Source organism: Streptomyces sp. NPDC049687 (assembly GCF_044465285.1).
Classification (GTDB): Bacteria; Actinomycetota; Actinomycetes; order Streptomycetales; family Streptomycetaceae; genus Streptomyces.
The window spans coordinates 1-56597 of the sequence record NZ_JBITLN010000020.1 but is presented as its reverse complement, the minus strand read 5'-3'; the positions used below and the strand labels follow the sequence as shown (position 1 = coordinate 56597).

Here is a 56597-nt window from a genome sequence, read left to right as displayed (position 1 = left end):
ACCACCCTGGTGCTCTCCAACCGTGCCGGTGGCCAGGTCGTCGGCGCCCTGCGCAACCTGACGGAGACGCTGGAGGAGCGCAAGGAGACACGGCGGGAGGTGCGCACGCAGCTGTCCCAGGTCAACATGACCTCGTACGCCGTCCCGGTCCTCGGCATCGGTGCCCTGTTCCTGATGGACAGCGTCAGCGACGGCACGCTGGACCGGATGACGGGGTCGGCGATCGGCCAGGCCTGCGTGATCATCGCGTTCGGCCTCTACGCCGTCGGGTTCCTCCTCATCCGCCGTATGTCCCGCATCGACGTCTGAGGGGACGCAGAGCATGGAACTCCTTCTCGCCCTCGCCATGGGCCTGAGCGTCTGGGGCATCTTCGCCGGGATCCGCATGTACCGGGCCGAGGTGAAACTCCCCAGCGACCTGGTGCTGGCCCTGGAGGTCGGCGCCACCCGCACCGGCGCCGTCGGCTCGCTCGTCGACCGCATGGGCATGCGCTACGCCCCCGCCGTCCTCCGTCTGATGGGCCCCAAGCAGGTCGCCCGCTACCGCCGCAGGATCGACCTCGCGGGCAACCCGGGCGGCCTGACCATCGACCGCTACGCCGCCCGCCGCGCGGTCTACGGCGCGATCGGCGGCCTCGGCGCGCTGGCCGCCCTCCTCCAGGGCAGTTTCTTCATCGCGCTGCTCATGCTGGCCTTCGCCGCCTTCTGGTCCGAGGTGGGCATCTGGTCCGCGATCCGGGTCCGCAAGGACGCCATCGAACGCACCCTGCCGGACTTCCTCGACGTCCTCGCCGTCGTCGTCAGCGCCGGCCTCGGCTTCCGCCAGGCCCTCGACCGGGTGGCGTCCAAGTACGAGGGCCCCTGGGCGGACGAGATCCGCATCACCCTCCGCCAGATGGACCTCGGCGTGAGCCGCCGCGAGGCCTTCGAGGAACTGCGCCGCCGCAACGACTCCGAACAGGTCGCCATGTTCGTCACCGCGCTCCAGCAGGGCGAGGAACTCGGCGCGCCGATCGTCGACACGCTCGTCGCGATCGCCAAGGACATGCGCCGTACGGACGCCCAGAACGCCCGCCGCAAGGCGGCCCGCGCGGTCCCCAAGGCCACGCTGATGATCACGACGTTCATGGTCCCGGCGACCATGCTCCTGCTCGGCGCGGGAATGCTGCTCGGCTCCGGGACGGACTTCAGCTCGATCACGGGGGAGTAGGCGGGCCCGATGAGGTTCATGAAGAGCAAGGGCGAGGCGCCGCTCCCGCTCCAGGTCAACGCCCTGCAGGCGATGTGCCGGCAGGTCTTCGGCTTCCGCCTCGCCATGATCGCCGTGGCCGCCCCCGCCGCCCTCCTCAACGCCTCCCCGGGCCTGGGCGTCCGCCTGGTCGGCGCGGCCGTCGTCGTCACCTTCATGGGCTCCTACGTCCTCTTCCGCGACTGGGAACGCTTCGGCCCCCTCCTCCTGCGCCACCCCACCCTCCTGGCCGTGGACACCGTCTTCGGCACCCTCCTGCTGATCTCCGCCGGCCCGGACACCACCCTCGCCTACGTCAGCGTCTGCACCCCCCTGCTGGCCGGCATCGTCTACGGCTGGCGCGGCGCAGCCTGCTTCGCCTCGCTCCAGTCGCTGATCCTGCTGCTGGTGCACGCGACCGTCGGCCAGGGCTCGCAGTCCGGTCTCGCCGAGCGGCTGCTCCTGCCGGGCTTCTGCGTGATCACCGGCGCGGTCGGTTCGTCCATGCGTGGCCTGATGCTCCGCTTCGGCGCGGCCACCCAGGCCCTCACCGCCGTCAAGGCCCGGCTCGCGGTCGCCGAGGCGGTGGCCGCCGAACGCGCCCGCCTCGCCCGCGAGATGCACGACTCGGTGGCCAAGACCCTGCACGGCGTCGCGCTGACGGCGGACGCCCTGGCCGGCTCCGCCGACCTCGACCCGGCCCGGGTCCGCCAACACGCCGAACTGGTCGCCCGCTCGGCCCGCCGCGCCGCCGCGGAGTCCCGTGAACTCCTCACCGACCTGCGCCGCGAGGCGGACCAGGGCGTCGACGTCTTCCCCGAACTCGCCGCCCGCACCAGCGACTTCGCCCACCGCACCGGGCTGCCGGTCACCTACCGCCCCACCGGCGACCGTACGACCCTCCCCGTCCCGCCCGCCGTGGCCCGCCAGCTCCTCACGATCACCGCGGAAGCCATGGAGAACGCCCACCGCCACGCCGCCCCCACCGCCGTGGAGGTGCGCGCGGGCGTCCAGGGCGAGCACCTCACCCTCAGCATCCAGGACGACGGCCGCGGCCTCCCGCCCGGCACCACCCTCGAACACCTCCGTCGCACCGGCCACTTCGGCCTGGTCGGCATGGCCGAGCGGGCCGCCTGCGTGGGCGCCCGCCTCCGCATCGACAGCGGCGACCACGCCCGGGGCACGGAGGTACGCCTGGAACTCCCGCTGGCGGCGCTCACCCCCGAGAGGAGGCCCCATGCCGCACCGACCCCCTGACGACGCCGTACGTGTCGTGGTGGCCGACGACAACCCGGTGGTCCGCGCGGGCCTGACCGCGCTCCTCTCGGGCCGCGAGGACATCACCGTCGTGGCGGAGGCGGCGGACGGCCGCGAGGCCTACGAGGCGGCCGCGCGCCACCGCCCCGACGTCGTCCTCCTCGACGTCCGCATGCCCGGCGTCGACGGCCTCTCCGCCCTCCCGCACCTGGCCCGCATCACCGCGGTCCTGATGCTGACGTACAGCCACGAGTCCACGGTGGTCCGGGAGGCGCTGCGCCTCGGAGCGGGCGGTTACCTGGTCCACGGCGAGTTCACGGTGGAGGAGCTGACGGCGGCGGTGCGGGAGGTGACGCGAGGCAGTGCGAATGCACATGCCGATCTCGCCTCAAGCCCCTTGTTTTCCACCACTTCTGCCGAAGTGCTTTCGCAGGTGCAATCAACTGTGGGACAGTCGTCGGTGTCGTCGAGACACAGGGCGGGGTTCCGGCTGAGCGCGAGGGAGGCGGAGATCATGGACCTCATCGCCTCGGGCCTGAACAACCAGCAGATCGCCGGCGCGTGCTTCATCAGCGAGAAGACGGTCAAGAACCACGTCAACCGCATCTTCGCCAAGCTGCACAGCAGCAGCCGCGCCGAGGCGGCGGCCAAGTGGCTGGGAAATTGGGCCCTGGGACCCTCGTCCGGATCAGGCGTTCCGTCGTACGTTCCTCACGCCAGTGCCTCAAACCGAGAGGAACGCCATGAGCGACCTGCTGCTGAGGACCGCCATCGCGGCCAAGCTCCGGGTGACGGAGGCGGTACGGCGCCGCGCCGCCGACGACAAGGGGCAGACCGCGGTGGAGTATCTGGGGATCATCGCGGTGGTGGTGGCGATCGTGGTGTTGATCGCGAATACGAATCTGGGCGCGACCATCGTCAACAAACTGACGGCTCAGATCGCCAAGGTGGCTCCCTGACACGACGTCGGGCACGCGGCGACGGGGGGCAGGCTTTCCCCATCTACATCACGGTGGTGGCGGGCCTGCTCTTTCTCGCGTTCGCGTACTTCGCGGTCGGCCAGGCCGCGGTGAACCGCAACGGCGCCCAGACCGCGGCCGATGCGGCGGCGCTGGCGGCGGCTCAGGAGACCAGGGACCAGCTGGCCGGCCAGTGGGAGCTGGACGTCCGCGACCCGACCAAGTGGCAGGACATCTTCGACGGTGTCGGGGCCACCGATTCGTGCTGGCGGGCCACGGAACTTGCGTCGATGAACGACGCGGGCACCGTCCAATGCATCCCTGACGGTCATCTGAGCTACAGCGTCACCGTACAGACGAACAAGGCAATGGGAGACTCTGTGGTGCCCATCACGAGCACCAAGCGATCGCATGCCTCCGCCACCGCAGTGATCGAGCCGCTGTGCTCGTTCGAGTTACCGGGTGACGACGCCGAGGACGACGCACTGCCGACGCTCACGTGCGACGACGTGGACTGGGAGCTGGACCCGGAGGACCTGACCGATCTGCCCGGGCCCGAGGACCTCTTCGACGTCCACCTGACCACTGGCTGAAGAAGGAAGCAGAGTGATGAACATGCGATGCACGGCGAAAGCCCGCAGGGGGATGGCCGCGCTGGCGGTCGTGGCCGGTCTGGCCCTCGGGGCTGCCGCATGCGGCGGTGGTGGTGACGGGGACGACAAGAAGCCCCAGAGCTCGTCCTCAGCCTCCCAGGCCAGTGGATCGCAGCCGGAAGCACAGGAGGGCCAGTCCGAGGAGCCGTTGGCCGAGCTGAAGGGTCCCAGCGGGCTTCTTCTCCAGATCACCTCCGCCGTACGGGACTCGGGCGGGTTCGTGACGATCAACGGCCAGTTGAAGAACGACGGGTCGGAAGTAGCCGTGATTCCCGTGGAGTTGAGCGGCAACGAAACCGAGATCATGAACAACGGCAGGTCCCTCGGCGGAGCCACCCTCGTCGACTCCAAGAGCAAGAAGCGCTACTACGTCCTCCGCGACACAGACGGACGCCCCCTCACCACCACGGGCTTCTCCACCCTCAAGGCCGGGGAAGCCATCGACGTCTTCCTCCAGTTCCCCGCCCCGCCCCCCGGCTCCACGGACGTCACCTTCCAGCTCCCGCTGTTCCCCAGCGCGGTCATCAAGATCTCCGGGTGAGGCCGGTCATGACCCCACGTCTCACTCTCGCGGTGGCAGCGGCCGCCCTCCTGATCGTCGGTGTGGCGCCCACGGCCCAGGCCGACGACACCGCCCCCAGCGTCCCCCCGGGCACCGAACCCACCGCCTCCGCGCCGGTGGAGGTGGACCCCAACGACCCGGACCTGAAGCTGCCCGCGGGCGGCACCCTGGCCGAGCCCAAGGTGCTGGACATCAAGCAGGTCGTGGAGGACCAGTCCGGGGACGAACGCCGTGAGGACACCAACGCGGACGTGACGTTCGCCCTCCAGGCGGAGGTCCTCTTCGGCAAGGACAGCGCGACGCTCGGCGCGGACGCGAAGGCCCGTATCGCGGTGATCGCCGACGAGATCAAGAAGCAGAACACCAAGCTGGTCCGGGTCTTCGGCTTCACCGACAACCTCGGCTCCTCCGCCCACGGCGACGTCCTGTCGAAGCAGCGCGCCGACGCCGTCCAGGCCGAACTCGCGGGCGACCTGAACAACCCCGCCATCACCTTCGAGGTACGCGGCTACGGCGAGCAGTACCCCATCGCCGACAACTCCACGGAGGAGGGCCGCAAGAAGAACCGCCGCGTGGAGGTCACCTTCCCCCGTACGGCGAACTGACCGTCACCTCCACCCGCACCCCCACCCGAAGCCCCCACTCCTCCATCGCCCCGGCCGCCGCCTCCAGCACATGCCGGGACCGGAGCCGGGGCAGGCCCAGCCGTCCGGGTGGCATGGTGCGTACGGCGACGACGGTGAGCCGCCGGTCGAGATAGGCGACGTCGATCGGCATCCGCATACCGAAGGTGTGCACGCTCCCGGCCGGTGACAGCAGCATCGCCCCCTCCACGGAGTCGCGCCCGAGCAGCCCCTTGGTGCGCGCCCGGTAGGAGGCGGCGATCTCCAGCGGCACCCGGACCCCGCCCTCCCCGCCCCCCACCACGAGCTCGCCCCACCCGTCCCGCCAGCGCGCCATACCCCGTCTCCCCTCAGCCGCGTCGCCACCCTCGGCACGGTACCGAGCCGGGCCACGGCGAGGTGACCGCCGTCTGCGTAATCCGGCCCCTCCGGCAACGGCGTGGCGCTTCTGCGGTATGACGTATCGCATGACTGACAGGACGTTCGAAGACCTCCTGGCCGAAGGCGCCGCCGTCCCGACCGAGGGATGGGACTTCTCGTGGTTCGAGGGGCGGGCCACCGAGGCGCGGCCGTCGTGGAGGTACGCGGAGTCGCTGGCCGGGCGGCTGGCCGGGGCGACGGCCGCGCTCGACATCCAGACCGGGGGAGGGGAGGTGCTGGACTTCGCCCTCGGGAGGGCCGCCGCCGCACCTGTCCTCACCGTCGCGACCGAGGGCTGGCCGGCGAACGTCGCCAAGGCCACCGCCCTGCTGCGACCGCGCGGCATCGCCGTCGTCGCGTCCGCGGAGGACTCCCCGTTGCCCTTCGCGGACGCCACCTTCGACCTGGTCGTCAGCAGGCACCCGGTTCGGCCCCTGTGGGGCGAGATCGCGCGGGTGCTGCGCCCCGGCGGAACCTACTTCGCCCAGCATGTCGGCCCCCGCAGCGTCTTCGAGCTGGTCGAGTACTTCCTCGGGCCGCAGCCCCAGGAGGTCAGCAGCGGGCGTCACCCGGATCACGAGCGGGCCGAGGCCGAGGCGGCGGGCCTGGAGATCGTCGACCTGCGCGCCGAACGCCTCCGGATCGAGTTCTGCGACATCGCCGCCGTCGTCCACTTCCTGCGCAAGGTGGTGTGGATGGTGCCGGGCTTCACCGTCGCGGCGTACGAGCGCGAACTCCGCGCCCTGCACGAGCGGATGAGAGCGGAGGGCCCCTTCGTGGCCCACAGCACCCGCCATCTCTTCGAGGCCCGGCGTCCCTAGCCCCTTCAGGGGAAGGTTGGCCAAGAACCACCGTCCAGGGGGCCGTGCCGAAGCTCCGCGCCTCCTGACGTCGGGAAGTCGTCCGTGCCCCTTCCCCTGGGGGTTCATGTCGGCTTCGTCACGAAAGCGAAAAGGGCATTACGGTCCACTCCGCCGCATAACGCCCCTCAATCTCCATGAGGTTTCCACATCGTTATCGCAAGCGGTTCGCATCTGCCGTCGACCTCGCGTAAGTTCAAGCGCGGGTAATTCGCGTGAGCAAAGCTGCGCGGGCGGCACCGCGCAGCGGAGGGGGCTGTGCGGTGTTGTCCGCGTCAAGCGGGCGTTCACGGCCGGTGTACTCCGTCGGAGGGACACCCGGGCAACTGCCCGACTCCCGCCCAGCACCGGCCAAAACCTCAGCTTCTCTCGGCAAACGCCGTCATTCCCCTGGGAATCCGCCGCGTTCCGGCCATGAACCACCCAGAAATCATGCCCGGAACGGTCATCTCGGCGTCGCCGGGCAACTCCGGAGAGTAATTATCTCGCGTCGATGCACACAGCATCACTTACGAAGGGTTATGGTGGAGACCCCCCCTCGGGCCGGTCCGTCTCCCCCCCACGGACCGGCCCGTTTTTTTCACCCCCGGCGACGCCCCGCAACGCGGCCCGGAATCACGGCTCAACGCCTCGCAGGGGTAGGCTTCGGCCCGCGGGGACCGCCATACGGAGGGGCTGACAATCACGTGAACCTGCGCGACAAGCTGCGCGGCCTTCTGGTCAGGCTGTACGCACGCCGGGTGGAAGGCCACCTGGACCACGCTCAGGTGCCCAAGCACATCGGCGTCATCATGGACGGCAACCGACGCTGGGCGAAGGCCGCCGGTTCCACCACCGAGCACGGCCACCGCGCCGGTGCCGAGAAGATCGAGGAGTTCCTCGGCTGGTGCACCGAGACCGACGTCGAGGTCGTCACCCTCTGGCTGCTGTCGACGGACAACCTCGACCGCCCCCAGGAGGAACTCGTCCCCCTCCTCGGCATCATCGAGGACGTCGTGCGCACCCTCGCCGCCGACGGCCGCTGGCGCGTCCACCACGTCGGCACCCCCGACATCCTCCCCTCCCATGTGCAGACCGCCCTGAAGGAGGCCGAGGAGACAACCGCCCACGTCGACGGGATACTGGTCAACGTCGCCATCGGCTACGGCGGCCGCCAGGAGATCGCCGACGCCGTGCGCTCGATGATCACCGACGCCGCCGACAAGGGCACCTCCATGGAGGACCTGGCGGACTCCGTCAGCGTGGACCTAATCGGCCGCCACCTCTACACCGGCGACCAGCCCGACCCCGACCTCGTCATCCGCACCAGCGGCGAACAGCGGCTGTCCGGATTCATGCTGTGGCAGACGGCCCACTCGGAGTACTACTTCTGCGAGGTCTTCTGGCCGGCCTTCCGCAAGGTCGACTTCCTGCGCGCCCTGCGCGACTACGCGGCCCGTCACCGCCGTTACGGCGGCTGACGTACGCACGCCCCTGAAGGGGCAGGTGGGTACCCCTTTTGGGGCGGAAGTAACAAGGAGTTCACCGGCGCGCCGTCATATGCCCTGGCATGGTGGCGCATCTTCGAGGGCATAAGCCAAGCAGGTCGACGCCCGAACCACGGGTGTCGGATCCTCAGCGGACGGCACGGGGCCGTCCGCCCGGGAGGCCCTTTGCACCAGCTCGACCGTGCGGTCACGGCACGGAAGAAGCAGTGGAGGGCCGGTCCCCGGCCCGCGCATCGGGGCCGTCGACCGGTCCAGCTCCACTCCGTCGCTCCCCGACCTCATCCGAGGGGGTACGTCCTTCCGTGGTGACCAGCACAAAGCGTCGTATGCCAGACCGACGCACCTATGTTCTCGACACCAGCGTCCTGCTGGCCGACCCGAACGCCATGGCCCGCTTCGAGGAGCACGAGGTCGTGCTCCCCATCGTCGTGGTCACGGAACTGGAGGCCAAGCGGCACCATCCCGAACTCGGCTACTTCGCCCGGCAGGCCCTGCGCCTGCTCGACGACTACCGGGTGAGGTACGGACGCCTCGACGCCCCCATCCCGATCGGGGATCTGGGCGGGACCATCCGTGTCGAGCTCAACCACTCGGACCCCAGCGTGCTGCCCACCGGCTACCGCCTGGGGGACAACGACTCACGCATCCTCGCGGTCGCCCGCAATCTGCAGGCCGAGGGGTTCGACGTCACCGTCGTGTCGAAGGACCTGCCGCTCAGGATCAAGGCCTCGTCGGTCGGCCTCCTGGCGGAGGAGTACCGCGCCGAGCTCGCCATCACGGACTCCTCCGGCTGGACCGGAATGTCCGAACTGACCCTGCCGGGTGAACAGGTGGACATCCTCTTCGAGGAAGGACACCTCTACGTCCCCGAGGCCGCCGAGCTGCCCGTGCACACCGGTCTGACCATCCAGTCGGAGCGCGGCAAGGCGCTCGGCCGGGTCACCCCGGAGGGCAACATCCGGCTGGTGCGGGGCGACCGGGAGGCGTTCGGCATCAAGGGCCGCAGCGCCGAGCAGCGCATCGCCCTCGATCTGCTGCTCGACCCGGACGTCGGGATCGTGTCGATGGGCGGCCGGGCCGGCACCGGAAAGTCGGCGCTGGCGCTGTGCGCGGGCCTGGAGGCGGTACTGGAGCGCCGCCAGCACCAGAAGGTGATGGTCTTCCGTCCGCTGTACGCGGTGGGCGGGCAGGAGCTCGGCTATCTGCCGGGTTCCGAGGCCGAGAAGATGAGCCCCTGGGCACAGGCGGTCTTCGACACCCTGTCGGCCGTCACCTCCCGCGAGGTCATCGAGGAGGTCACCGCCCGAGGGATGCTCGAAGTCCTCCCGCTCACCCACATCCGCGGGCGCTCCCTCCATGACGCCTTCGTGATCGTCGACGAGGCCCAGTCCCTGGAGCGGAATGTCCTGCTGACCGTTCTGTCCCGAATCGGCGCCAACTCGCGGGTGGTTCTCACCCATGACGTGGCGCAGAGGGACAATCTGCGTGTCGGTCGCTACGACGGTGTCGTCGCCGTCGTCGAAAAGCTGAAGGGCCACCCGCTCTTCGCGCATGTCACGCTGAACCGGTCCGAGAGGTCCCAGATCGCGGCACTTGTGACCGAAATGCTGGAGGACGGTCAGATCTGAACCGAAGCGCACACGTTCGTCAACTGTGCGCGGGAGTCGGCGCCGTCCGGAAAAGCTCGAGAGCTTAGCCGGGCGGCGTCGGCATGTGTGTGGGTTTCGCGAAATCCCCAGGGTTCCCAGGAGTGTGAGCTTTCACACGCAACTCGGAATTGCCTTGCGGCGTCGGGTTACGGCAGAGTCTCGTTCCTGTCAGGCCCCGCGTACGGCACACCTGTACCCCCAGCGGTACGGAAACGCATCAGCACCACCTTCAACTCCATAGCGTCGCCGTATGCCGCCCGAGCACCACGCGGCGCTCCCCCTCGCGGGAGTTGCCCACCGGGCCCGTGTCTCCCGTGACCCACAATGGGGAGGCCAGCGTCAGGGGCACGATTGCGTCCGCCAGGGTCACCGAAGCGGGCGATGCTGGAAGGAAAACCGTGTGAGCCGGATCTCGGTCCGGGGATTCGCAGTGGCCTCGGCCACGGCGGTCACCGCTGTCGGAAGCGTCGTCGGCGTTGCTTCGGGCAGTGTCGCGCAGCCCAACGACGCAGAGTCGACGGCGAGCGACGCGACGCTCCTCGCTGACATACCTGCCGGCCAGCAGGCCCAGGTGCAGACCGCGTCCCTGGCGCAGCAGGCCAACTTCCAGGCCATCGCCGCGGACGAAGGTGCGAAGAAGGAAGCCGAGGAAGCGGCCCGCAAGGCCGCCGCCGAGACCGCCGTCGCGAAGAAGGAGGCCGCCGAGAAGGCGGCCAAGGCGCGCGAAGAGGCGAGGGCCAAGGCCAGCCGCAGCGCGGGTGACTTCCCGATCCAGAGCTCCTACACGGTCGCGCAGATCCAGGCCATGGCCTCGCAGATGGTGCCGAGCGGCCAGTTCCAGTGCTTCAGCAACATCGTGGACCACGAGTCCAGCTGGAACTACCACGCCGTGAACGCCTCCTCCGGCGCCTACGGCCTCTTCCAGGCGCTGCCGGCCTCCAAGTACTCCTCCGCGGGTGCCGACTGGCAGACCAACCCGGCCACGCAGATCAAGTGGGGCCTGAACTACATGAACAGCCGGTACGGCAGCCCGTGTGACGCGTGGTCGTTCTGGCAGGCCAACCACTGGTACTGAGCCCCTGCGGCTCCGGCCGCACCTTCTTTCACCTGACGACTCAGCAGAAGGAATCCGTGTGAGCCGAATAGCGGCCCGGGGATTCGCTGTGGCCTCGGCCACGGCGGTCACCACTGTCGGCGCTGTCATGGGAGTAGCCCAGGCCGGCGTCGGACAGCCCAGCAACGACGCAGAGGCGACGGCGGGCGACTCGACACTCCTCGCCGACTTACCCGTAGGCCAACAGGCCCAGGTGCAGACGGCCTCGCTGACCCAGCAGGCCACCACCCAGGGCATCGCCGCGGACGCCACCGCCAAGAAGACGGCGGAGGAAGCCGCGCGCAAGCAGGCCGCCAAGGACGCGGTGGCCAGGCAGCGGGCCGCCGTGGCCAAGGCGAAGGCGGACAAGGAAGCCAAGGAAGCCAAGGAGCGCGAGGAAGCGGAGACCAAGTCGACCACGGCTTCGGGCACCGGCAGCTTCCCCCAGCAGGCGTCGTACACCGTCGCCGAGGTCCAGGCCATCGCACGCCAGATCGTGCCCGCCGGCCAGTTCCAGTGTTTCAGCAACATCGTGAACCACGAGTCCACCTGGAACTACCAGGCCGTCAACCCCACCTCCGGTGCCTACGGCCTCGTCCAGGCCTACCCCGGCTCGAAGATGTCGTCCGCCGGCGCCGACTGGCGCACCAACCCGGCGACGCAGATCAAGTGGGGCCTGAACTACATGAACGAACGTTACGGCAGCCCCTGCGACGCCTGGTCCTACTGGCAGGCCAACGGCTCCTACTGACCAGGCGTCACCGCAGCCGCTCAACCCCGCGCAGCCCCTCCCCGTCCTCTGGGGAGGGGCTTTCGCCCTGTACGGTCGTAAGCCGACCGACTCCAGGGGGAGTGATGGGGAGAGACCGGGGGAAGAGGACGGATCATGTCGCGAGTGCCAGGGTGGCTCGGCCGGCTCGGTGCCGGTCTGACCGAGATGGGTGAGCGGCTCGACGAGCGCCGCGCCGAGGCGGAGCGGGAGGGCGACGCGGACGCGCCGGCGCCGGAGGCGCCCGAGGACGCCGTAGCACCCCCTGAGGATCCCTCACCCCCTCTCCCGCGCCCCGATCCCGCACAGGTCGTGCCGTGGGGTGTCCGGGTCGCCGCCGAGGCGGGCTGGCGGCTGCTGGTGCTCGCCGGGACCGTCTGGGTGCTGATGAAGGTCATCAGCGCCGTCCAACTGGTCGTCCTCGCCTTCGTCGTGGCGCTGCTGCTGACCGCCCTCCTCGAACCCACCGTCGCGCGACTCAAGCGCCTGGGGGTTCCGCAGGGGCTGGCGACCGCGCTCACCGCGATCCTCGGGTTCGTCGTCATCGGCCTGATGGGCTGGTTCGTGACCTGGCAGGTCATGGAGAACATCGACAACCTCTCCGACCAGGTCCAGGACGGCATCGACGACCTGCGCCGCTGGCTGCTCAACAGCCCCTTCCACGTCACCGACAAGCAGATCAACGGCATCGCCAAGAACCTGCGCGAGGCGGTCGGCGCCAACACCGACTCCATCACCTCGGCGGGTCTGGAGGGCGTCACGGTCGTGGTCGAGGCGCTCACCGGCATCCTGCTGGCGTTCTTCTCGACCCTCTTCCTGCTCTACGACGGCAGACGGATCTGGGAGTGGACGCTGAAGCTGGTTCCCGCCGCCGCCCGGCCCGGGGTGGCCGGCGCGGGCCCGCGGGCCTGGGCGACCCTCACCGCGTACGTCCGCGGCACGGTGGTCGTGGCCCTCATCGACGCCATCTTCATCGGCCTCGGCATCTACTTCCTCGACGTCCCGATGGCCGTCCCGCTCGCCGTGTTCATCTTCCTGTTCTCCTTCATCCCGCTGGTCGGCGCGGTGGCCTCCGGTGCGCTGGCCGTGGTGGTGGCGCTGGTGACGCAGGGCGTGTTCACCGCGGTGATGACGCTGGCGGTCGTGCTGGCGGTGCAGCAGATCGAGGGCCACATCCTCCAGCCCTTCATCCTCGGCCGCGCGGTACGCGTCCATCCGCTCGCCGTGGTCCTCTCCGTGGCCTCCGGCGGCATGGTCGCCGGCATCGGCGGCGCGGTGGTCGCCGTACCGCTGGTGGCGGTGACGAACACGGTCGTCGGTTATCTGCGCGCTTACTCCCGACCGGCCCGTCCGGCGTTTGAGGACGAGGCCCGTTCGCGGCGGGAGCGGGGGTCCGGGGGCGCGGCCCCCGTGGACGGTCGGCCCAAGGCGGAGGACCCCGCGCACGAAGGGTGAGCGGGGTCCACGGAGCAGCGGTGCCTACTCGATCTCGGCCAGCACCGCTTCGGCTTCCAGGGTGCAGCCGACGGCCTGGATCACCGAGGCGATCTTGAACGCCTCCTGGATCACCTCCCGGTCGACGCCCGCCTTGCGCAGCACCTGCTCGTGCGCGTCGAGGCACAGGCCGCAGCCGTTGACGGCGGAGACCGCGAACGACCACAGCTCGAAGTCGACCCTGTCGACGCCGGGGTTGCCGATGACGTTCATCCGCAGGCCCGTCCGCAGGTTGCCGTACTCGTGATCCGACAGCAGGTGCCGGGTGCGGTGGAAGACGTTGTTCACCGCCATCACCGCGGCCGCGGACCTCGCGGCGGTGTACGCCTCCGGCGAGAGGTTCGCCTTCGCCTCCGGTGCCAGCTCGCGCAGCACGAGGGGGGAGCGGGAGGCGATCGCGGTCGCGAGGACCGTGCCCCACAACTGCTGCGCGGTCAGGCCGGAGTTGCCGATGACCGAGTCCAGGTTGAGCCTCAGGTCCCTGGCGTAGTCCGGTACGGCGGACCTCAGCGCGTCCAACGACATCTCAGCTCACTCCCCGGCCGGCAGCGTGACGGGGTCGAGGGTGTCCTCGCCCCTGGACCAGTTGCACGGGCACAGGTCGTCGGTCTGCGGGGCGTCCAGGGCCCGCAGGACCTTGTCACCAACAGTGAGCACAGGCTCTCCTCGCAGCGGGGGAGTGTCCGGATCGCGGACACGTCCCTTGGGTTGGACGACTCCGATCGTGGCACAGGGTGCACTTCCGGGACGCGGCCGCCGCCATCGCGGCCGGGCGGGAGGACGCGTGCTCGGCGACGACGAATGAGGTCCGCCACTCGATCAAATGAGCCCCTCACAAAGAGAATTGAGCCCATCGATGGAGCAACTTCCGTCAGCTGAGAGCAGCTGGGAAAATCCGCCGCTGGAATATGCGCGCCGGCTGATACACCTTCCCCCCTGAGCGCTACGCATCACGCGTATGTGCGACATCCCGTGCGACAGGTCAAGGGGAGTGATGTCGGGCTACGAACTGCTGGCACGCGACCTTGCCGCGTGCGGCCGGGACGGCTTCACCGGGGAACTGCGGGTGTCCGGTTCACCCGGTGGCACCTTCCATCTGCACGGCGGACTCGTCGTCGCCGTGGAGTCGCCGGGTGCGCCCGGCCCGGAGGCGCTGCTGCTGCGCTCCGGCCGGGTCGGCGGCGAGGAGTGGGCCGGTCTGGTGCGCGAGTCCGGCGGGGCGCGCTGGCCGGCCGACGGGCTGATCGCCCACGGCTTCGCGGGGGCCGCCCAGCTCCGGGTGGTCTGTGCGATGGCGCTCCAGGACGCCGCGTTCGCGGTCGTCGCGGGCAGCGTCGACGGCTGCGAACGCGGTCCGGCGACCGGGCCACCGCCCGGCCCGGTCGCCATCGGCGAACCGCCCACCCGGCTGCTCCAGCAGGCGTCCCGCAAGCTGCGCGCGCTCCTGGCGCTGCCGAACGCCGTACGCCCGGAGGGGGAGCGCCCCGTCCCCGCCTCCCTCTCCCACGCCGTCGGCCGGCTCAGTCCGCTCCGGTGTGAGCTGCTCACTCACGCCGACGGCCGGCGCACCGCCCGCGACCTCGCCTTCCGCACCGGGCGCGGGGTGTACACCGTGACGGTCGAGGTGGCCAGGATGCTCGGCGAGGGGCTCCTGGAGTGCGCCGGCGCGCCCGCTCCGATCCCGGTCCGGCTGCCGCCCGACGGCCACGGTGTACGCCCCCGCGAACCCGCCCCGCCGCCCCCCGTCCCCGTCCCGCCGGCCGGACCGCCCCCGCAGCCGGCGACCCTGCCCCGCCGCCGCCCCGGCGCCAGCGGCATCACCGAGGCGCTCGCCCCGGAGCGCAATCCCCCGGGCTGGAAGGACTTCTTCCGCCTGCGCAACCCGACGGCGAAATAGCGGCCGTACAGAAACCCCCGTGCCAGAAGACCCTTTCAGAAGACCCCGGCCAGAAGACCCGCCCGCGCCATGAGGCTCCAGCCAGAGAACCTCAGTCAGAGAAACCCACTCGGAAATCCCCCACAGAAAACAAACGGTCATATGCGATCAGAATCAGGGGAGTTGTACCCATGGACCACAAGGCCCTCGCTCAGGAGATGCGCGGCCTGCGCGAGCAGGTGAGCGGCATCACCGACACCGCCGTAGCGGCCGCCGACGGGCTGCTCATCGCCGCCGACACCGCCGACTTCATCGACCCGGAGGGCCTCGCCGCCCTCGCCGCCGCCGGCCTCGGCCTCGCCCGCCGCACCTCCGAGGCGACCGCCCGCGGCGCCCTGCACCGCACGGTGACCTACGGCAGCCACGGCTGCGCCGCGTTCTACGCCGTCGGTGACACCGCGCTGATGGTCGTACTCGGGGACGAGGGGATGGACGTGGAACGCCTGCACCGGGCGACCCAGCCGGCCCTGCGCCGGATCGATCTGATCCTCACCGAGCGGACGACCGAGAAAACCGCCGAAGGAGTCTGAAGGGATGGCGACGAAGCGTATGACCCCAGGTTTCTCCGACCAGGTGATGGGTCTGGTCAAGTCACTGCGTACGGATGCACCCGACTGCGTCGCCTCCGGCGTCGTCGACATGTCCACCGGCATGCTGCTCTCCTACGAGACCGTCGACAACCACCCGCCCGAGGTCCTCGACCTGCTCGCGGGCGCGACACTCGACCTGTTCCAGGGCCGCACGGTCGTGATGATCGAGGACGTCTTCAAGGAACGGCGCGGGATCCAGAGCGACAACCACTTCTTCCAGGAGATCCTCGTCAACAGCGACAACCTCACCCATCTGTTCGTGAGGATGACCGAGGAGCAGGACGTCGTCGCGGTGGTCGTCTGCCGCAAGTCCGTCAACGTGGGCATGCTGTTCGCCCAGGTGCGGAGGGTGGTGCGGGAGTACCGGCTCTAACGCGGACGGTCCCTCCCCGACCGGGGAGGGACCGTGTGCTCACTCCGTACGCAGCCCGTCCGGCCGCATCAGCCGCAGCAGCGGCGGCAGACTCAACAGCGTCACCAGCAGGACGACCGCCGCGCCGCAGCCGGTCATCGCCAGCACGCTGCCCCAGTCGACGCCGACCGGCACGTCCGACATCTTCAGCAGGATCGCGCCCAGCGTGAGCCCCACCCCCATCGCCAGCAGCAGCCCCAGCGCGACCGGGATCGCCGTCTGCCAGAGCACCGACAGGCTCAGGGTGCGCCGCCGGGTACCGAAGGCGATCAGGGACGACAGCAGCTTCTTGCGCTCGCGCAGCTGCTCCAGCTGCGACACCAGCAGGCTCGCCCCGATCAGCAGCAGCACACAGGCGGAGCCGACGAGCAGGCCGGTGCGGATGGCCACGTATCGTGCGGCCTGCTTGGTGGCCGACCACACCATCGGATAGGCCGTCGGGTCCACCGCGGCCGCGGTGTTGCGGGCGTACTCGAGGGCGTCGGGCACCGACTGGTCGACCGAGAGGTACAGCTGACCGCTGACCGTGTCCTCGGCGTCCTTGGGGAAGGCGCTCGGCGTCATCAGGAAGCCGCCTCGCTTCATCCCGGTCGGGTCGTCGATCGACCGGGCCGGCGTCACCCCGGCCGGGACCGTCCAGGCCGTCTCCACGTCCTTCCCGGAGGCGTCCGACTGGAGGTACAGCTTCTTCCCGGGCTTGTTCAGCTTCGGCGCGTCGGCCGAGTACTCGGCGCCTTCGAGGACGAAGACGTCGCCGTCCTTGCACGAGGGCAGCTTCGCCACCTCGCGCAGGGCCGCGCAGTCGCCCACGGTCAGCTCGGTGGCCAGGTTCGGGCCGTTCTCGTTGTGCCAGGAGGAATCGCCGAAATAGCCCTCCCACAGCGCCGTGACCTTGCGTACGCCCTTGGTGTCGGTGAACTTCCGGGCGGTCTCGGCCATCGGGGCGCCGTACGGCACCTGCACCTGCAGCTGTGCCCGCCGGACGTCCTTGCCGGTGGCCTCGGTGTAGTCGCTGTCCACGCCCGTGAACAGCATCTGCAGCGCGATCGCCGCGGCCACCGCCACCGCGATGCCGTTCACCATCCGTGCGGCCGTGCCGCTGCTCAACTGCAGGCGTCGTACGGCCAGTTGCCAGGCGACACCGCCGGAACCGAGCCGGGCGACGACCGTTTCCACCAGCCACGGCAGCAGCGCGGTGACGCCGACGAGGAGCAGCAGGACGCCGCCGGTCACCAGGTACTGGTTGAAGTCGCCGTTGTCGTGTCCCTTGCCGACCATCGGATAGAGCATCGCGAGGCCGGCCAGCGGCAGCAGCAGCCGCCACCACAGGCGGCGCCGCGCGGGCTGTGCCGAGCGGACCACACCGAGCGGTTCGATGACCACACCGCGCAGCGCGAAGAGGGTGACCAGCACGGCGGCCGTCGGCACCGCGACCGCGACCAGGGTGGCCAGCACCGGGGTGGGGTTGAGGTAGCTGGGCCACACACTGATGCCCATGACCTCGACCGTGCCCGCGATCTGGCGGCCGATCAGGAAGAAACCCGTGCCGAGGACCAGGCCGAGCAGGGCGCCCGCCATCGCCTCACCGGCCGCGATTCGCCGGGCCATCCCGCCGTCGGCGCCGACCAGCCGCAGCGCCGCGAGCCTGCGGTCGCGCCGCTCGCCGCCGAACCGGACGGCCGCCGCGATGAACACCGCCACCGGCATCAGCAGCATCACGATCACCACGAGGTTGAGCAGAAGCAGGACCGGGTCGGTCGGGTCGGCCGTCGGGTGCTGCTCCCCGAACCGCTCCAGCCGGGACGCGTCGCCCGACCCGACGCGCGAGGCGAGCCCCGAGGCGCCTGCGTAGTAGGCGAGTTCCTGCGAGCCGATCAGACCCGGCTCACCGATGCTCCCGACGATCCGGTACGGCAGCCGCTCCCGAAGCAGCGCTCCGCTCGTGGAGGCGAGCAGCCTCTTCAGCGCGGGAGAGACGACCATCTCGCCCTTCGCCGGGAAGGCGCTCACGCCGGGCGGCAGGGGGGAACGCGGTCCCTCCGCTTCCACCAGCCGGCCCCGCACGCTCTTCTCGCGGAACTCCGTGTCGGCGTCGGCGACCAGCACGGTGGCGTCGGACTTCGCCGGCGGCTTCTCCGCGAACGAGTAGTCCGAGCGGGCCTGTTCGCGCTCGTGCCGGACCGCGAGCGCGTTCGGCAGCGCGGTCGACAGCAGCAGCAGCGCCACCCCGAGCCCGACGCCGACCGCCGTCAGCACGGCCCGGACCCACCCCTCCCGCCCGCCGGAGAAGGCGAACCGGACTCCCAGGCCCAGGTCCCTGGACCGCCCCCACGCTCGGCTTCGCTCGCGCGGGAGGTGCCCCCTGCGCAGGTTCATACGACCCGCTCCATGTCCCGCGACTTACCGTCCCGTACGACGATCTCGCGGTCCGAGTAGGCGGCCACCCGTGCCTCGTGCGTCACCAGCACCACGGCCGCGTTGGCCGACCGGGCCGCGTCGGTGAGCAGCTCCATCACGCGCTCACCGTTGAGCGAGTCCAGCGCGCCGGTCGGCTCGTCGGCGAAGACGACCCGCGGGCTGGTCACCAGCGAGCGCGCCACGGCGACCCGCTGCCCCTGCCCGCCGGAGACCTCCCCGGGCCGCTTCCGGGCGAGGTCGTCGACCTCGAGCCGCTCCATCCAGCCCAGCGCGGTGCGCTCGGCCTGCTTGCGCGCGGTGCCGTTCAGCCTGAGCGGCAGGGCCACGTTCTCCACACAGGTCAGCTCCGGCACCAGCTGCCCGAACTGGAACACGAACCCGAACTCCGAGCGCCGCAGGTGGCTGCGCCCGGCGTCGTTCATGGTCGCCAGCTCCCGACCGTCGTACGTGATCGAGCCGGAGTCGGGCGTCACGATGCCGGCGAGGCAGTGCAGCAGGGTCGACTTGCCGGACCCGGACGGGCCCATCACGGCGACGACCTCGCCCGGGTGTATGGAGAACTCGGCGCCGTCCAGCGCCATGGTCGGCCCGTATGCCTTCTTCAGATCCGTCGCGACGAGCAGGGATCCCCCGGGAGCGTTCATGCGGTCACCGTTGCCTTCAGTTTGTCGAGGCGCGCGGTGGCGAGCTCCAGCCAGCGCAGGTCGGCCTCGAGATGGAACAGGGCGTGGTCGCAGATCAGCTGGTCGGCGAGGTCGCCCTTGCGCTTGCGGTCGGTCAGGATGCGCATGCTGCGCAGGTGCTCCGCCCGCTGGGTGTCGAGGATGTCGGCCGCGTCGCGCTCGGTGAGCAGCGCGAGGACGACCTTCGTGTACAGGGTCGACTGCAGATACGGCTCGGGCTTCTCGGGCGTGGCGAGCCAGCGCTCGACGTCGGTGATCCCGGCGTCGGTGATCGCGTACCGCTTGCGCTCGGGCCCGCCGCCGGCCTCGATGCCGTTGACCTCCACGAGGCCGTTCTTCAGCAGCCGGGACATCGTCGAGTAGACCTGGCCGTAGTGCAGCGGCCGGTCGTGACCGAACTTCTCGTCGAAGGCCCGCTTCAGGTCGTAACCGTGTCGGGGCCCGGACTCCAGGAGTCCCAGGAGGGTGTGACCGATGGACATGGGCAGGACTGTACATGCGGTGTATACCCGGGGTGTATACGCGGAGTGTGTAGGGCGTGGCGGGGTGTGGGAGTGCGCAGGTGGGGGCCGATTGTCACCGTTCTGCTACAGCGCCGGTGCCTGCTCGCCGCCGGTCCTGCGACTCCCGGGCCCGTCCGTTCGAGGGGGAGGTCGTTCAGGCCGACGGCCCCCGCGGGGCGGAGCCCCCCGGGGGCCGGCCGCGGCGGGGCATGGGCCCGGTGTCGCCAGGCAGCCGCCCCGCCTCCTTCAAGGCCTTCCGCAACAGGAACTCGATCTGCGCGTTGGCGGACCGCAGCTCGTCCCCCGCCCACCGGGCCAACGCCTCGTACACCGCGGGATCCAGCCGCAACAACACCTGCTTGCGCTGCGACCGACCTTGAGGGGCCGAACCCCCGGAGGGAACCGTCACTGGTAGAGGGTCCCGGTGTTGAGTACGGGCTGCGGCGCGCGGTCCCCGCACAGCACCACCATCAGGTTGGACACCATCGCCGCCTTCCGCTCCTCGTCCAGTTCCACGATGTCCTGCTCGGCGATCCGGCTCAGCGCCGCCTCGACCATCCCCACGGCCCCGTCCACGATCTCCCGCCGCGCCGCGACCACCGCGCCGGCCTGCTGCCGCTGCAGCATCGCGGAGGCGATCTCGGGAGCGTACGCGAGGTGGGTGAAGCGGGACTCGATGATCCGCACCCCGGCCGCCTCCACGCGCGCGTGCAGCTCGACCGCGAGCTTCTCGGTGATCTCCTCGGCGTTGCCGCGCAGCGAGAGCCCGTTCTCGTCGTGGGAGTCGTAGGGGTACTCGATGGCGATGTGCCGCACGGCCGCCTCGGTCTGGGTGGCGACGAACTCCAGGAAGTCGTCCACCTCGAACGTGGCCTGCGCGGTGTCCTGCACCTTCCACACCACGACCGCGGCGAGTTCGATCGGGTTGCCGTAGGCGTCGTTGACCTTCAGGACGGCCGTCTCGTGGTTGCGGACGCGGGTGGAGATCTTCTCGCGGGAGGTGAAGGGGTTCACCCAGCGCAGCCCGTCCTCGCGGATCGTGCCCCGGTAGCGCCCGAAGAGCTGCACCACGCGTGCCTCGCCCGGCGCCACCGTGTTCAGCCCGCACATCGACAGGAACGCGGCGATCCCTATGAGGATGCCGCCGACGATCAGCGCGGCTCTGCCTCCGGTCGCGGCCACCGTGGTGGCGAGGGCGATCAGCCCGGCGCCGACGAGCAGCCCCACGAGTCCGAGGAGCAGCGCGAGTCCGCCGCCGACGCTGCGCGCCGGGAACTCCTGGACGCGCGGTGCGGGCATCTCGGGCACGTCGGCCGAGGGGTGGTCTGTGGACATGGCGGGGTCCCCCGTTTCATATGCGTATGAACCGTTTCGCGTGGTTCTCGCGTTAGCCTCGATCTAGCTAACTGATATCACTTTACCCTCGTCCGGCAACCCTGAACCCCTATCGTTCGTCGGATCTGGTGGAGCGCTGTGCCGGTTGCGCCGGGCGGGGTGCTGATTGTCACCCCCTCCGAAGACCGGCTCGGGAGCCCTCCGTCACAGCGGTCGGTGTTAGTTTTCTGAGCTGACCTGCCTCCGGGCACTGGTGTGACTGCCGAGTAGGAAGCGGAGCGAGCGGACTCATGGGACGAGCGGACGAGAGACGAGCGCGACAGCGTGGTGGCCGCCGTGCTGCGCCCAAGAACCGTTCGTCGCGGACGGAGGCGCCGCCGTCGCGGAGCGAGTCGGTATCGGCTTCCGGGGCGCCGGAGACGTCCGAGTCCACCCGGACCCCCGACGGCGCGGCGGTCGGCGGCCGTGCCGCCGCGCGCAGGGCGGCCGCCGGCAAGAAGGGGCGGGGCACCAAGGCCGGCAAGGACGGCAAGAAGCAGAAGAGCCTCATACGCAGGATCTTCACCTGGAAGAAGATCCTGGGCGCCTTCCTCCTCATGACCACCGCCGTCATCGGCGCCGTCGTCTGGCTCTACGTCAGTACGCCGATCCCCGAGGGCAACTCCGACGCGAAGCTCCAGAGCAACGTCTACGAGTACGAGGGCGGCGCGATCCTGACGCGTGACGGAACGGTCAACCGCGAGGTCGTCGACCTTGCCCAGGTCCCCAAGGAAGTCCAGCACACCTTCGTCGCCGCCGAGAACAAGACCTTCTACAACGATGCCGGCGTCGACCTCAGGGGCACCACACGAGGCATCCTCAACACGCTCATGGGCAAGGGCGCGCAGGGTGGTTCGACGATCACCCAGCAGTACGTCAAGAACTACTACCTGAGCCAGGAACAGACCGTCACGCGCAAGCTGAAGGAACTGGTCATCTCGCTCAAGCTGGACCGGGAGAAGTCCAAGGACTACATCCTGGCCGGCTACATCAACACCAGCTACTACGGCCGCGGCTGCTACGGCATCCAGGCCGCCGCCCAGTGCTACTACCGCGTGGACGCCGACAAGCTCACCGTCGGGCAGGGCGCCTACCTCGCCGCGCTGCTCCAGGCCCCCAGCCAGTACGACTGGGCCGTCGCCAGCGACACCGGCAAGCGGCTGGTGAAGGCCCGCTGGAACTACGTCCTCGACAACATGGTCGAGCAGGGCTGGCTCGACAAGAGCAAGCGCGATGACATGACGTTCCCGGAGCCCAAGGAGCCCAAGGCCAACCCGAGCCAGGAGGGGCAGGTCGGCTACCTGGTCAACGCCGCCAACGCCGAACTGATGCGTCAACTCGTCGCCACGGGCGTGGCCGACGACCTCAAGGCGGCCGAGGACATGGTCACCCGCGGCGGCTGGAACATCGAGCTCAACATCGACAAGGGCAAGCAGAAGGCGCTGGAGAAGGCCGTCAAGGAACAGCTGACCAGCAAGCTGGACAAGAAGAAGCGCTCGGTCGACGGCGACGTCCAGGCCGGAGCCGTGTCGGTGAACCCCAAGACGGGCGCCGTCGAGGCGATGTACGGCGGTGCGGGCTACACCGACCACTACGTCAACAACGCCACCCGCACCGACTACCAGCCCGCCTCAACCTTCAAGCCGGTGATCCTCGCCGCGGCCTTCGACGAGAAGGCCAAGACGCAGGACGGCGACGAGATCACCGCCAACACGATCTACGACGGCACCAGCAAGCGCCCGGTCGTCGGCAGCGACATCGGCTTCGCCCCGGAGAACGAGGACGACGCGGACTACGGCGACGTCACCGTCCAGACGGCGCTGAACAAGTCCATCAACTCCGTCTTCGCGCAGATGGGTGTCGACGTCGGCATGGACAACGTGCTGAAGGTCGCGGACGGCCTCGGGATGGACACCAAGGACCTCAAGGCCGTGCCTGCCCAGACCCTGGGCACGATGGGCGCGAGCCCCCTGCAGATGGCCGCCGTCTACGCCACCCTCGACAACCACGGCAAGAAGGTCACCCCGGCGATCATCAAGACGGCGTCGAACAGCGCCTACCCGTCGTTCAAGCACAGCGATCCCATCGGCGACCAGGTCATCACCCGGGAGGCCGCCGACTCGGTCACCTCGGTCCTCACCGGTGTGGTCGACGACGGTACGGCGAGGAAGTCCGTGCGGGACAACCCGCTGCGCAAGGGCCAGAAGGTGGCCGGCAAGACGGGAACCTCCGACAACAACAAGTCGGCCTGGTTCACCGGCTACACACCGGACCTGGTGACCTCGGTCGGCCTGTTCGGCGAGGACGCCAAGACCCACGCCCAGGTCCCGCTGACTGGCGCGACGACGGGCCTGACCACGGTCGCGGGCCGCATCAACGGCGGTGGCTTCCCGGCGCAGATCTGGGCGGCGTACACCTTCGGTGTCTCCACCAAGGTCACCAAGTTCGACCTGGACACCGACCAGGGCGCGGCGGTCCAGAGCTCGTCCCCGTCCCCGTCCTCGTCCCCGTCGAGCAGCTCCTCTCCGTCCTCGTCCCCGTCGAGCAGCTCCTCTCCGTCCTCGTCCCCGTCCAGGAGCTCCTCTCCGTCCTCGTCCCCGTCCAGGAGCTCCTCTCCGTCCAACACACCGCCGGGCAGCACGACGACGGCACCGGCCACGGGCGCCCCGTCCACAGGGACGGGAGAACCAGTGGATCCCTTGAACGGCCAGTAGGGCCACAGAGGAAAGGGCGCCCGGTGATCACCGGGCGCCCTTCGCGTGTCGAGTGGCGCGGGGCTGTGTCGATGTGCGGCTCCGCCGCGCCGGGGCGGTCAGCCCCCACCGTCCCGCAGCCGGACTACGACCGATTCAGCTCGAACCAGACCACCTTGCCGGTGCTGAGCCGAGTGGCCCCCCACCGCCGAGCCAGCCGGTTCACCAGATAGAGCCCACGACCCCCTTCATCCGTCGCCCGAGCCTGCCGCAGCCGAGGCAACTGGGGGACGTCGTCGCCCACCTCGCACCGCAGCACATCGGTCCGCAGCAACCGCAGCGTCACCGGCCGCGAGGCGTACCGCACCGCGTTGGTCACCACTTCGCTCACCAGCAGTTCGACGGAGTCGGTCAGATCCTCCATCCCCCACCGGGCCAACGCCCGCCGGGCCAGCCGCCGGGCCCGGCCCGGGGCAGCGTCCTCCGGCTCCAGGAACCAGTACGCCACATCGCTCGGCGCGATCCCGTCGAAGCGGGCGGCGAGCAGCGCGATGTCGTCGTCCCGGTCACCCGGTCCGAGCATGTCGAGCACCTCGTCGCAGAGCGCCTCCAGCGGCGGCGGGTGGTCGGGCCCCGTGAGCTGAGCGGTCGCGGCCAGCTTCTCCCGCAGCTGCTCTATCCCGGTCGCCACGTCCCGCAGCCGGGACTCCACCAGGCCGTCGGTGTACAGCAGCAGCGTCGCACCGGCCGGAGCGTCCAGTTCCACCGCCTCGAAGTCGACTCCGCCCACGCCGATCGGCGCGCCCGGCGGCACCCGCAGCACCTCGGCCCGGCCGCCCAGGTGCAGCAGGACGGGCGGGGGATGGCCCGCGTTGGCGATGGTGATGCGGTGCGATACGGGGTCGTAGACGGCGTAGAGGCAGGTCGCCATGCGGTCGGACCCCAGACGCTGGGCCTGCTCGTCGAGATGGTGCAGGACCTCCTGCGGAGGCAGATCGAGCCCGGCCAGCGTCTGCGCCGTCGTCCTCAACTGCCCCATGATCGCCGCGGAGGTCATGGAGTGACCCATCACGTCACCCACGACCAGCGCCACCCGGCTGCCCGGCAGGGGGATGGCGTCGTACCAGTCGCCGCCGACCCGCGCGGTCTCGGCGGCGGGCAGATAGCGGGAGGCCAGCCGGACGCCCGTGCAGCGCGGCAGGTTCTCCGGGAGCATGGTGCGCTGCAGCTCGTCGGCGATGTACGCCTCACGGTCGTACAGCACCGCCTTGTCGATGCCGAGCGCGCTGTGCGTGGCGAGCTGGGCCGCCACGAGCAGGTCGTCGTTCTCGAACGGGAAGCGTTCCGCGCGGCGCAGGAAGACCGCCGCGCCGATCACCCGGCGGCGGCCCCGCAGCGGGGCCAGGATGGCCCGCTGGCCGCCGGGGATGACCAAGGTGCTGTCCTCGCCCAGGAGTTCGGGCAGCGCGGCACGGGCGGCCGGGCTGTCGGCGAAGACCGGGCGCACCCCGCGCAGCACCTCCGCGAGGACCCCGCCGGGCCGCACCTCGCACAGTTCCGTGACGGCGGACGACAACTCGGCGTTCAGCTCCACCGGTTCCGGCGGCGGCAGGGCGAGCGCGGCGAAGCCGGTCTCGGTGTCGCGCTCCTCCGGGATGCGGTCGGTGCGCCGCAGCCGCAGCATGACGCGGTCGGCCACCGGCCGCTCGTCACCGACCGGCAGCGGATCGCGCAGATAGACGAGTATCGCGTCGGAGAAGGTCGGCACGGTGGCCCGGCACAGCCCCATCACGATCTCGTCGAGGTCCAGGCCGCGGGCGATCCGCCGGGTCGCGGCGCCCACGAAACGCAGCCGGTCACCGTCCCGGCGCATCGGCGTGGGCCGCCCCGGCGTCACCCCTTGCCCCGTACGGCGCTCGGAGCGCATGTCACCCCCCGGCTGGGCCGGGATGGACTCGGGCGCCGGACGCGGCCGGTGGCTGTCGGTCTCGGCACCGCCCGCCGGCTGGGAGTGCTCGGCCTGCGCAGCGGCCGGATCCTTACCCTCGGCACTCTGGTTTACCTTGCTGCCCTTCCCGCCGGTGGCACACGGCACGGTGGTGCCAGGGCCGTCCTCCGTGCGGCCCTGGGAGGCGGCGGGAGGTAAGGCGCCCGAACCGCCCGGCGCGGGGGTACGCAGGAGCGCCCCGCGGGGGTCCGTGGGGTCGACGCCCTGAGGGCGTTCGTAGCTCGTGGGCTGCTCCGTCACGCGTGTCGAATCCGTCCGTCCGGGGCTGCGTGCCGCGCACGCAGTTGGTCCCGCAGAAAACCCGATACCCGGAATACGTGTCCCCGGAACGGAATTCCCGCGTGGTCAGAGGCTGTTCCTGTGTCACCCGAGGACCAGGCACGGCCCCGGGGGCCGACGTCGGCCCCGCCGGTGTTGCCCTCGTACCCCTCGCTCACGTCCTGCCGCCCCTCGGTGACGTTCGGTCAGACCCGGTGTCGGCCCCGGGAGTTGTTCTGCCATGGCCTTGCGGAGGACGATCCTACGTTTCCTGCCCGGGGGCGCATCAAGGGTCTCATGTGGACACGTGCGCAGGCGTACGGTCCCAGTCCTCCGGAAGCAACGGTACGGCCCAGGAGGGATCCGGGCGCCAATGCTGCCAGCCCTCGTTGAACGGCGGCCCCCAGGCGAGGATCGCCTCGACCGCTCCACGCCCCGCCTCCCGGACCTGTCCGGCGACGGCCGGGTCCATCAGCCCGTCCTGCTGGGCCTGCGCGAACTCGTCCTCGTCGCGCCAGCCCCAACTGCGATCGGGATACACACAGATGTCCAGGAAGTGGTCCTCGGAGTCCACCCCGCCGTCCCAGCGGGACAGCGGCTCCTCCAGGTTGACGTACCAGTTCTTGAACTTCCACCCCGGCTCCCAGAACAGCCACACCGACCAGGGCTCGCCGGGCCGGGCCAGCTTCAGCACGCCGGTGCCGAACCAGCGGTCGAGCTGGACGGTGCGCGCTTTCGTGTAGCGCGTCGGCAGCGGTTCCTGGTGCAGCGGGGTGCCGTCGGCGAGCACGGGCTTGACGACCTGTGTGCCGGGGGCGAGCCAGACCGCGAGCAGCTCCTCGTCGTCGCGGACGACGGTGACCGGGCGGGCGATATGGAACAGGGCGCCGCCGTTCTCCCGGTATCGCCACAGGATCTGGTCCCCGGGCTCCCAGAACGCCGCCGCACCACCCGTTCCCACGCGTCTCACCGCTCCACCGTCTGCCATGCACAGATATTAGGTGCCATGGCCATACGACGCTGCGGCGCGTGTCACGGTTCTGCGCGCGGGCGTGAAAGGTTACGGGCGCGTCATCCGCAGGACATCCAGCGCCTCGTCGAGCTGCTCGGCCGTCAGGTCGCCGCGCTCCACATACCCGCTTTCGAGTACCACCTGCCGGATCGTCTTCTGCTCCACGAGCGCCTTCTTGGCGACCTTGGCGGCCTCCTCGTAGCCGATGTACTTGTTCAGCGGAGTGACCACGGACGGCGACGACTCGGCGTACTCCCGGGCGCGTTCGCGGTGCGCGACGATCCCGTCCACGGTCCGGTCGGCGAGCAGCCGCGAGACGTTGGCGAGCAGCCGGACGGACTCCAGCACGTTCTTGGCGATCACCGGCAGCATCACGTTGAGCTCGAAGTTGCCGGCCGCGCCGGCGGTCGCGACCGTCGCGTCGTTCCCGACGACCTGCGCGGCGACCATCAGCACGGCCTCCGGGATCACCGGGTTGACCTTGCCGGGCATGATCGAGGATCCGGGCTGGAGGTCGGGCAGGGAGATCTCGGCGAGGCCGGTGCGCGGCCCGGACGCCATCCACCGCAGATCGTTGGCGATCTTCGTGAGGGAGACGGCGATGGTCCGCAGCTGCCCGCTCGTCTCCACGATCCCGTCCCGGGCGCCCTGCGCCTCGAAGTGGTCCCGCGCCTCGGTCAGCGGCAGCCCGGTGACCCGGGCGACCTCCTCGATGACGGCGGCGGAGAATCCGGGCGGGGTGTTGATCCCGGTCCCCACGGCGGTCCCCCCGAGGGGCAGCTCGGCGAGCCGGGGGAGCGAGGCGGTCAGCCGCTCCACGCCGTGTCGCACCTGGGCGGCGTACCCGCCGAACTCCTGCCCGAGGGTGACGGGCGTGGCGTCCATGAGGTGCGTGCGCCCCGACTTGACGACGTCGGCGAACTCCTCGGACTTGCGGGTGAGTGAGTCGGCGAGGTGCTCCAGGGCCGGGACGAGGTCACGGGTGACTGCGGCGGTGGCGGCGATGTGGATCGACGACGGGAAGACGTCGTTGGACGACTGCGAGGCGTTGACATGGTCGTTGGGATGGACGTCCCGGCCCAGCCGCTCGCTCGCCAGGGTGGCGATGACCTCGTTGGTGTTCATGTTGGACGAGGTCCCCGAGCCGGTCTGGAACACGTCGACCGGGAAGTGCTCGTCCCACTTCCCCTCGGCCACCTCGCCGGCCGCGTCCTGGATCGCCTCGGCGATCTCCTTGTCCAGTACCCCGAGTTGGGCGTTCACCTTGGCGGCGGCCCCCTTGATCCGGGCGAGGGCCTCGATGTGCGCGCGCTCGATGTGCTGCCCCGAGACGGGGAAGTTCTCGACGGCCCGCTGCGTCTGGGCCCTCCACTTGGCGTCCGCCGGGACGCGTACCTCGCCCATGGAGTCGTGCTCGATCCGGTAATCGCTCATACCTGGTACAGCGATCGGGGCGGCACGGTTGTTCCGGACCGCACCCGTACGGGTCTCGGTGTGTGATCCAGGTCTCAGGACGGGCGTGCAGCAAAAGGAAGCGTGTCCACGTCGAGGAGGGGTGACAGGAAGGGAGGAGCGTGTGGAGACGGACTTCCAGGAATTCGTGGCCGCCCGGTCGGCCACGCTGTTCAGGGGCGCCCTCGTCCTCACGGGAAACCGGGAGGCCGCGGAGGACCTGGTCCAGGAGACCTTGGAGAAGGCCTGCCGCAAGTGGCGCACCATCGCAGCGAAGGACGCTCCGGACGCCTACGTCCGGCGGATCATGGTGAACCTGGCCAACGACCGCTGGCGCAAGTTCCGCCGACTGACCACGACTTCCCACCCGGAGGGCGGCGACCTGCCGGCGCCGGGTGACGAGTACGGGCAGGTCGACAGCAGGGACCAGTTGGTGCGCGCGTTGCAGCGACTGCCCATGCGGATGCGGACGGTGGTGGTGCTGCGGTACTTCCACGATCTCTCGGACGGCGAGATCGCGGCCGACCTCGGCGTTTCGCCGAGCACGGTCCGCTCCCAGCTCGCCCGGGGGATCGAGAAGCTCAGAAGTCAGTTCCCCGCACTCTCCGACCCTTCACCACTGCGGCACCCGGAAGGAATCCGATGACCTCGTACGGCGACGCACGGCCTTCCGGCCGCACGCCTTTCGAAGAGGAACTGATGAACGCCATGAACCGTTTCGCGAACTCCGCCGACGCACCCGAATTCGACGCGCCCGGGATCGTCCGTCGCACCCGGCGCAGGCGGACCGTCGGCATCGCCGCGGTCGCCGTCGGCCTGATCCTCGCGGGCGGGGGCACGGCCCTGGCCACCAACGTCGCGGGCGGCTCGAACTCGACCCCGGCGGCGAGCGGCACCACCGGCGGGAGCGACGCCACGACCATGCTGTACGGCGAGGACCCGACCATCCCGATCGACTTCGCGGGCTGGTCCCTGGAGGGGGCCAAGACGTACCTGGCCAAGACGCAGACCAAGCTCGGCACCGTCACCGAGAAGGCCGTCAAGGGCTGCAAGCCGGGTTCGGTGATCGGGGTGTCCCCGCACGCCCCGGCGATCGTCCACAACGGCGACACGGTCGGTTTCACCGTCTGCGCCGGCTGACATCCGGTCCCGGTCCGGCTCCGAGACGACCCTGACCCCGCTCTGAGACGACGACGCCCGCCCCTGCGCCAATCAGGGGCGGGCGTCGTCGTCACAGGATCACACGAGGCCCGGCCCCCGCACCGGGATGCTGGTGAACGTCGGCGCGGGCGCCGGGTCCTTGAAGAAGTCGTTGCCCTTGTCGTCGACGACGATGAACGCCGGGAAGTCCTCGACCTCGATCTTCCAGACCGCCTCCATGCCGAGCTCCTCGTACTCGACGACCTCGACCTTCTTGATGCAGTCCTGGGCGAGACGGGCGGCGGGGCCGCCGATGGAGCCGAGGTAGAAGCCGCCGTGGGTGCCGCAGGCGTCGGTGACCTGCTGCGAGCGGTTGCCCTTGGCCAGCATGACCTTGGAGCCGCCCGCCGCCTGGAACTGCTCGACGTAGGAGTCCATACGGCCGGCCGTGGTCGGGCCGAAGGACCCGGAGGCGTACCCCTCGGGGGTCTTCGCGGGGCCCGCGTAGTACACCGGGTGGTCCTTCAGGTACTGCGGCATCTCCTCGCCCGCGTCAAGGCGTTCCTTGATCTTGGCGTGCGCGATGTCCCGCGCCACGACCAGCGGACCGGACAGCGACAGCCGGGTCTTGACCGGGTACTTGGTCAGCTCGGCGAGGATGTCGTCCATGGGCCGGCTGAGGTCGATCCTGACGACGTCGGAGGACTCGTCGAGGTGTTCGTCGGTCGTGTCCGGCAGGAACCGCGCCGGGTCCGTCTCCAACTGCTCCAGGAACACGCCCTCCGCGGTGATCTTCGCGACGGCCTGCCGGTCGGCGGAGCAGGAGACCGCGATGGCGACGGGGCAGGAGGCGCCGTGGCGGGGGAGGCGGACGACCCGCACGTCGTGGCAGAAGTACTTCCCGCCGAACTGGGCCCCGATCCCGATCTTCTGCGTCAGCTCGAAGACCTTCTCCTCCAGCTCCTTGTCCCGGAAGCCGTGCCCGAGCGGCGAGCCCTCGGCCGGGATCTCGTCCAGGTAGTGCGCGGAGGCGTACTTCGCGGTCTTCAGCGCGTACTCGGCGGAGGTACCGCCGACGACGATCGCCAGGTGGTACGGCGGGCAGGCGGCCGTACCGAGCGATCGGATCTTCTCCTCCAGGAACCTCATCATGGAGGCCTCGTTCAGAACGGCCTTCGTCTCCTGGTAGAGGAACGACTTGTTGGCCGAGCCGCCGCCCTTGGCCATGAACAGGAACTTGTACGCGCCGCCGTCGGTGGCGTACAGCTCGATCTGGGCCGGGAGGTTGGAGCCGGTGTTCTTCTCGTCCCACATGGTGAGGGGAGCCATCTGCGAGTAGCGCAGGTTGAGCCGGGTGTAGGCGTCGAAGACGCCCCGGCTGAGGGCTTCCTCGTCGCCGCCCTCGGTGAGCACGTTCTGGCCGCGCTTGCCCATCACGATCGCCGTACCGGTGTCCTGGCACATGGGGAGCACGCCGGCGGCCGCGATGTTCGCGTTCTTCAGCAGGTCCAGCGCGACGAACTTGTCGTTGCTCGACGCCTCGGGGTCGTCGATGATGCGCCGCAGCTGCGCCAGGTGCGCGGGCCGCAGGTAGTGCTGGATGTCGTGGATGGCCTCCTCGGCCAGCTTGCGCAGCGCCTCCGGCTCCACCTTGAGGAACGTCCGCCCGTCGGCCTCGAAGGTGGAGACACCCTCGGAGGTCACCAGCCGGTAGGGGGTGGTGTCCTCTCCCATCGGGAGCAGATCGGTGTACGCGAACTCAGGCATCGCAGCCCATTCCTCACTCTGCAGACGGCGACCCGCCGACGCCGGCGGGCGTCACCAGCCTAGAACCTGCCTCTGACACGGAGTCTGTGAGGTAAGGCTCAGTTCGACGCGGCGAAACCCAGGCGGGGGCTATCGCGATCTATCGTGTTTGGGTACGCTGGCCCCGTGGACCTTCAGAAGCAGACCGCTGCCGCCCCCACACCAGCCGCCGAGTTGCGCGCCTCGGACGCCGACCGCGACCGAATCGCCGACATCCTGCGCGAGGCCCTGGCGGAGGGCAGGCTCACCGCCGAGGAGCACGCCGAGCGCGTGGAGGGAGTGCTGGCCGCCAAGACAGTGGGCGAGTTGGAGGTCTTCATACGGGACCTGCCCGCCGCCCACGAGCGCCGCACGGCCCCGTCGGCCCCGCCCCGTCCCGCCGCCGGCCCCATACCCGTCGACCCCGACGACAACGTGGTCGCGGTCTTCAGCAGCGCCGTCCGCAGGGGCCGCTGGCGCGCGGGCCGGCGCATCCACGCGTACGCGGTCTTCGGGAGTGTGGAGATCGACCTCAGCGAGGCGCTCTTCGAGTACCAGCAGGTCGTGATCAAGGCGTACGCGGTCTTCGGCAGCGTCGAGGTCCGCGTCCCGGAGAACGTGTCGCTGCACGGTACCGGCGCGGGCGTGCTCGGCGCCTTCGAGGTGGACACCCTCGACTCGCCCGACCCGGACGCACCGGCGGTCTACCTCGACGGCTGGGCGGTGCTGGGCAGCATCGAGGGCAGACCGAAGCGCGGCAGGCTCGTGGCGGACATCCTCGATCGGGTTCAGCGCAAGGTGGACAGGGGTTTGCGCAAACACCTCGACCGTTGACGGTCGTGAAGTCGTCCTGGCGCCGGCGTCCTGAACTCAGTGCATAGGCGCGCGCACAGCGGGTAGGCCTTGCGCATCGTCTCTCGCTCGCGAAGCCGTCGTCAGGAGTAGACCCGTGCTGCAACCGCCGCATTCGTCCCTGCAGGTCGCCGCTGTTCCGGCCCAGCGGGTGCCAGCGCGCGACAGGGACCAAGACGCTCCCTGGCACACCGAGGCGGTGTGCCGGCGCGACGAGGCAGGGCTTTTCTTCGCCCCATCCAAGGAACCCACCGCCGCGCGCCTCTCCCGCGAGGAGGCCGCGAAGCGGGTCTGCGCCCGCTGTCCCGTCATGGTGGAGTGCCGCGAGCACGCACTGCTGCAGCCGGAGCCCTACGGTGTCTGGGGCGGCCTCACCGCCGCCGAACGCCGGGTCGTCCTGGCCAGGCGCCGCCGCCGCGACATGGAACTGAAGAAGGCGGCACGGGCGGCCGGCCGCATAGCGCAGGCAGGCTGAACGCAGGGCGCCCCCTCCGCACCGGGGGCGCCCTGCCTTCCACCGCGGGCGAACCTACTTCGCCCGATCGAAGTCGATCGCGCTGTAGGCCCGCAGCTTGCTCAGGCGGTGCTCGGAGTCGATCCGCCGCACCGTCCCCGACTTCGACCGCATCACGATGGAGTCGGTCGTCGCGGTCTCGGCCCGGTACCGGACGCCCCGCAGCAGCTCACCGTCGGTGATACCCGTGGCGACGAAGAACACGTTCTCGCCCTGGACGAGGTCCTCCGTGGTCAGTACCCGGTCCAGGTCGTGCCCGGCGTCGACCGCCCGCTGCCGCTCCTCGTCGTCCTTGGGCCACAGCTTCCCCTGGATCGTGCCGCCCAGGCACTTCACGGCGCAGGCCGAGATGATTCCCTCGGGGGTGCCGCCGATACCGAGCAGCAGGTCGATGCCGGTGCCCTCGCGCAGCGCCAGGATCGAGCCGGCCACATCGCCGTCGGAGATCAGCTTGATGCGCGCCCCGGTGTCCCGGATCTCCTTGATGAGCCCCTCGTGCCGAGGCCGGTCGAGGATGACGACGGTGACGTCCTCGGGCGTGCCCCGCTTGGCCTTGGCGACGCGGCGGATGTTCACCTCGACGGGTGCGTTGATGTCGACGAACTCGGCCGCCTCCGGCCCGGTGACCAGCTTGTCCATGTAGAACACGGCCGACGGGTCGAACATCGCGCCCCGCTCGGTGGCCGCGAGGACGGCGATCGCGTTCGGCATGCCCTTGGCCGTCAGCGTGGTGCCGTCGATCGGGTCGACGGCGATGTCGACCTCGGGCCCGGTCCCGTCGCCGACGCGCTCCCCGTTGAAGAGCATCGGCGCCTCGTCCTTCTCGCCCTCGCCGATGACGACGACGCCGTTCATCGAGACGGTGGAGACGAGGGTCCGCATCGCGCGCACCGCGGCACCGTCGGCGCCGTTCTTGTCACCGCGCCCCACCCAGCGGCCCGCGGCCATCGCGGCGGCTTCGGTCACACGGACCAGTTCCAGGGCGAGGTTGCGGTCGGGCGCCTCGGAGGGGACATCGAGTTCGGACGGCAGATGATGGTGCTCGGTCATCGGAGCGCACCTTTCTGATACGACGACGGCCGGATGAGGGTTCGATCCTCGACTCTATCGTCAGTCCGACAAAATGAGCAGGGGACCCCACGGATGAGCGGACCGGGCACCTGCGACGATAGGGGGCGTGGCAGGTTCGAACGGCAAGCAGAAGACGGCCCGGGACATGATTCTTTCCCTGGGTCTCATCATCATCGCGGCGTGGGTCATCTACCTCTTCGTCCCGCACGACGATCACGCTCCGGACATCAAGCGGGTCGACTACCGCGTCGAACTGCTCACGGCGCGCCGCGCTGCCTCGTACCCGGTGGCCGCGCCCGAGGGCCTGTCCCACAGCTGGAAGGCGACCTCCGTCCGCTTCCAGGGCGCCGACTTCGACTCCTGGCACCTCGGCTTCCACGCCCCCGACGGGGAGTACGTCGCCATCGAGCAGTCCACTCAGAAGCGCTCGCAGTTCATCGACGACGCCAGCCAGGGCGCCCAGGCCACCAAGGTCACGGAGAAGATCGGCGGCCGCACCTGGACCCGCTACACCGGCGGCCGCTACGACGCCCTGGTCCTGCAGGGCGCCGACGGCTCGACCACGGTGGTCGCGGGCACGGCCTCCTTCGACCGCCTGACGGAGATGGCCGGCGCGCTGAGGATGGCGTGAGCGCCGTACGTCCCGACGTGTGAAAGAGGCCCCCGGCGGCAGCCGGGGGCCTCTTCATGTGTCACCGGTCACCGGTCTCAGACGGTGGTGACGACCTCGTCGTAGGCGAGGCGCGGGGAGCGCGGGAACCAGGCGTCCTCGCCCGGCTTGCCGATGTTGACGACCATCAGCGGGGTGTGGTCGTCGTCCAGGAACTCCTTGCGGACGCCCTCGAAGTCGAGGCCGGTCATCGGGCCGGCGGCGAGGCCCGCGGCGCGCACGCCGATGATGAAGTACGCGGCCTGCAGGGCGGCGTTCAGCGAGGCGGCACCCTCGCGGGCCGGACGCTCGGCGAAGAAGAGGTCCTTGGCCTGCGGGAAGTGCGGGAAGAGCTGCGGCAGCTCCTCGTGGAACTCGTTGTCCGCGGAGAGGATCGCGACCAGCGGAGCGGTGGAGGTCTTGGCCTGGTTGCCCTCGGCCATGTGCTTCACCAGGCGCTCGCGGGCCTCGGGGGAGCGAACCAGGGTGATGCGCAGGGGGCTCTGGTTGAACGCGGTCGGGCCGAACTTGACCAGGTCGTAGATGGCCTGGATCTGCTCGTCGGTCACCGGCTCGTCGGTGAAGGTGTTCGCGGTGCGGGCCTCGCGGAACAGCAGGTCCTGGGCGGCGGGGTCAAGGGCGAGAGACATGCGTGAACCTTCTCGGGAAGTGCGGCGTCGGGCATCGGCCGCGTAAACGGACCGTGGACCGGTTGACGTCGTCGACCGTACGCCAGAGAAGTTCAAGCTTCAACGAAATCGGGGTCGTGGTGACGGGCCTCACAAACCGATCGCCGAACCAGCGACCCCGCGGAACTATCCCCGCCCCTCGCCTTCCTCTTCTTCCTCCTCCTCCGCCAGCGCCGCGTCCAGCCGTGCCCGCGCGCCCTCCAGCCAGCGCCGGCACACCTTGGCCAGCTCCTCCCCGCGCTCCCACAGGGCGAGGGACTCCTCCAGTGTCGTACCCCCCGCCTCCAGACGACGGACGACCTCGATCAGCTCGTCGCGCGCCTGCTCGTACCCGAGGGCTTCCTCGACCTTGCCCGCCATCGACCCACTCTCTCTATCCATCGACTCGAACCGTGAACTCACCCCGGGCGACCCGCGCGCGCAGCGCCTCGTCCGCCGTCACCTCGCCCGGATCCCGCACCACATGCCCATCGGCCCGCTGCAGCACCGCGTACCCCCGCTTCAGGGTCGCGGCCGGCGAGAGGGCCACCACGCGCGCGTGCGTGTGCGTGAGCTCGGAGTCGGCACGGTCGAGCAGATGACCGAGGCACCGCCGCGAACGGTCGGTGAGCGAGGCGACATGATCGGCGCGCTCCTCGATCATCCGGTGCGGATCCTGTATCGCGGGCCGCGCGAGCGCCTGCGCCAGCCCGCGCTCCTCCCGCTCCACCGACGCCTCCACACACCGCCGAGCCCGCCCGCGCAGCATCCGCACCCGCTCCAGCTCCTCCCCGACATCCGGTACGACCTTCTTGGCCGCGTCGGTGGGGGTGGAGGCCCGCAGATCGGCGACGTAGTCCAGCAGCGGATGGTCGGGCTCGTGCCCGATCGCCGAGACGACCGGCGTGCGACAGGCGGCGACCGCCCGGACCAGCTGCTCGTCGGAGAACGGCAGCAGATCCTCCACACTGCCACCGCCGCGCGCCACGATGATCACATCGACATCGCCGATCTCGTCCAGCTCCTTGACGGCCTGGACGACCTGCGACACCGCGTGCACCCCCTGCACCGCGACATTGCGCACCTCGAAGCGGACGGCCGGCCACCGGTGCCGGGCGTTCTCCAGCACATCGCGCTCGGCGGCCGAGGCGCGCCCGCACACGAGCCCGATGAGCTGGGGCAGAAAAGGCAACGCCTTCTTCCGCTCGGCCGCGAACAACCCCTCCGCCGCCAGCGACTTCTTCAACTGCTCCAACCGCGCCAGCAGCTCCCCGACCCCCACCGGCCGTATCTCGACGGCCCGCAGCGACAACTGGCCCCGCGGCGCGTACCACTCCGGCTTCGCGTGGACGACGACCCGCGCGCCCTCGCCGACGACGTCCGCGACGGCGTCGAACACCTGCCGGTAGCAGGTCACGCCCACCGAGATGTCGTGCGACGGATCCCGCAGCGTCAGAAACACCACGCCCGCCCCCGGACGCCGCGACAACTGGGTGATCTGCCCCTCGACCCACACCGCGCCGAGCCGCTCGATCCACCCCCCGATGAGCCGCGACACCTCACCGACGGGCAGCGGGGCATCAGCGGACGTGTTCACAGCCATGCGCCCGAGAGTAACGGCCCGCACCGACAACGCACGGTCCGCAAGACCAGCCCGCCCGGCGTTCGAGGACGAGGCCCGTCCGGGGCCGCGGCGGGGCCGGGGGCGGCAGCACCCGGGACGCCGGCCGCGGCCGGACCCGGCCTTACGATGGGACGCATGACTGCTTCGCCAGCCCGCCGCCGTGTCCTGCTCGCCGCTCCCCGGGGCTACTGCGCGGGTGTGGACCGCGCCGTCATCGCCGTCGAGAAGGCCCTGGAGCAGTACGGGGCCCCGGTCTACGTCCGGCACGAGATCGTCCACAACAAGTACGTCGTGCAGACCCTGGAGAAGAAGGGCGCCGTCTTCGTCGAGCGGACGGAGGAGGTGCCCCCGGGCAACATCGTGATGTTCTCGGCGCACGGCGTCGCGCCGGTCGTCCACGAGGAGGCCGCGCGCGGGAAGCTCGCCACCATCGACGCCACCTGCCCCCTGGTCACGAAGGTCCACAAGGAAGCGGTCCGTTTCGCGGGCGAGGACTACGACATCCTCCTGATCGGGCACGAGGGCCACGAGGAGGTCATCGGCACCTCCGGCGAGGCCCCCGACCACATCCAGCTCGTCGACGGCCCGGGCGACGTCGCCGGGGTCGAGGTCCGCGACCCCTCCAAGGTCGTCTGGCTGTCGCAGACCACCCTCTCCGTCGACGAGACGATGGAGACGGTCGACGCGCTGAAGGAGAAGTTCCCGCAGCTCATCTCCCCGCCCAGCGACGACATCTGCTACGCCACGCAGAACCGTCAGCTCGCCGTGAAGCAGATGGGCGCCGAGGCCGAACTGGTGATCGTCGTCGGCTCCCGAAACTCCTCCAACTCCAAGCGGCTCGTCGAGGTCGCCAAGCTCGCCGGCTCGCGCCAGGCCTACCTGGTGGACTTCGCGAGCGAGATCGACGAGGCCTGGCTGGAGGGCGTGAGCACGGTCGGCGTCACCTCCGGCGCCTCCGTCCCGGAGGTCCTCGTCGAGGAGGTCCTCGCCTGGCTCGCCGAGCGGGGCTACGAGGACGTGGAGCTGGTCAAGGCGGCCGACGAGCACATCACCTTCTCGCTGCCCAAGGAACTCCGCCGGGACCTGCGCGAGGAGGCCGCGGCGCTGGTCGCGGAGCGCGGCGGAAGCGGGGCGGCGGAGTAGCCGAGCCGCTCGAACTCGTCAACCCGGCGGCCTGGTCGACCTCCTCGACCTCGCCGACTGAGTGACGGTCAGTCGATCGTCGTAACGTAGGGCCATGCAGATCTTCGGCTTGGACATCGGTGGATCCGGGATCAAGGGCGCCCCTGTGGACCTGGACAAGGGCGACCTGGCTCAGGAGCGCCTGAAAGTGCTCACCCCGCATCCGGCGACGCCCGACGCGGTGGCCGACGGCGTCAGGGAAGTCGTCGAGCACTTCGGCTGGACGGGCCCGGTCGGTCTCACCTTCCCCGGCGTCGTCACCGGCGGATCGACCATCCGGACGGCGGCCAACGTCGACAAGAGCTGGATCGACACCGACGCGCGCGCACTGTTCGGCGAGCGGCTGGGCGGGCTGCCGGTGACGGTGGTCAACGACGCGGACGCGGCGGGCGTCGCCGAGATGGCCTTCGGCGCAGGGCGCGGGCGCAGGGGCACGGTCATCCTGCTGACCTTCGGGACGGGCATCGGCAGCGCCGTCTTCGTCGACGGCGTCCTCGTCCCCAACACCGAGCTCGGCCACCTGGAGCTGAACGGCCACGACGCCGAGAAGCGGGCCTCCAGCAAGGCCAAGGACGACCACGAGCTGACGTGGGAGCACTGGGCGCGCCGCGTCCAGAAGTACCTCGAGCACGTGGAGATGCTCTTCTCGCCCGAACTGTTCATCATCGGCGGCGGGGTCAGCCGTAAGTCCGAGAAGTTCCTTCACTTCATCGAGGGCATCAAGGCGGAGATCGTGCCGGCGCAGCTGCAGAACAACGCCGGGATCGTGGGGGCGGCGATGCGGGCGGCGAAGGGCTAACGCGGTCGGCCGGACTGAGCGGTGGCGGCCCTCCGACGGGCGGCCGCCCGCCGTACGCCGCGCACGAGGACGGTCACGGCCGCGAGGAGCGTCCCGCCGTAGAGCCAGCCGGCCTGGGTGGCCAGCGCCGTGACCAGGCCCATCAGCCGCGCCCCGACCCCGTTCGCGCCCTCGACGACGGGCAGGAGCCCCAGGGCGAAGGCGATCGGCAGGACGACGGGTGCCGCCAGCAGGTCGCCCCGGCGCACCCACAGCGCGGTCACCAGGCACACCGGCAGGAAGAGCACCCCGTACACCGTCAGCGAGGCCCCGAACAGCAGCTGGTCCAGACACCCGAGCACGACCGTCAGAACCCCGCTGAGCAGCCCGCCCCCCAGCCCGGTGAGCCGGGGGTTCGGCACCCGACGGCCGGCCACCGCAAGAGGCGGCGGCCGACGCCCGGCGGAGAAGGGAAGACTCCCGGAGGTGCCCCGGGCAGACCGGGCAACGGCACCGGAGCCCCGACCGCCGGGCCGGCTACCGGCACGACCACCAGAACCGGAAGGGGGCCGGGACCCGGAGCCGGGACGGGAAGCGGAACCAGGGCCGGAGCGGAGACCAGAAGCGGCGCCGGAGGCGGAGGGGGTGGCGGGAGCGGACCCGTCCCGGGAGGGGCGTACGGGGCGCGCGTGGCCTCGCGCCTCCTGGGTTCCGCGCGCCCTCGCTGCCGCCCCTGCCGCCCGGGCCCCCTGTGCCGCCTGGGCCGGTCGGGCCCCCCGGTCTCTCCGTCCGCGGCCGCGCTCCTCCTCGCCGCCCAGCCCGTCCCGGTCCCGGGCCGCCTGGGGTGGCAGCGGTGGGGGCGAAGGCCTGTCGCGTCGCGCTCGGTCCTGCGGGGGCCGCGTCCTGTGTTGCTCCACAGCACCAACTTAGGTCGGTTTATGTGCCGAATCAGGTGTCGGACACGCCGAGGGGCAGAGCTCGGCCATCGTTCGACAGGCCCGCCGGCCCGGTGCCGGGCACGCCGTAAACTGGGGGATCGGCCGGCCCTCGGGCCCGCCCCCGGCCCCCTCTCTCCGCGGGATCCGGCCCCTGGCCCTCTGACTACGGGAAGTCGCAACGTGTCGCTCACGATCGGAATCGTCGGTCTGCCGAATGTCGGCAAGTCGACCCTGTTCAACGCCCTGACCAAGAACGACGTGCTGGCGGCCAACTACCCGTTCGCCACGATCGAACCCAACGTGGGCGTGGTCGGCGTCCCCGACGCCCGCCTGACCAAGCTGGCCGAGATCTTCGGCTCCCAGCGGATCCTCCCGGCCACCGTCGACTTCGTCGACATCGCGGGCATCGTGCGCGGCGCCTCCGAGGGCGAGGGCCTCGGCAACAAGTTCCTGGCGAACATTCGCGAGTCCGACGCGATCTGCCAGGTCATCCGCGCCTTCAAGGACGAGAACGTCGTCCATGTCGACGGCAAGGTCTCGCCCAAGGACGACATCGAGACGATCAACACCGAGCTGATCCTCGCGGACCTCCAGACGATCGAGAAGGTTCTCTCCCGGCTCCAGAAGGAGTCGCGGATCAAGAAGGACGTCGCCCCGAAGGTCAAGGCCGTCGAGGAGGCCAAGGAGATCCTGGAGAAGGGCGACACGCTCTTCGGACAGGGCATCGTCCAGGGCAGCGAGCGCGCCGAGCTCCTCCACGACCTGCATCTCCTGACCACCAAGCCGTTCCTCTACGTCTTCAACGTCGACGAGGACGAACTGACCGACGAGGCCTTCAAGGACGAGCAGCGCGCCCTGGTCGCCCCGGCCGAGGCGATCTTCCTCAACGCCAAGCTGGAGGCGGACCTCGCCGAGCTCGACGAGGAGGACGCGATGGAACTGCTGGAGTCGGTCGGCGCCGAGGAGCCCGGCCTCGCCACCCTGGCCCGCGTCGGCTTCGACACCCTCGGCCTGCAGACCTACCTCACGGCCGGCCCCAAGGAGTCCCGCGCCTGGACCATCAAGAAGGGCGCGACGGCCCCCGAGGCCGCCGGTGTCATCCACACCGACTTCCAGAAGGGCTTCATCAAGGCGGAGGTCATCTCCTTCGCCGACCTGGTGGAGACCGGCTCGGTCGCGGAGGCCCGCGCCAAGGGCAAGGCCCGCATGGAGGGCAAGGACTACGTGATGCAGGACGGCGACGTCGTGGAGTTCCGCTTCAACGTGTGAGCGGTTCACTACCGTGTGCTGAATAGTTCGTCAAACGGTCAGGTCAGAGGGGGTCGGGCTCGGTGAGTCCCGCCCCTCTCTGCGTTCCCGTGCTGACTTGGTGCTGACTCCTATTTGCTCCTCGGCGGGGTGAGCTTGTCGAGATCCAGGCTGATCTCGAAAGGCACAGGCCGCTTCAGGATGCCCCGGAAGATGCCGGCGGGCGCGTAGGCGCCAGTCGGTTCGTCGAGTTCATAGACATGGACGACGGGGTCGCCGTCCTCGTCCTCGATGCACCAGTAGTGCGGGATGCCGGCCTCCGCGTACTTGCGGAGCTTGACCGTGCGGTCCCGGTGCGCGGACTCGGGCGAGACGACCTCGATGACGAGTCGCACCTCATCGGGCGTGAACCAGGTGCGGTCTCCGTCGAAATCGGCCGTCGTCAGGAGGAGATCGGGCTCGGGCCGGTTTCGTTCGTCGAGCTTTATGGTCATCTCGCGGCCGACGTTGACGTCGCTGGGCGCCTGCTCCATGAGGGCGACAGTGAGCATGGTGACGAGGTGGCCATGCCACCACCGCTGGGGCGACATCATGAAGACGAGGGCTCCGTCGATCAGCTCGGTGTGGCGGGGTGCCTCGGGGAGGCGGTCCAGGTCCTCCGCGAACCAGCCTTCCTCGCGCGGCGGGCGCATCCAGTCGGGCAGTGCGGTCATGGCTAAACCGTAGCGACTCCGCGAGGTCCGGGCCACGAGATCGTCAAGAGGCGCCCGCCTTCCTGGTCGTCCCGAATTCCTCGGGCCTGCCGCCCGTGCTGATTCTGTGCTGACCTGGATCCCTCAGAAGCCCGTTCACGACCCACACCACCAGTGCGCCGTTGTCGATCGTGTAGATCACGCGGTAGTCGCCCAGGCGTAGGCGGCGGCGGTCGGGTTGGGAGACGAGGGCGGTGGTGTTGAACCCCAAGGGGTCGTTCTCCAGCTCGGTCAGCTTCGCCAGAATGCGCAGGGCCATGTCTCGCGGGACCTTGCGAAGTTCGGCCTGAGCCTCGGGCCGGAAGACGGTGCGGTACTCACTCACTGCGCGCCAGCGTCTCCCTCATGATGTCCTCGATCGGGATGCCGGGGGCCGGATTGGCCATGCGCTCGTCGATGATCCGGTTGATCTCGCGCTCTTCCCATTCCTGGTACTTGCGCAGCACCTCGATGGAGACGACGGCGGCGACCTGCTTGCCGCGTCGGGTGATCACGGTGGTACGTCATCCCGGTCGGCTCGCTCCACGACCTCGGCGAGGTGCGCCCGGACATCACGAATGGACTCTATGGGCAGTGGCTGCGTCATGCGCTCAAGAGCACCGAATGTCTCATGTGTACACAACGACTCAGGCCTGTCATGGCCGTGGCCACGACGTCACCGGCACCGTTTCCGGCCGTCGCGCGGGGGATTCCCGACTTCACAGCCGCCATTCCCACAGTTCCTCGATTCCGGCGCGGCGCAGCAGGGCGCGAGCGAGGGTGGTGCGTGGCTTCGGGGTCTCCGGGGCGAACAGCAGGCCCGCGATGTCGCCGCTGTGGGCGATCTGGACGCCCAGGGCACCGCAGGTGTCGGCGACCGTGAGGATCCGGTCAAGCGCCGGAACCGGGAGCCGGCGTTGATTCAGCACCGCGCTCTCCGTCGCCACCGTGCCCAACAGGGCCGCGTCCTGGGTACGGATCGCCTTGCGCAGCAGCACGCGCAGCTGGTCGAAGCGGGCGGTCTCTGTGTCGTCGTAGCGGGGCGGCGGGAGGGCGAGCGTGTCCACGCCTCGGCCGGTGGCCTCCGGGCGTGAGCCGAAGCCGAGGACGCGCAACGGGGGCAGGGTGTTGCCGAAGTCCTCCAGCGGCCTTCCCTCGCGCTGCGCGAACAGCACCGTCGTCTCCTCGAACATCAGCGCGTCGGACGCGGTCTCCGCGCACACCGCCAGCCGGGCCGCCTCCCCAGCCGTCAGCGGGGCGCCGACCGCGTCCCGCACCGCCCGGACGGCCGCCAGTACGTCGCTGGTGGACGAGCCGAAGCCACGGCCGAGCGGTACGTTCCCCGACACCTCCAGGTGGCCGCCCGACGGCACGTCCCGCAGGGCCAGTTCGGCCGCCCGGCGGGCCTTCGTCTTCCAGGGTGGGGAGACCGTCACCGCTCCGCCCGGGGCCGGGGTGAAGGTCGCCCGGGTCGTGTACAGGGGGCAGGGGAGGGTGACCAGGGCGCGCACCGGGCCCTGACCCGCGGCGTCGGTGAAGGCGCCTTGGAGGAGCTCGCCGTGATGGGCCGGGGCGGTGCCCGTGCCGACGCACACACTCGTCCGTACCGATGCGGAGAAGGCGGGCACGGCCCCGGTGGATGTGACGGACACGGCCTCCCCTTCGTTTTCGTGGCCATCGTGCCAGTCCGGGCCCGCTGTCGGTGCCGGGTGGGAGCATGGGGAGCGCGACGGTGGACACACGGGGGTGGGGACATGGCGAGGGCCGAAGAGGCGGAGTCTGTCGGCAGCCCCGTCCCGCCGCCGTACGATCCCGTCCCCGCCGTCGGACGACGGGCGCGCGAGCTGTACGAGGCCGGGACGCGGCTGTACGACGTGGCCCGTACCCTGCGCGCCGACCACGCCCGCGCCCTGGAGGCCGTGCGGGCCACCCACGCGCCGCTGCGGGACGCCCTTGTCGCCGAGGAGCTCCGGTCCCTCCCGCTGGCCCGGCTGAAGGACGTCACCGAGGGCCGGCTGCGTCTCACGGCGGTGGAGGCGGCCGGCTTCGGCTCGGTGGGCGCCGTCCACGAGGCGGGCCGGCACGCGCTGCGGCAGATTCCCGGCGTCGGCGCGCACACCGCCGACCAGGCGCTCGCCGCCGCCCGGCAGCTCGCCCGCGCGGTCGAGGAGACCGTTTCCGTACGGATCGACGTCGACGCCCCCGAGCCCCGCACCACCGCCCTGGTCACCGCGCTGTACCGGCTCGTCGAGGCCGGCCCCGACCTGCCCCGCGCCGTCGCCGCCGCCGAGCGGTACGAGACCCGGCTCGCCGAGCTGCTGCCCGCGCTGCACCCGGCGACCGGCCGGCTGCGGCTGGCGCTGGCGGGGAAGCACCGCCGGGAGGCCGCCCGCGCCGCCGGGCGGGAGCTGCGCGAGCTGACGGCCGAGGCGGCGGCCACCGACGTGGCGCTGCGGCTTGCGCAGGCCACGGCGGACCTGCTGCGCGAGCCGGCCTCCGAGATCGAGCCCTGGGTCGACTTCGAGGTGCGCTCCGCCGAGTACTACAGCCGGCTCGCGGAGATCTGCGCGCAGCCGACGGATCTGGCGGCCGCCGAGGGGTTCGTGCCCTCCGAGGTCGCCGAGCGGGTGCGCGCGCAGCCGTTGGACGACACCCACCGCCGGGTCTCCCTGCGCGGCTACCAGGCCTTCGGTGCCCGGTTCGCGCTCGCCCAGCGCCGGGTGGTGATCGGTGACGAGATGGGGCTCGGCAAGACCGTCCAGGCGATCGCGGTGCTCGCCCACCTCGCGGCGGAGGGCCACGCCCACTTCCTGGTGGTCTGCCCGGCCGGCGTCCTCATCAACTGGACGCGGGAGATCCGCGCCCGCAGCACGCTCAGAGCGGTGCCGGTGCACGGCCCGGAGCGGCGGGAGGCGTACGCGGAGTGGCGCGAGCGCGGCGGCGTCGCCGTCACCACCTTCGACGTGCTGCACACCCTGCCCGGCCCCGAGGACGCGCCGCCCGGTCTGCTGGTCGTCGACGAGGCGCACTACGTCAAGAACCCCGCCACCCGCCGCGCCCGCTCGGTCGCCGCCTGGAGCGGCGCCTGCGACCGCGTCCTGTTCCTCACCGGTACGCCCATGGAGAACCGCGTCCAGGAGTTCCGCACCCTCGTCCACCAACTCCGCCCCGAACTGCTCCCGGAGATGCACGACAGCGACGCGGCCGCCGGACCGCACACCTTCCGCAGGGCCGTCGCCCCCGCCTACCTGCGGCGCAACCAGAAGGACGTCCTCACCGAACTGCCCGCGCTGATCCAGGTCGACGAATGGGAGGAGTTCAGCGCCGCCGACCGGGCGGCCTACCGTACGGCCGTCACCCAGGGGAACTTCATGGCGATGCGCCGGGCCGCGTACGCCGACCCCGAGAAGTCGGCCAAGCTCCAGCGGCTGCGCGAACTGGTCGCGGAGGCGGCGGCCAACGGCCTGAAAGTGGTCGTGTTCTCGTACTTCCGCAGCGTCCTCGAGACCGTCCACCAGGTGCTCGGTGCCGGAGTGTCCGGCCTCGTGGCGGGCTCTGTGCCCGCCGCCCGCCGACAGCGTCTCGTCGACGACTTCACGGCGGCCGACGGGCACGCGGTGCTGCTCTGCCAGATCGAGGCGGGCGGTGTCGGACTCAACCTCCAGGCCGCCTCCGTGGTCGTCCTGTGCGAGCCGCAGATCAAACCGACCCTGGAACACCAGGCAGTGGCCCGTGCGCACCGCATGGGCCAGGTCCGCGCGGTCCAGGTGCACCGCCTGCTGGTCACGGACAGCGTGGACGACCGCCTGCTGCGCCTGCTGGTGAACAAGAACCGCCTGTTCGACGCCTACGCCCGCCGCAGCGCCACCGCGGAGTCCACCCCGGACGCGGTCGACGTCTCCGACGACGGTCTGGCCCGGCGCATCGTGGAGGAGGAGCAGCGCCGGCTGGCGGGCGAGGCCGACGAGGATCAGGAGGTCACCGGAAAGGCGTCGGTTCCGCGACCCAGCCCGCCGCCAGCACCAGCCGTGAGTGGCGGTGCAGAGCCAGGAAGCCGAAGGGGCGGTCGAAGCGGGCCTTGAGGGTGGTGGTCGTCCAGCGGAGCTGAGGCAGCCCGCCGGCCGCGGCGAGGGCGAAGGACGACACCGCGGCCGCCCGGAAGCCCTCCGCGCCGAATTCCGCCACCGCGCACTGCCCGGCCGCCCCGACCGCCAGGGGCTGGGCGCTGACGCCGGGGAAATGTCCGCGGTCGGTGTCCCGGGCCGTCGTGAGCCCGAACAGCTCGTGCCGCGCCAGCAGATCGTGGTCCGCCGTGACACCGAACGCCGCCGTCGTCACCTCGAGCATGGGCGGATCGGGTGTCGTGGAGCGCTGCCTCAGGACCCGCAGGCCGGGACCGACCTCCCCGTAGGGGAGCCGGGAGCCGGGAACGACCGGGTGGGTGCGGGCGAGGAGCTCCACGCCCGCACCCAGTACCTGGCCCGGCGTCAGATGTTCCTGGCCGAGCAGGAGGTGGACGTCGATGCCGTTCGTGCCCAGGACCTTCAGCTCGGTGAGGTGACCCCCGGGTGTGTCCGCGACGCCGATCCGGTCCAGCAGTTCGGTCCTGCGCCGCAGGCCGAGGACGACACTCTCGTTCCACGCCGGACTGTCCAGGGGGACCTCGTCGAAAGGCCGCAGCCACCGCGTCCGCATGGCCAGCGCGCTCGCCAGTACCAGTTCGGTGTCGTCCCTCAGCACGACCGGCATCCGCTCCACCAGCCCGCCGGTCCGTTTCGCCGCCCAGGCGTCCAGGGCCGCCCCGTCGGCCACCGTGTCCCCGGAGAGCACCCCGTGCGCCCCGACCGGCAGCCCCGTCTCCCACTCCTGTCGTGGCTCCAGTGTCCGCTTGGTCCACAGCCCCACGGCCGTGTCCAGACCGCCTATTTCGGCCATCCCGGCGAGCAACTCCCGGGCGGCGGCCGCCGCCCGGCCCGCGGGCACGCCGACGGCCTCGGCCAGCTCCTCACGCGCCGCAGCCCCGGCCCCGTCCGCGAGGAAGGCGAGCAGGGGCCAGACACCCGCTGCCGAGAAGACCGAGTTCGTGTCTTTCCGGAGGTCCCCCGCCCACCGCGCCGTGAGGGCGTTCACCGCCCGAATCGTCGTATTCGTGACCACCATTACGCCCCCGCTCGTCAGCCGCTTACCATGCGCCCAGTCGCCCAGTCGCACGTCAGTTCCCCGCCACTGTCGGACCGCCCTGCCACACTGCCCGCACCCGGTCGCATCGCCCGAAACAGGAGCACGGTACCCGTGTCCATACCTCCGCCCCCAGGGCCCCAGCAGCCCCAGGACCCGTACCAGCCTCCACAGCACCCGCAGGGCCCGTATCCGCAGGGCCCCTACCCGCAGGGCCCATACCCGCAGGGCCCGTACGCGCCGGCTCCCTACCAGGTCTGGGGCCAGGGCTACACCCCCTTCACCCGTCCCGCGCCCGTCAACGGTGTCGCCATCGCCGCTCTCGTCCTCGGACTCCTCTGCTTCCTGCCGGCCGTCGGGCTGGTCCTCGGGATCGTCGCCCTGGTGCAGATCAAGAAGCGGGGCGAGCGCGGCAGGGGGATGGCGATCGCGGGCGCGGTCGTGTCGTCCCTCGGGCTCGCTCTCTGGGTCGTGTCGCTGTCCACGAACGCCGCCTCCGACTTCTGGGAGAGTGCCAAGGAGGGCGCGCGGGGCAACACCTTCTCGCTCGTCACGGGCGACTGCTTCGACGTGCCGGGCCCGGGCTTCGACCAGGACGTCTACGACGTCGACAAGGTGTCCTGCTCCGGCGAGCACGAGGGCGAGGTGTTCGGCACCGTCCCACTGTCCGGCGGCAGTTACCCGGGCGAGGACTACGTCACGGACCAGGCCGAGGACAAGTGCTGGACCCTCCAGGACAGTTACGCGATGGACCCCTGGGCGCTGACCGACGATGTCGACGTCTACTACCTCACGCCCACCAGCGAGAGCTGGGAATGGGGTGACCGCGAGATCACCTGTGTCTTCGCAGGCACCGGCGGGTCCGGCACCCTGACCGGTTCGCTGCGCGCCGACGCAACGACGCTCGACGCCGACCAGGTGGCCTTTCTGAAGGCGATGAACGCCGTCGACACGGTCCTCTACGAGGAGCCCGAGGAATACGCCGAGGAGGACCTGCCGGCCAACCAGACCTGGGCCGGCGAGGTCGCGGCCGTGACCGGCGCCCAGGCGAAGGCGCTGAACGCGCGCACCTGGCCCGCCGCGGCCCGCGAGCCGGTCGCGGCCCTGGTGAAGGACATGCGGGACGCGAACCAGGAGTGGACGAAGGCGGCCAAGTCCCCAGAGGTCAACGAGTACTACGAGCATTACGACAACGCCTACGACTACGTCGACGGCGACACCACCGTCGCCACGCGTAAGGCTTTGGGCCTGTCCACCACCCCGCCCTCGTACGACGAGGACGACCACGACAGCGGGAGCGGCGGCGGGAGTGGGAGCGAGGATGTGTGATCACCCCCATAGCGGGGAGAAACCGCCTGCGTAAAGCCCTTCCCCGGCACATGTCATCACATCGAGTGATTCTCTGGCCTTTGCTTGCGTGTCGGAACCCACGGTTGCCACGCTGTTGCTGTCTGTACAACCTGATGGGAGCGGCCAGTGACATTCGGTGAGCAGCCGGCGTATCTGCGGGTCGCGGGCGATCTCCGCAAGAAGATCGTCGACGGCTCGCTGCCACCGCACACCCGCCTTCCCTCCCAGGCCAGGATCCGCGAGGAGTACGGCGTCTCCGACACCGTCGCCCTGGAGGCCCGCAAGGTGCTGATGGCCGAAGGGCTGGTCGAGGGCCGCTCCGGTTCGGGGACGTATGTGCGGGAGCGGCCGGTGCCGCGCCGTATCGCCCGCTCCGGCTACCGGCCCGCGAGCGGGGCCACACCGTTCCGGCAGGAACAGGCCGAGGTGCACGCGCGCGGGACGTGGGAGTCCCGCAGCGAGCAGACCGAGGCGAGCGTCGCGGTCGCCGAGCGGCTGGGCATCGAGGCGGGTGACCGCGTGATGTGCACCAAGTACACGTTCCGGGAGGCCGGCGAGGCCATGATGCTCTCCACCTCCTGGGAGCCCCTCGCCGTCACCGGCCGCACGCCCGTCATGCTGCCCGAGGAGGGGCCGCTCGGCGGCATGGGCGTCGTCGAGCGCATGCGCGCCATCGACGTCATCGTGGACAACGTGGCGGAGGAGGTCGGCGCCCGCCCCGGCCTCGCCGAGGAACTCCTCGCCCTGGGCGGTGTCCCCGGGCATGTCGTCCTGGTCGTCCAGCGCACGTACTACGCCTCCGGCCGCCCGGTCGAGACGGCCGACGTGGTCATCCCGGCCGACCGCTACCGGGTCGCGTACCACCTGCCCGTCAGATAGCCCGGAGGACGAGTGTCTCCCCGCGGTAGCGCACCGGGGCCGACGGCGCACACCCTTCCGGCAGTTGCCCCCGGAAAACGCCGGACGCGCCCTCGTCCGTGCGGCGTAGGAATCCGGCCGTTTCCGGGTGTTCTCGCAGGTCGCCCCATATCTGCCCGACACCCCGCCGACCGGACGCAAAAGGGCGCGCGCACGGCGCGTTCGGCCCCGCGCGCCCCCTGCGTCTTGGCTGGTTGCGTACCTCTTTGTGCAAACCCGTGTTCGCTGTGTAAAGGTAAGGCGTACGCTCGGGCATATGCGGATTGCGGTTTCCTTAGACGGCGGGGCGCGAGGCGGGCCGCGCGGGGGAAGCGGAGGAGGGGCGCGATGAACGACGGCACCATCTCTCTGCCCTGGCTCGTCATACGGCAGGACGACAACGGCAATCGCTACCGCGTGGGCCGGTACGCCACCCGGGCGGAGGCCCAGAAGATCGCGGACAGCCTCGACAGCCGTGGCCACAAGCAGCTCTACTGGGTCGAGCGCGTCGGCCAGACACAGCATCAGACCCAGGGCGGAGACGGCACCCGGAACTGACCGGGTCGCGGTCCCGTAGGCTCCGGCGCATGACGGAACGGATCGTGGTGGTCGGAGCCGCCCTCCTCGACGGCGGGCGCCTGCTCGCCGCGCGCCGCAGTGCACCCCCCGACCTGGCCGGCCGCTGGGAGCTGCCCGGCGGCAAGGTCGAGCCCGGCGAGCGGCCCGAGGCGGCCCTCGTCCGCGAACTGCGCGAGGAGCTCGGCGTCGAGGCCGAGGCCGTCGAGCGCGTCCCGGGGGAGTGGCCCCTGCGATCCCCCTACGCCCTCCAGGTGTGGACGGCCCGACTGCGCCCCGGCTCCGCCGCGCCCGCGCCCCTCCAGGACCACGACGAACTGCGCTGGCTCACCCCCGACGAGATCTGGGACGTGCACTGGCTCGACCAGGACGTCCCCGCCGTACGTGAAACACTCACCCGGCTCGGCACGGGAGCCCACTGAACGGCTTCCGGACGCCGACAGACATGCCGACGTGACAACGCCCCGTACGCCGTTCGCGCCACAGTGCGTCCTTCCGTGCTCCTTCGCGCGGTACCGCCTCCCGAATACCGGGTATGTGCCAATTAACCCCACGAAAACGGACATGGGTGCACTCGCTGGCCTGGGAAGTGATCGGTGTGAGCGACACCGAAGGCGACCGTGCCGAGTGGACGTTCCCCGCGGATCCCGGTGCGGTGCGCACCGCCCGCAGCGCCGTCCGGGGCCAGCTGCGCGGCTGGGACCTCGACAGTCTGGGGGACGTCGCCGCTCTGCTGGTCAGCGAGCTGGTGACGAACGCGTTGCGGCACGCCACCGGCCCCATCGGCGTCTGCCTGGTGCGCCCCGCGGGCCTGGAGGGCGTCCTCCTGGTCGAGGTCTCCGACCCCCTGCCGGACCCGCCCCGCGAGCGGGCCGCCCGGCCCGAGGACGAGAGCGGCCGCGGACTGCAGTTGGTGGCTTCGTCCTCTCGCCGCTGGGGCACCCGGCCCGGGGAGAACGGGAAGACCGTGTGGTTCGAACTGACGGTGCCTGGCTGACGACCTGTACAGCGGGGGTTGTGGTGGCACCCGACAGGTTCGGGCCGCCGAACGGTCCGGGAAGGTGCGATTCGACCGCGTGCCCGCTGGTTAGAAGACTGGAAGTGTTGTCGCGGAACGGGCCAAAAAACGCCTGGACCGTGCTGTGATCGTGAACACCGTGTCGTGCGGCGCCGTAGTGCTGGATACTGCGGGCAGCCGCCGCCGGTGACCGGTGCCGGACGCGGTGAGCTGGAGGGGACGGTTCGCGTGAGCGAGATACCAGCGAAGGCCACGGAGTCCGAGGACCCGTCGGGCGGCGCGAGGACGAGGGCCGGTGGGCTCGCGTCGGATGCCGCGACAGCCGCGGACGCCGCCGACACCGTGCACGAGGGTCTCGTGGACGGCGAGGCGGCGACGGGGGACGCCATGTGGCAGAGCAGCCCGCCCGGCTCGATCTACGACTACATCAAGGTCGCCTCGTTCTCGATCGGGCCCGACGGGCTCGTCGACCAGTGGAGCCTGCGTGCCGAGCAGATTTTCGGCATTTCCGCAGACCGGGCGGTCGGCATGGACCCCATCGAGGCGTTCATCGACCCGGACCTGCGTGAGCGCGGCCAGCGCAAGATGGCCGAGATCCTCGACGGGCGGGAGTGGACCGGCGTGGTCCCCTTCCGGATGCCGGACCCGGTGCCAGGCGGCGGGCGCGGCGAGAGGGGGCTCGCCGAGGTGTACGTCATGCCGACGCGCAGCCTCGACGGCGCCAAGGCCGCCGTGTGCATCGTCGTCGACGTCCGCACCCTGCGCAGCATCGAGACCGACCTCGCCGCCTCGCAGGCCATTTTCGGCCAATCCCCGTTCGGTTTCCTGCTGATCGACCCCGACCTGCGGGTCCGCCGCGCCAACAACCGGTTCGCCGCCCTCTTCGGCGGCACCCCCGACGACCACCGCGGCAAGGGCGTCCACGACTACCTGCCCCGGCCCGAGGCCGAGCGGGTCACCGCCACCCTGCGCCGGGTCCTGGCGACCGGCGACTCCATCACGGACATGCACGTCACCGGCTTCGTCCCGGGCTCCGACGAGCCCCGGCACTGGTCGATCAACCTCTACCGCGTGCACAGCGGCAGCGGCCGTCCCATCGGCATCGCCTGGCTCGGCATCGACAACACCGCCCGCCGCGCCGCCGCCCGCGAGGCCGCCGCCGCGCGGCGCAATCTCGCCCTTCTGAACGAGGCGGGCGCCCGCATCGGGAACTCCCTCGACCTGGAGACGACCGCGCGCGAACTCCTCGACGTGGTCGTGCCCGGATTCTGCGACCTCGCCACCGTCGACCTCTACCAGGGCCTCCTGGCCGGCGACGAGACCCCGCCCGGCCTCGCCGACGGCAGCGCCGAACTGCGCCGGGTCGCCTTCTCGTCGGCCGTCTCCGACGCCCCCTTCGCGGGCACCGGCGCGCCCGTCGCGGTCGGCGCGGTCCACCACTTCCCGTTCAACTCCCCCTGCGCGGACGCCCTGCGCACCGCCCGCCCGCAGAACATCCCCGGCGAGGAGGGCGGCCTCGTGCAGTCCACCCTCGCCATCCCGATGGTCGCCCACGACACCGTCGTAGGACTGGCGCAGTTCTCGCGGACGAAGGGCAGTGAGCCGTTCGGGGACCGGGACCGGGATCTGGCCGTGGAACTGGCGGCGCGGGCCGCGGTCTGCATCGACAACGCCCGCCTCTACCGGCGCGAGCACGAACGGGCGTTGATACTGCAGCGGTCCCTGCTCCCGCCCGGCGACCCGGTCGCCTCCGGCCTGGACATCGCCTGCCGCTACCTGCCCGGCAACGCCTCCACGGACCGCCCCAGCGAGGTGGGCGGTGACTGGTTCGACGTCATCGAACTACCGGGCCACCGTACGGCGTTGGTGGTGGGCGACGTCATGGGCCGAGGGCTGCGCGCGGCGGTGGCGATGGGCGAACTCCGTACGGCGGTGCGCACCCTGGCCCTGCTCGACCTCGAACCGGCCGAAGTCCTCTCCGCGCTGGACGAGATCGCGCGCGGACTCGGCACCCCCGGCGGCGTCCAGCAGGCCACCCGGGCCGCCCGCCGCCCCCGCGAGGCGGACCTGTCCGAGGTGTACCTCGCGACGTGCGTGTACGCGGTCTACGACTCGGTGACACGCAGGTGCACCTTCGCCAACGCGGGCCACCTTCCGCCGGTGTTGGTCGAGCCCGGCGAACCGGCCCTGATGCTCGACGTTCCGCCGGGCATGCCGCTCGGCGTCGGCGGGGAACCCTTCGAGGAGGTGGAGGTCGACCTCCCCGAGGGCGCGCTGCTCGCGCTCTACACGGACGGCCTGGTCGAATCCCGCGACCACCCCTTGGACGAGGGTCTCCAGGCCTTCGTCGGAGCCCTGACGGACCCCTCCCGCCCTCTGGAGGACGTCTGCGACCACGTCCTCAACACCCTCGACTCGCACCACGGCGAGGACGACATCGCGCTGCTGATGGCACGTGTACAGGGCCTGCCCAACGACTCCGTGGGCGACTGGACCCTGCCGCGCGAGCCGCGCAGTGTGGGCCGGGCCAGGGAGTACGCGCGCGCCCAACTGCTCTCCTGGGACCTGGAACCCCTGGTCGACACGACGGAACTCCTCGTCAGCGAACTGGTGACGAACGCCCTGCGGTACGGCGAGGGCGAGATCAGACTCCGTCTGCTGCTCGACCGCACCCTGGTCTGCGAGGTCTGGGACGCGGGCCTGGTCCAGCCCCGCCGCCGCCGCGCCCGCGACACGGACGAGGGCGGCCGCGGCCTGCAACTGGTCGGACTCCTGAGCGCCGCCTGGGGCTCCCGCCGCACGCCCCGCGGCAAGACGGTGTGGTTCGAACTGCCCCTGCCGGACGGCGAGACGGGGATGGTGGATCCGGCGGAGGCGTTGTTGAGTCTGTTCTAGTGCCGCGGCACGAGGCACGCGGCTGCCGGGCCCCGGGCGGCGTACCGGGAGCGGGCCTCGACGTCACCCTGCCCTCGACCTCGAGCCGACGCTCTCGGATGCCGTACTCGACGATCTGCGGTGGCGTCTCGGCCTGCTCGGGCGATACCGAAGGACGAGGTCCCCGAGCTGCTGTTCTGCAGAGCGGGGACGCTCGTGAAGGTGACTCCGAGGGCGGCGGAACCGGCGGGATCCTAGTACTCGATCTCGCCGATCCAGGCGTACTCCAGAAGCGCCTTGGGCAGGTACTCGGACTCGACCTCCACGGTGATGCCCTGGTCACGGGCCAGGCAGGCCATGGCCAGCGGTCCGAGGGCGATGAGTCCGTCGGCGCCGGCCGAGCGCTCCTCGTCAGCGGTCCAGTACGCCTTGTGCCAGCGCAGTGCGTCGGCCAACGCCTTGTTGAACTGCGCGGGGTCGCGGCGGATGACGCGGTAGAGCAGGATCAACGGCGGATAGAGGATCTTCGACATCAGATCCGCGTCCGCGTACCGAAGCGCCTCCGGCGCGGTGCCGTCGACCGCCGCGACGAGCTTTTCGCCCACGTCCTGGCGGCCGAGCCAGAAGCTCTGCAGCGCCTCGACCCAGGAGTAAATGTACTCGTCGAACACCGCGCCGGAGTCGCGCAGCAAGGAGACGGGCACCTCGGCCAGCAGACGCAGGCGGTCGTTGTCGCGGCAGATCATGGCCAGGTAGAAGGAGGTGACCCAGGCCCCCGCGTTCAGGTGCGACTCGGGACCTGTCGCCGGAAGCGTACGCTCCCGTTCCTTGATCCGGCAGGTGACGCTGGTGCCCTCGGGTGCGCTCGCCGCGGCGAAGAGCGCGGAGCCGGTCTGCATGGCCGTGACCCAGGCCTCCCAGGTCTCGAACTTCACGGCCTGCGGGTCTACCGCGCAGTGCTGCTGTGCCAAGGTGAGCGCCGTACTCAACGCCTGGGGGCGTAGCACGGGCGAGTCGGCGAACTCGTCGAGAATCCAGTTCGCGGTCTCACCGAGGGCGTTGAGAGTGTCCGGCACGTCGTCCGTGGAGTACTCGTGGCGGGGAACGGTCGTGACCACTGACGCTCTCCTCTAAGGCTCGTACTTGATCGGGAACTGCTCCAGGGTGGCCCCGGCGTAGCTGCCGGTGTTCTCCTTGGCCTTGACCAGGACGTAGTCCAGCTTGCCATCCTTCCACGCCCGCAGGAGTTCGCCCGCTATGCGAATGTCGGCTGCCTTGCGGGTCATCATCTCGGCGATGATCGTGTGGACGTACTCCGAGGTGCCCTGCCTGACCATCCAGCCCTTCGCGGGGCCGGCGCCCTGGCGCCAGATCAAGTCGCTCTTGGGTGCTTTGGCCTCGACGATCAGATAGCGGCCGTCCTCCCGTTTGTACAACTGGTCGAACATGTTGGCGCCGTTGGGCGTCTTCGGCAGCGTCATCGGCGTGTAGTCCGGGAACTCCTGCGGGATGACATGGACCTTGGCCGCCTCCTCGCCAAGGAGTTCGGCGATGGCGCTGTTGTTGGGCGTGCCGGGAAGCTGTTTGTCGTACGCCGCCTTGGCCTCGTTGAGAGCGTCATGCAGGGCCGTGTCCGCCGGGTTGGCCTTGACTGCCTTCTCCGCCGCGGTGAGTTCTGCCGCGATGTGGCGGTCCTTCGCCACCTTGTCGAGGTGATCGATCTGGGTGTCGCCAAGGGAGTCGGTCTTGACCGGCACCGGGTCCAGCCTTGGAGGCGGCTGCTTGGAGGGCATAGAGTCCCGGGCGATCCAGTCGCCGTCGGCATCCTTGGCGAGGACGGGCAGAGGCTCGCCGTTCTCGTCGACTGAGTCGGTGCTGTGCCGGTGGCCATCCGAGCGGTAGTGCTCCTTGAACCAGTCCGGATCGGTGTTGGCTTTGTGGATCTGTTCGTCGATGATCTGCTGCTGTTCCTCGGGCGTACGCGCCGGCTGCGTGTCGTCTGTGGCCCCAGCGCCCTCGTCCCCGTGGTCAGCGGGCGTGCCCGTCTCATCGCCGACCCTGCCCCCGTCACCCAGGTCGTCGCCGAGGTGGCCGATGTCGCCGAATGCGTCGTCACCGAACCGGGCGGCCAGATCGTCCAGGGCGCCCGGAGAGATCGGGCCACCGAGGCCGCCCGGGCGCAGCCCGGTGTCCGCAGCGCCGGACGACGCGGCGTTGTCCAGGCTGTTGGACGGCGTGTGATGGCCTGGGCTGCCAGGCAGATTGTCTCCGGTGCCCGCCGGCACATGGGTGTCGATGCTGTTCCTCGGCATGTTGTCGCCGACTCCGCCGCCCGGGAGGTGGTCTGCCGTGCTCCCTGGGAGGTGGTCGCCCACGCTGCCGCCGGGCAGGTTGTCGCCGGCGTGGACCACCGGAGTGGTGGTTGCGTCGTCGCCGACGCGGCCGACGTCGCCGAGGTTGGTGTCCAGGCTGTTGCCCAGGTTGATGTGCTGTCCGGCGGACTCGGCCGCATGAGTGCCCGCGCCGACCAGGGCCGGTTCCTTGACCGAGGCCGGGGTGTGGGGGGTGTTCGCGTCCGTGGCCGGGCGGTCGACCACGTCCGTCGGGCCGGTTTCCTTGGCGTCCAGTACGACGTTGCCGCGCTCGTCGATGATGTTGCCGTGCTGGTCGGCGAAGAGCATCGGTTCGCCCTCGGGCGTGTGGAGGCGTTCCGCGCCCTCCGGGAGGACCGGTACGTCGTCCGGGACCTTGACGGTGCCGTTCGGGAGCTCCGTCGCGCCCGTAGGGATCGCCGCGCCCTCCGGCAGGTGCACCGTGCCGTCCGGCAACAGCGAGGAACCCTCCGGCAACGTGATCGCGTTCTCCGGCAGCTTCGGGATCTCGATGTTCCCGATGCCCTTCAACGCCTTCGTGATGTCGCCGATCTTCGACAGACCGGCGCCCGCGCCCTTGGCGATGTACGTCATCGGGTCGATCACCCGACCTGCCTTGCCGGCGATGGAGAGGGCCTTGGCCACCGCGCCCGCCTTGCCCGCGCCCGCCGCCGCACCCCCCGCACCACCGGTGAAGACGGTCGTCAGGACGTTGAAGGTCACCGCACCGGCCGCCCGGCCGGGATTCTTGCCCCACTC

The 56597-nt window shown here is 70.5% G+C and carries 52 protein-coding genes and 4 pseudogenes (1 of these 56 running past the window's edge); 32 read left to right on the top strand and 24 right to left on the bottom strand.

What is annotated here, in order from left to right:
• The 7 genes and pseudogenes from ACIBVL_RS39205 to ACIBVL_RS39175 form a co-directional block, all read left to right on the top strand.
• Positions 1-309: the final stretch of a type II secretion system F family protein gene (locus tag ACIBVL_RS39205; protein ID WP_399105317.1), read on the top strand. Its footprint begins 636 nt before the window's first position; the window shows 309 of its 945 coding nt (coding positions 637-945); its start codon lies off the left edge, out of view; it ends in the stop codon at positions 307-309.
• Positions 310-322: 13 nt separating this feature from the next.
• Positions 323-1210 (top strand): DUF5936 domain-containing protein, encoded by an 888-nt coding sequence (locus tag ACIBVL_RS39200; protein WP_399105315.1) that lies wholly within the window; start codon positions 323-325, stop codon positions 1208-1210.
• Between the two features lie 9 nt (positions 1211-1219).
• Positions 1220-2485 carry a sensor histidine kinase gene (locus tag ACIBVL_RS39195; RefSeq protein WP_399105313.1) on the top strand — a complete coding sequence of 422 codons (1266 nt, stop codon included), beginning with the start codon at positions 1220-1222 and terminating at the stop codon, positions 2483-2485.
• Positions 2466-3176, top strand: a pseudogene (locus tag ACIBVL_RS39190) (response regulator); the annotation flags it as partial. The gene ACIBVL_RS39195 and the pseudogene ACIBVL_RS39190, both read left to right, overlap by 20 nt.
• Complete coding sequence (locus tag ACIBVL_RS39185; RefSeq protein WP_399105419.1) at positions 3156-4037, top strand: pilus assembly protein TadG-related protein; 882 nt, start codon at positions 3156-3158, stop codon at positions 4035-4037. The pseudogene ACIBVL_RS39190 and the gene ACIBVL_RS39185, both read left to right, overlap by 21 nt.
• 16 nt (positions 4038-4053) lie before the next feature.
• Complete coding sequence (locus ACIBVL_RS39180) at positions 4054-4638, top strand: hypothetical protein (protein WP_399105311.1); 585 nt, start codon at positions 4054-4056, stop codon at positions 4636-4638.
• Positions 4639-4646: 8 nt separating this feature from the next.
• A complete protein-coding gene (locus ACIBVL_RS39175; protein WP_399105309.1) occupies positions 4647-5264 on the top strand; it encodes an OmpA family protein in 618 nt (205 codons plus the stop codon).
• On the opposite strand, the gene ACIBVL_RS39170 is transcribed toward ACIBVL_RS39175, so the two are convergent.
• Positions 5239-5619, bottom strand: a complete 381-nt coding sequence (locus ACIBVL_RS39170) for a DUF192 domain-containing protein (RefSeq protein WP_399105307.1) — start codon at positions 5617-5619, stop codon at positions 5239-5241. The two genes, ACIBVL_RS39175 and ACIBVL_RS39170, sit on opposite strands and share 26 nt — an antisense overlap.
• A gap of 130 nt (positions 5620-5749) precedes the next feature.
• Between ACIBVL_RS39170 and ACIBVL_RS39165 the strand changes: the two genes are divergently transcribed.
• The 6 genes from ACIBVL_RS39165 to ACIBVL_RS39140 all read left to right on the top strand — a co-directional run bounded on the left by ACIBVL_RS39165 (position 5750) and on the right by ACIBVL_RS39140 (position 13015).
• Positions 5750-6523: a class I SAM-dependent methyltransferase gene (locus ACIBVL_RS39165; protein ID WP_399105305.1), complete on the top strand. Its 774-nt coding sequence runs from the start codon at positions 5750-5752 to the stop codon at positions 6521-6523.
• Positions 6524-7248: 725 nt separating this feature from the next.
• On the top strand, positions 7249-8022 hold the full coding sequence (locus ACIBVL_RS39160) for an isoprenyl transferase (RefSeq protein ID WP_399105303.1): 774 nt from the start codon (positions 7249-7251) through the stop codon (positions 8020-8022).
• A 329-nt stretch (positions 8023-8351) separates the two neighbouring features.
• On the top strand, positions 8352-9677 hold the full coding sequence (locus tag ACIBVL_RS39155) for a PhoH family protein (protein WP_399105301.1): 1326 nt from the start codon (positions 8352-8354) through the stop codon (positions 9675-9677).
• Positions 9678-10098: 421 nt separating this feature from the next.
• Positions 10099-10773 (top strand): transglycosylase SLT domain-containing protein, encoded by a 675-nt coding sequence (locus ACIBVL_RS39150; protein WP_399105299.1) that lies wholly within the window; start codon positions 10099-10101, stop codon positions 10771-10773.
• A 58-nt stretch (positions 10774-10831) separates the two neighbouring features.
• The gene (locus ACIBVL_RS39145) at positions 10832-11542 is read left to right on the top strand and encodes a transglycosylase SLT domain-containing protein (protein WP_399105297.1); all 711 of its coding nucleotides are present in this window, start codon (positions 10832-10834) and stop codon (positions 11540-11542) included.
• Between the two features lie 135 nt (positions 11543-11677).
• Positions 11678-13015 carry an AI-2E family transporter gene (locus ACIBVL_RS39140; RefSeq protein ID WP_399105295.1) on the top strand — a complete coding sequence of 446 codons (1338 nt, stop codon included), beginning with the start codon at positions 11678-11680 and terminating at the stop codon, positions 13013-13015.
• A 24-nt stretch (positions 13016-13039) separates the two neighbouring features.
• On the opposite strand, the gene ACIBVL_RS39135 is transcribed toward ACIBVL_RS39140, so the two are convergent.
• Both ACIBVL_RS39135 and ACIBVL_RS39130 read right to left on the bottom strand, forming a co-directional pair.
• Positions 13040-13579 (bottom strand): alkyl hydroperoxide reductase, encoded by a 540-nt coding sequence (locus ACIBVL_RS39135; RefSeq protein WP_399105293.1) that lies wholly within the window; start codon positions 13577-13579, stop codon positions 13040-13042.
• A gap of 6 nt (positions 13580-13585) precedes the next feature.
• A pseudogene (locus ACIBVL_RS39130) lies at positions 13586-13693 on the bottom strand (peroxiredoxin); the annotation flags it as partial.
• Between the two features lie 355 nt (positions 13694-14048).
• On the opposite strand from ACIBVL_RS39130, the gene ACIBVL_RS39125 reads away from it, so the two are divergent.
• The 3 genes from ACIBVL_RS39125 (at position 14049) to ACIBVL_RS39115 (ending at position 15953) form a co-directional block, all read left to right on the top strand.
• Positions 14049-14951 (top strand): MarR family transcriptional regulator, encoded by a 903-nt coding sequence (locus ACIBVL_RS39125; RefSeq protein ID WP_399105291.1) that lies wholly within the window; start codon positions 14049-14051, stop codon positions 14949-14951.
• A gap of 170 nt (positions 14952-15121) precedes the next feature.
• Positions 15122-15520, top strand: coding sequence for a roadblock/LC7 domain-containing protein (locus ACIBVL_RS39120; RefSeq protein ID WP_399105289.1), 399 nt, complete (start codon positions 15122-15124; stop codon positions 15518-15520).
• A gap of 4 nt (positions 15521-15524) precedes the next feature.
• Positions 15525-15953, top strand: a complete 429-nt coding sequence (locus ACIBVL_RS39115; protein ID WP_399105287.1) for a hypothetical protein — start codon at positions 15525-15527, stop codon at positions 15951-15953.
• A 39-nt stretch (positions 15954-15992) separates the two neighbouring features.
• Here the strand turns inward: ACIBVL_RS39115 and ACIBVL_RS39110 are convergent, their stop codons facing one another.
• The 5 genes from ACIBVL_RS39110 to ACIBVL_RS39090 form a co-directional block, all read right to left on the bottom strand.
• Positions 15993-18368 (bottom strand): ABC transporter permease, encoded by a 2376-nt coding sequence (locus ACIBVL_RS39110; RefSeq protein ID WP_399105285.1) that lies wholly within the window; start codon positions 18366-18368, stop codon positions 15993-15995.
• Entirely contained in the window at positions 18365-19054 is a 690-nt protein-coding gene (locus tag ACIBVL_RS39105; protein ID WP_399105283.1) for an ABC transporter ATP-binding protein, read from the bottom strand. Before ACIBVL_RS39105 ends, ACIBVL_RS39110 begins: the two co-directional genes overlap by 4 nt.
• Entirely contained in the window at positions 19051-19575 is a 525-nt protein-coding gene (locus ACIBVL_RS39100; protein WP_399105281.1) for a PadR family transcriptional regulator, read from the bottom strand. The genes ACIBVL_RS39105 and ACIBVL_RS39100 overlap by 4 nt, the downstream gene beginning before the upstream one ends.
• Positions 19576-19750: 175 nt before the next feature.
• Positions 19751-20005 (bottom strand): hypothetical protein, encoded by a 255-nt coding sequence (locus ACIBVL_RS39095; RefSeq protein ID WP_399105279.1) that lies wholly within the window; start codon positions 20003-20005, stop codon positions 19751-19753.
• Positions 20002-20931 carry an SPFH domain-containing protein gene (locus ACIBVL_RS39090; protein ID WP_399105277.1) on the bottom strand — a complete coding sequence of 310 codons (930 nt, stop codon included), beginning with the start codon at positions 20929-20931 and terminating at the stop codon, positions 20002-20004. Before ACIBVL_RS39090 ends, ACIBVL_RS39095 begins: the two co-directional genes overlap by 4 nt.
• 290 nt (positions 20932-21221) lie before the next feature.
• On the opposite strand from ACIBVL_RS39090, the gene ACIBVL_RS39085 reads away from it, so the two are divergent.
• Positions 21222-23684, top strand: coding sequence for a transglycosylase domain-containing protein (locus ACIBVL_RS39085; protein ID WP_399105275.1), 2463 nt, complete (start codon positions 21222-21224; stop codon positions 23682-23684).
• A gap of 124 nt (positions 23685-23808) precedes the next feature.
• Here the strand turns inward: ACIBVL_RS39085 and ACIBVL_RS39080 are convergent, their stop codons facing one another.
• From ACIBVL_RS39080 to ACIBVL_RS39070, 3 genes are all read right to left on the bottom strand, one after another.
• Positions 23809-25911 carry a SpoIIE family protein phosphatase gene (locus tag ACIBVL_RS39080; RefSeq protein ID WP_399105273.1) on the bottom strand — a complete coding sequence of 701 codons (2103 nt, stop codon included), beginning with the start codon at positions 25909-25911 and terminating at the stop codon, positions 23809-23811.
• A 313-nt stretch (positions 25912-26224) separates the two neighbouring features.
• On the bottom strand, positions 26225-26917 hold the full coding sequence (locus ACIBVL_RS39075; protein ID WP_399105271.1) for a DUF402 domain-containing protein: 693 nt from the start codon (positions 26915-26917) through the stop codon (positions 26225-26227).
• A gap of 72 nt (positions 26918-26989) precedes the next feature.
• Positions 26990-28375 (bottom strand): class II fumarate hydratase, encoded by a 1386-nt coding sequence (locus ACIBVL_RS39070; protein ID WP_399105269.1) that lies wholly within the window; start codon positions 28373-28375, stop codon positions 26990-26992.
• Positions 28376-28517: 142 nt separating this feature from the next.
• On the opposite strand from ACIBVL_RS39070, the gene ACIBVL_RS39065 reads away from it, so the two are divergent.
• Together ACIBVL_RS39065 and ACIBVL_RS39060 are read left to right on the top strand one after the other, a co-directional pair.
• The gene (locus ACIBVL_RS39065; RefSeq protein ID WP_399105417.1) at positions 28518-29039 is read left to right on the top strand and encodes a SigE family RNA polymerase sigma factor; all 522 of its coding nucleotides are present in this window, start codon (positions 28518-28520) and stop codon (positions 29037-29039) included.
• A gap of 62 nt (positions 29040-29101) precedes the next feature.
• Positions 29102-29533 (top strand): PASTA domain-containing protein, encoded by a 432-nt coding sequence (locus ACIBVL_RS39060; protein ID WP_399105267.1) that lies wholly within the window; start codon positions 29102-29104, stop codon positions 29531-29533.
• A gap of 99 nt (positions 29534-29632) precedes the next feature.
• Here ACIBVL_RS39060 and ACIBVL_RS39055 read toward each other — a convergent pair whose 3' ends face one another.
• A complete protein-coding gene (locus tag ACIBVL_RS39055) occupies positions 29633-31300 on the bottom strand; it encodes a fumarate hydratase (protein WP_399105265.1) in 1668 nt (555 codons plus the stop codon).
• A gap of 165 nt (positions 31301-31465) precedes the next feature.
• Between ACIBVL_RS39055 and ACIBVL_RS39050 the strand changes: the two genes are divergently transcribed.
• Positions 31466-32152 (top strand): DUF1707 domain-containing protein, encoded by a 687-nt coding sequence (locus ACIBVL_RS39050; RefSeq protein ID WP_399105263.1) that lies wholly within the window; start codon positions 31466-31468, stop codon positions 32150-32152.
• 115 nt (positions 32153-32267) lie between these two features.
• The gene (locus ACIBVL_RS39045; RefSeq protein ID WP_399105261.1) at positions 32268-32645 is read left to right on the top strand and encodes a WhiB family transcriptional regulator; all 378 of its coding nucleotides are present in this window, start codon (positions 32268-32270) and stop codon (positions 32643-32645) included.
• Positions 32646-32699: 54 nt separating this feature from the next.
• Here ACIBVL_RS39045 and glpX read toward each other — a convergent pair whose 3' ends face one another.
• The gene (gene glpX, locus ACIBVL_RS39040; RefSeq protein WP_399105259.1) at positions 32700-33734 is read right to left on the bottom strand and encodes a class II fructose-bisphosphatase; all 1035 of its coding nucleotides are present in this window, start codon (positions 33732-33734) and stop codon (positions 32700-32702) included.
• A gap of 127 nt (positions 33735-33861) precedes the next feature.
• On the opposite strand from glpX, the gene ACIBVL_RS39035 reads away from it, so the two are divergent.
• Positions 33862-34386: a DUF4245 domain-containing protein gene (locus ACIBVL_RS39035; protein ID WP_399105257.1), complete on the top strand. Its 525-nt coding sequence runs from the start codon at positions 33862-33864 to the stop codon at positions 34384-34386.
• A 77-nt stretch (positions 34387-34463) separates the two neighbouring features.
• Here ACIBVL_RS39035 and ACIBVL_RS39030 read toward each other — a convergent pair whose 3' ends face one another.
• The 3 genes from ACIBVL_RS39030 to xseA form a co-directional block, all read right to left on the bottom strand.
• The gene (locus ACIBVL_RS39030; protein WP_399105255.1) at positions 34464-35054 is read right to left on the bottom strand and encodes a malonic semialdehyde reductase; all 591 of its coding nucleotides are present in this window, start codon (positions 35052-35054) and stop codon (positions 34464-34466) included.
• Between the two features lie 165 nt (positions 35055-35219).
• Positions 35220-35453 (bottom strand): exodeoxyribonuclease VII small subunit, encoded by a 234-nt coding sequence (locus ACIBVL_RS39025; protein ID WP_399105415.1) that lies wholly within the window; start codon positions 35451-35453, stop codon positions 35220-35222.
• A 13-nt stretch (positions 35454-35466) separates the two neighbouring features.
• Positions 35467-36675: an exodeoxyribonuclease VII large subunit gene (gene xseA, locus ACIBVL_RS39020; protein WP_399105253.1), complete on the bottom strand. Its 1209-nt coding sequence runs from the start codon at positions 36673-36675 to the stop codon at positions 35467-35469.
• Between the two features lie 147 nt (positions 36676-36822).
• On the opposite strand from xseA, the gene ACIBVL_RS39015 reads away from it, so the two are divergent.
• Positions 36823-37839 carry a 4-hydroxy-3-methylbut-2-enyl diphosphate reductase gene (locus tag ACIBVL_RS39015; RefSeq protein ID WP_399105251.1) on the top strand — a complete coding sequence of 339 codons (1017 nt, stop codon included), beginning with the start codon at positions 36823-36825 and terminating at the stop codon, positions 37837-37839.
• A gap of 94 nt (positions 37840-37933) precedes the next feature.
• A complete protein-coding gene (gene ppgK / locus ACIBVL_RS39010) occupies positions 37934-38677 on the top strand; it encodes a polyphosphate--glucose phosphotransferase (protein ID WP_399105249.1) in 744 nt (247 codons plus the stop codon).
• On the opposite strand, the gene ACIBVL_RS39005 is transcribed toward ppgK, so the two are convergent.
• A complete protein-coding gene (locus tag ACIBVL_RS39005; RefSeq protein ID WP_399105247.1) occupies positions 38674-39093 on the bottom strand; it encodes a DUF6542 domain-containing protein in 420 nt (139 codons plus the stop codon). The genes ppgK and ACIBVL_RS39005 overlap by 4 nt on opposite strands.
• 681 nt (positions 39094-39774) lie before the next feature.
• Here ACIBVL_RS39005 and ychF point away from each other — a divergent pair.
• Complete coding sequence (ychF, locus tag ACIBVL_RS39000; RefSeq protein ID WP_399105245.1) at positions 39775-40863, top strand: redox-regulated ATPase YchF; 1089 nt, start codon at positions 39775-39777, stop codon at positions 40861-40863.
• Between the two features lie 110 nt (positions 40864-40973).
• On the opposite strand, the gene ACIBVL_RS38995 is transcribed toward ychF, so the two are convergent.
• The 4 genes and pseudogenes from ACIBVL_RS38995 to ACIBVL_RS38980 all read right to left on the bottom strand — a co-directional run bounded on the left by ACIBVL_RS38995 (position 40974) and on the right by ACIBVL_RS38980 (position 43225).
• The gene (locus ACIBVL_RS38995) at positions 40974-41555 is read right to left on the bottom strand and encodes a Uma2 family endonuclease (protein ID WP_399105243.1); all 582 of its coding nucleotides are present in this window, start codon (positions 41553-41555) and stop codon (positions 40974-40976) included.
• 43 nt (positions 41556-41598) lie between these two features.
• Positions 41599-41919: a type II toxin-antitoxin system RelE/ParE family toxin gene (locus ACIBVL_RS38990; RefSeq protein WP_399105241.1), complete on the bottom strand. Its 321-nt coding sequence runs from the start codon at positions 41917-41919 to the stop codon at positions 41599-41601.
• A pseudogene (locus tag ACIBVL_RS38985) lies at positions 41912-42180 on the bottom strand (type II toxin-antitoxin system Phd/YefM family antitoxin). The gene ACIBVL_RS38990 and the pseudogene ACIBVL_RS38985 overlap by 8 nt, the downstream one beginning before the upstream one ends.
• 112 nt (positions 42181-42292) lie before the next feature.
• On the bottom strand, positions 42293-43225 hold the full coding sequence (locus ACIBVL_RS38980; protein ID WP_399105239.1) for a kinase: 933 nt from the start codon (positions 43223-43225) through the stop codon (positions 42293-42295).
• A gap of 102 nt (positions 43226-43327) precedes the next feature.
• On the opposite strand from ACIBVL_RS38980, the gene ACIBVL_RS38975 reads away from it, so the two are divergent.
• Complete coding sequence (locus ACIBVL_RS38975) at positions 43328-45655, top strand: DEAD/DEAH box helicase (protein ID WP_399105237.1); 2328 nt, start codon at positions 43328-43330, stop codon at positions 45653-45655.
• Here ACIBVL_RS38975 and ACIBVL_RS38970 read toward each other — a convergent pair.
• Positions 45552-46733, bottom strand: coding sequence for a serpin family protein (locus ACIBVL_RS38970; RefSeq protein ID WP_399105235.1), 1182 nt, complete (start codon positions 46731-46733; stop codon positions 45552-45554). The two genes, ACIBVL_RS38975 and ACIBVL_RS38970, sit on opposite strands and share 104 nt — an antisense overlap.
• Before the next feature lie 132 nt (positions 46734-46865).
• On the opposite strand from ACIBVL_RS38970, the gene ACIBVL_RS38965 reads away from it, so the two are divergent.
• From ACIBVL_RS38965 to ACIBVL_RS38940, 6 genes are all read left to right on the top strand, one after another.
• A complete protein-coding gene (locus ACIBVL_RS38965; protein ID WP_399105234.1) occupies positions 46866-48080 on the top strand; it encodes a DUF4190 domain-containing protein in 1215 nt (404 codons plus the stop codon).
• Between the two features lie 147 nt (positions 48081-48227).
• Positions 48228-48980 (top strand): GntR family transcriptional regulator, encoded by a 753-nt coding sequence (locus ACIBVL_RS38960; protein ID WP_399105232.1) that lies wholly within the window; start codon positions 48228-48230, stop codon positions 48978-48980.
• Between the two features lie 366 nt (positions 48981-49346).
• The gene (locus ACIBVL_RS38955) at positions 49347-49556 is read left to right on the top strand and encodes an SPOR domain-containing protein (RefSeq protein WP_399105230.1); all 210 of its coding nucleotides are present in this window, start codon (positions 49347-49349) and stop codon (positions 49554-49556) included.
• Positions 49557-49585: 29 nt separating this feature from the next.
• Entirely contained in the window at positions 49586-49996 is a 411-nt protein-coding gene (locus ACIBVL_RS38950) for a (deoxy)nucleoside triphosphate pyrophosphohydrolase (RefSeq protein ID WP_399105228.1), read from the top strand.
• 146 nt (positions 49997-50142) lie between these two features.
• Positions 50143-50571 (top strand): ATP-binding protein, encoded by a 429-nt coding sequence (locus ACIBVL_RS38945; protein WP_399105226.1) that lies wholly within the window; start codon positions 50143-50145, stop codon positions 50569-50571.
• A gap of 249 nt (positions 50572-50820) precedes the next feature.
• Complete coding sequence (locus ACIBVL_RS38940) at positions 50821-53487, top strand: SpoIIE family protein phosphatase (RefSeq protein WP_399105224.1); 2667 nt, start codon at positions 50821-50823, stop codon at positions 53485-53487.
• 233 nt (positions 53488-53720) lie between these two features.
• Here the strand turns inward: ACIBVL_RS38940 and ACIBVL_RS38935 are convergent, their stop codons facing one another.
• Together ACIBVL_RS38935 and ACIBVL_RS38930 are read right to left on the bottom strand one after the other, a co-directional pair.
• Entirely contained in the window at positions 53721-54584 is an 864-nt protein-coding gene (locus ACIBVL_RS38935) for an immunity 49 family protein (protein WP_399105222.1), read from the bottom strand.
• Positions 54585-54596: 12 nt separating this feature from the next.
• Positions 54597-56597, bottom strand: a pseudogene (locus tag ACIBVL_RS38930) (hypothetical protein); the annotation flags it as partial.

Coding starts and splice junctions, on each gene's coding strand:
- ACIBVL_RS39200 (WP_399105315.1), top strand. CDS start 323: ATGGAACTCCTTCTCGCCCTCGCCATGGGCCTGAGCGTCTGGGGCATC.
- ACIBVL_RS39195 (WP_399105313.1), top strand. CDS start 1,220: ATGAGGTTCATGAAGAGCAAGGGCGAGGCGCCGCTCCCGCTCCAGGTC.
- ACIBVL_RS39180 (WP_399105311.1), top strand. CDS start 4,054: ATGAACATGCGATGCACGGCGAAAGCCCGCAGGGGGATGGCCGCGCTG.
- ACIBVL_RS39175 (WP_399105309.1), top strand. CDS start 4,647: ATGACCCCACGTCTCACTCTCGCGGTGGCAGCGGCCGCCCTCCTGATC.
- ACIBVL_RS39170 (WP_399105307.1), bottom strand. CDS start 5,619: ATGGCGCGCTGGCGGGACGGGTGGGGCGAGCTCGTGGTGGGGGGCGGG.
- ACIBVL_RS39165 (WP_399105305.1), top strand. CDS start 5,750: ATGACTGACAGGACGTTCGAAGACCTCCTGGCCGAAGGCGCCGCCGTC.
- ACIBVL_RS39140 (WP_399105295.1), top strand. CDS start 11,678: ATGTCGCGAGTGCCAGGGTGGCTCGGCCGGCTCGGTGCCGGTCTGACC.
- ACIBVL_RS39135 (WP_399105293.1), bottom strand. CDS start 13,579: ATGTCGTTGGACGCGCTGAGGTCCGCCGTACCGGACTACGCCAGGGAC.
- ACIBVL_RS39125 (WP_399105291.1), top strand. CDS start 14,049: ATGTCGGGCTACGAACTGCTGGCACGCGACCTTGCCGCGTGCGGCCGG.
- ACIBVL_RS39120 (WP_399105289.1), top strand. CDS start 15,122: ATGGACCACAAGGCCCTCGCTCAGGAGATGCGCGGCCTGCGCGAGCAG.
- ACIBVL_RS39115 (WP_399105287.1), top strand. CDS start 15,525: ATGGCGACGAAGCGTATGACCCCAGGTTTCTCCGACCAGGTGATGGGT.
- ACIBVL_RS39110 (WP_399105285.1), bottom strand. CDS start 18,368: ATGAACCTGCGCAGGGGGCACCTCCCGCGCGAGCGAAGCCGAGCGTGG.
- ACIBVL_RS39105 (WP_399105283.1), bottom strand. CDS start 19,054: ATGAACGCTCCCGGGGGATCCCTGCTCGTCGCGACGGATCTGAAGAAG.
- ACIBVL_RS39100 (WP_399105281.1), bottom strand. CDS start 19,575: ATGTCCATCGGTCACACCCTCCTGGGACTCCTGGAGTCCGGGCCCCGA.
- ACIBVL_RS39090 (WP_399105277.1), bottom strand. CDS start 20,931: ATGTCCACAGACCACCCCTCGGCCGACGTGCCCGAGATGCCCGCACCG.
- ACIBVL_RS39085 (WP_399105275.1), top strand. CDS start 21,222: ATGGGACGAGCGGACGAGAGACGAGCGCGACAGCGTGGTGGCCGCCGT.
- ACIBVL_RS39075 (WP_399105271.1), bottom strand. CDS start 26,917: ATGGCAGACGGTGGAGCGGTGAGACGCGTGGGAACGGGTGGTGCGGCG.
- ACIBVL_RS39070 (WP_399105269.1), bottom strand. CDS start 28,375: ATGAGCGATTACCGGATCGAGCACGACTCCATGGGCGAGGTACGCGTC.
- ACIBVL_RS39060 (WP_399105267.1), top strand. CDS start 29,102: ATGAACCGTTTCGCGAACTCCGCCGACGCACCCGAATTCGACGCGCCC.
- ACIBVL_RS39055 (WP_399105265.1), bottom strand. CDS start 31,300: ATGCCTGAGTTCGCGTACACCGATCTGCTCCCGATGGGAGAGGACACC.
- glpX (WP_399105259.1), bottom strand. CDS start 33,734: ATGACCGAGCACCATCATCTGCCGTCCGAACTCGATGTCCCCTCCGAG.
- ACIBVL_RS39030 (WP_399105255.1), bottom strand. CDS start 35,054: ATGTCTCTCGCCCTTGACCCCGCCGCCCAGGACCTGCTGTTCCGCGAG.
- ACIBVL_RS39025 (WP_399105415.1), bottom strand. CDS start 35,453: ATGGCGGGCAAGGTCGAGGAAGCCCTCGGGTACGAGCAGGCGCGCGAC.
- xseA (WP_399105253.1), bottom strand. CDS start 36,675: ATGGCTGTGAACACGTCCGCTGATGCCCCGCTGCCCGTCGGTGAGGTG.
- ACIBVL_RS39015 (WP_399105251.1), top strand. CDS start 36,823: ATGGGACGCATGACTGCTTCGCCAGCCCGCCGCCGTGTCCTGCTCGCC.
- ppgK (WP_399105249.1), top strand. CDS start 37,934: ATGCAGATCTTCGGCTTGGACATCGGTGGATCCGGGATCAAGGGCGCC.
- ACIBVL_RS38995 (WP_399105243.1), bottom strand. CDS start 41,555: ATGACCGCACTGCCCGACTGGATGCGCCCGCCGCGCGAGGAAGGCTGG.
- ACIBVL_RS38975 (WP_399105237.1), top strand. CDS start 43,328: ATGGCGAGGGCCGAAGAGGCGGAGTCTGTCGGCAGCCCCGTCCCGCCG.
- ACIBVL_RS38970 (WP_399105235.1), bottom strand. CDS start 46,733: ATGGTGGTCACGAATACGACGATTCGGGCGGTGAACGCCCTCACGGCG.
- ACIBVL_RS38955 (WP_399105230.1), top strand. CDS start 49,347: ATGAACGACGGCACCATCTCTCTGCCCTGGCTCGTCATACGGCAGGAC.
- ACIBVL_RS38950 (WP_399105228.1), top strand. CDS start 49,586: ATGACGGAACGGATCGTGGTGGTCGGAGCCGCCCTCCTCGACGGCGGG.